Source organism: Povalibacter sp. (assembly GCF_036520495.1).
Classification (GTDB): Bacteria; Pseudomonadota; Gammaproteobacteria; order Steroidobacterales; family Steroidobacteraceae; genus Steroidobacter.
The window spans coordinates 1-57,671 of record NZ_DATDJO010000052.1 but is presented as its reverse complement, the minus strand read 5'-3'; the positions used below and the strand labels follow the sequence as shown (position 1 = coordinate 57,671).

Sequence of the window (57,671 nt, the reverse complement as noted above, 5' to 3'; positions counted from 1 at the left end):
GTTACGCCGGCACGGTCACTGCACCCATCTTCGCGGCTGGCGGCATCAAAGGACAGGTCAGCATTGCCGAAGCGCGCGAGCAGCAGGCGCTGTTTGCCTATCGCAGAGCGATCCAGACCGCCTTCCAGGAGGTCGAGGACGCACTGATCGCGGGTCAGAAGTCACGCGAGGAATTGACCGCTCAGGCGCAGCGGCTCGATGCGCTGCGAAACTACGCCCGGCTTGCGCATCTGCGCCACGACAACGGCTACACGAGCTATCTCGAAGTGCTGGACGCGGAGCGCAGTCTCTTCAACGTCGAACTCGACTACACGCGCGTGAAAAGCGAGACCTACCTGGCGCTCGTCGACCTGTACAAGGCGATGGGCGGCGGGTGGGTGATGGAAGCGTCCGCCATGGCGCCGCAACCGCAGGTGAATCTGTCCGCCGATCCCCGCCCGTTCCCCTGAGATCACTCGTGACCCCTGAATCCGCTGCACATCCGTCGGTCGATCGCCCTGCACCGCAAGCGGTGCATCGGAATGAACCGCCCGTGCTGGATGGCGAGCCCGCGGTACCGGCCTCAGACGCCAGCGAGCCCGCCAGTGATGCACCCGCAAAGCCAGCGCGCGATCCGGTCAAGACAGTGACGCTCGGTGTGTTGATCACGCTCGCGACGCTCTTCATCTACCACGTCGTATCCGACGGCATCACGCCGTACACATCGCAGGGCAACATCGAAGTCTTCCTGGTGCAGATCGCGCCACGCGTCACCGGTCAGGTCATCGAAGTCGGAGCCCGGGACAATGAGCACGTGAAAAAGGGGCAGATTCTCTACCGCATCGATCCCGAACCCTTCGAGATCGCAGTACGCGCGGCGGAAGCGAATCTGGCGCTCGCGGCTCAGGGGGTCAGTGTGTCGACAGCCGATGTTCGTTCCATGGAAGCGACGCTGGCCAAACAGAAGACCGATCTCGAAGCGACGCAGGTGCTCAGCGACATCGTGTTCGGGTTGACCAGAGAGAAGGCGCTGTCGGAATCGGATTCGATCAAGGCACAGGCAGAAATCGACAAGTCCAAGGCCGACGTCGCGCGCGGCGAAGCTGAGTTGGAGCGTGCGAGGCAACAGTTGGGACCGGTGGGCAAGGACAACCCGAAGATGCAACAGGCGCGCGTCGCGCTCGAGCAGGCCCGACTCGATCTGCAATACGCGACTGTGATCGCACCGGCCGATGGCGTCATTACCAACTTGCGCCTGTCGGTGGGGCAGTTCGTCAGTCGTGGCCAGCCGGGACTGAGCTTCATCGATTCGGACAGTGTCTGGCTCACCGCGTATCTGCGTGAGAACCAGTTGCGCAATGTCGCACCGGGAAACGAAGCGCGCGTTGCTTTCGATTTCCAGCCCGGGCGCGTGTTCAGCGGCCGCGTCGAAAGCGTCGGCTGGGGCATCGCCAAGGGCGGCGAAGCGCCCGCGGGCACCTTGCCGGAAGTCCAGTCGGACAAGGGATGGGTGCGCGATCCGCAGCGATTCCCTGTTCGTATCGCGTTGGTGCGGGAAGGCAATGCCGTTCTGGATGATCTTCCGCTGCGCAACGGGGCTCAGGCGAATGTGCTGATCCTGACCGACCCCGATTCATGGCTGCTGAATCCCCTGGGCCGCGCATGGCTGCGCATCATCTCCTTGCTGCGTTACATCTATTAGCGTTCGATCCTTTGTGGGTTCGGCTTCAGCCGAACGTTTTCTTCAGGACTGTCCGGCTAAGTCCAATGGCACTTACTCATGCGATTCCAGGCTCTTCTCGTGCACGAACGGAATGAATCAGACCTTCCTTGATTAAGTGCCTTTGGGCTCAAGCTGGACCACAAGGTGTCGCGGGCAGTGGGAGGCGGTGATTTATGAACAATGAATCGTCAGCACATTCTGCAGCATTCGATCCGGCGCGGTCGCATGCCACGCTGCGTTTTGCCTTCGGAATAACCGTCGCGCTCGTCGCATGCGAGTTGTTGCAGTGGGCGCCGACCTTTCTCGCGCCCGCATTGGTCGGGGTGGTGCTGGCGAATGTTCCCATCCGGCCTCCGCTGAAGATTGCTGTCGGGTTGCTCGCGATCGTCTCGATCTCCGCATTGATTGCGCTGGTGCTCTCGAGCGCGCTACTGCCATTACCGCTGATTCTGTTTGGCGTGGCGGCGCTCGTGGTCTTTCGCACTCTGTACGCGATCGCTGAGGGCAAGTCGCGTGTCGTGGCGCTGTTCCTCTTGATCTGTGTCACCACTATCCCTGTGATCGCACTCGAATCGCCTGCGGCTGCGGGCTCGTTCGCCTACGCGCTGGTGCGTGCGACGCTTCTCGCCATTGTGATTGTCTGGATTTCCTATCTGTTCTGGCCGCGCGTCCAGCCACCGCGGTCTGCCGCGAAGGTAGTACCACTGCCTGCCGATTGGCGGCTCAGGAGCGCGCTGCTCGGCATGGCGATCCTGACGCCGCTGATGCTGATGTACATGCTGTTCGGATTGACGAACGCACTACCGGTGCTGATTGCGACCACGATGATCGTCATGAACCTGGACTTTCAAGGCGGCCGCATGCAAGCCATGGCACTGGTGGCGGGCAATGTCGCCGGCGGCATCATGGCGCTCATCGTGTATGTGCTGCTCGCGACGGAGTCGTCGCTCATCTCACTCACGCTGGTCATCGCACTGATGGGCCTCGCGTACGGCTGGCGAATTTCTGCGGGAGACCGGATGGCGCCGGTCGTGCTCGTTGCCTGCAACGCGACGCTGATCGTCCTCAGTTCGAGCCTGATGTCCGATCAGGGGACCTTCGCGGTCTGGGTGGCGCGTTTGTCGCAGTTCGTCTTCGCAGGTGCTTTCGCGATCGGGATGATGACCCTGATGTGGCCTCGCAACATAGCGGGCGCCACTCAGGTGCCGACGTGAGCCGACACAGCTTGCTGCAGATCGACTAACGAGCCACCGACCTACTGGAGTCATCGACATGGCCGACGTTTCCTCATCCGCTGTCGCCGCCCCCGATCCAGCTCAGAAGCGGCGCCTGACCCTGGGTGTGGTCGTATTCATCGCTGGCTGGGTAATAGGCCTCGCCTTGATTCCGCTCGTGAACAGGTCCGGCATGACCGACGCTCTCAAGGCCACGCTTTCCGGTGTCCTGCTGCTCGTCGTTCCCAAGGTGTTCCTGCTGATCGCGGTAGCGATCATGGGCAAGCCGGGCTTTGCCTATCTCAAGTCCCTGGTCGGCGCATATTTCCGACGCTTCGCGCCCCCGGCGACTGTCAGCGCCGCGCGTTATCGCATCGGGCTGATCCTGTTGATCACGCCCATCGTGTTGAGTTCGCTGGGAGACTATCTGTCACTCTATTTGATCCCGCTGCGGCAGGAGTATCCGTACCTCATCGCGATGGCGGGCGACCTGTTGATCCTGGCAGGGCTGTTCGTGCTGGGTGGCGACTTCTGGGACAAGTTGCGCTCTCTGTTCGTCCACGAAGCCAAGGCGGTATTTCCATCGAAGTAGAGGGCAGGCGAATGTTGCGCGAGTCATCGAGCCCGCGGGCTTTGCGGCTCAGATGGATCAGAGTGAGCATGCAGTTCGGTAGCCAATTCAACGTTGCGTTCCCGTCTGTTGGGCGATGCTCATGGCTGTCGACATGACGATCTTCCAAACACCTCGGCAACGCAGCCACCCGCCAACACGGTGACGCCCCCAGCACCAGGCCGAGTGCTTTTTCCCTGCCGGTGGCGGCCTGCAGCCCGCGGACGGCAGACGACACCCGCAAACAGCAGGATGATTCCGATCATCACGACGACCGAACCGCCTGCCAGCAGTAAGCGACGCGAACTGCTCCCGACGTGCGTATTTCCGATAGCGTGCGCTGCGATCCCACATAAGAATTCTTCAGCTCCAGCAGCTACTCGCCTGGCGGGAGGATCGCTCGAAATCGAGTCCGACGACCCGCATCAGCCCGTCGCCGTACAGCGTTGCAACATCGTCCTGCGCACCGACGCACTGCCCGCTGTCGTGGCGTGGGCAGATTCGAGGCTCCCGCTACGCGTGCGAGCGCAGGCAATGCTCAAGCGGATCCTCGCAGCCGAGCAGCTTCCTCGGTGCGGCAGCGAATAGTCCAATGCCGGTGAGCGGCGATCTGATCGAAATGCAGGTGCACGATGACCCATGACGTGAGAATGGTGAATCAAAACTGGTGGATCACCACCCTGATGATCAAGGAGCACAAGCACTGTCCGCCGCTCACCAGGGACATCGAGTGCGATGTGCTGATCGTCGGTGGTGGCTTCAGCGGCATGAGCGCGGCAGCAGAGTTTCTGCGCAAGGGACTCAGCGTCGTTCTGATCGAGAAGAACATTATCGGCGGGAGCTCTTCGGGGCGCAGCGCCGGCTTTCTCACGCCCGACAGTGAACTCGAACTGCATCAGTTGGTGCGCCGCTATGGCGTCAAGTCAGCCGGGGAAATCTGGGAAGCGCCATGTCGCGGCATCGACCGCCTCGTGGAGACCATCCAGAAGCACGACATCCAATGCGGACTACTGAAACAGGACTCTCTGTTCCTGGGGCTCGGTTCGGGCGGGAAGGACGCCGTCGAGTCTGAGCGCGAGTGTCGCGAGAGCGTGGGTTTCACCGATCAACGCACCTACGATGAAACCCAGCTGCGGGAGATTCTTGGCGCGCAAGGTTACACCGCGGGTATCAGGTACGCCGCTACCTATGGAGTCAACCCATTGGCGTGCCTGCAGGGGATCAAGGATCTGCTGATCGAGAACGGCATGCAGGTTTTCGAGAGCACCGAGATGGAGCGCTTCGAGGATCACACCGCCTATACGCACGCCGGCAGCGTGACCGCGGACAACATCATCATCGCCGTCGACAAGTTGAGCGACTCGATCAGTCCGCTCGCTCACGAGTCCTTCCATGCCCAGACCTTCCTGAGTGTGACCGAGCCGCTGACCGACAAGGAACTGCGCATCCTGTTTCCGGCGGGCGAGCAGATGCAGTGCTGGGATTCGAAGCTCGTATACACGTACTTCAGGCTCACTGCGGACAATCGCCTGCTCCTCGGCGGCGGCACGCCCATCACGACGTTCCTCAAGGATGCCTATAACAATCCCGGCATCATGAAGCGGATCATCAAGGACTTCCGCGGCCACTTTCCCGAGCTGACCGATCTGTCCTTCATCCAGTTCTGGCCCGGACAGATCGATATGACTCGCGATCTGCTGCCGGTGATCGCGAGGCCGCCGGGACAGGAGCACGTGCGCTTCATTCTCGGGTGCGTCGGAATTCCGTGGGCAACCTTCTGTGGCAGCTTTGCGGCGCGAAATGTGCTCGGCGAGGCCGACGAGGATTACAGGAAATACTTCAACTATTTCTCGAACCGGCGTGCATTCGCACTCCCGAGCAGTCTGGGCAAGGTGATCGGTAAGCCCATGTTGTTCTCCCTCAATAACAGCTGGGCCAAGTTCTACCAGGTCGACTCGCTGCGAAGCCTCACAGAGCATGAGAAGGAGTTCTGATCTTCGCTCACTGGCAGGTACAGCCCGTTCTCACCATCCGGCAGTGCTTCGCGAACAGCGTCGATGCGACTCTGCGGAACGTTTGCCACCGCTCTTCATCCAAAGCGAACTTCAGAATCAAAGGCGCCGTCATGACAGCAACAAGCAACGGGTTCATGCCACTCTCGGCCGACGAGCCATCGGACAGGCAACGCACATTCGTGCGCTATTTCACTGCGGTTCTGATTGACCTGGTGGTGCTGAACCTGTTCGCCGAGTACTGGGATCGCGTTTACGTCAGTTCATTCACCGTCTCGCTGCTCGCCGCCATCCTGCTGGTGGTCCTTCTCAAGCTGACGCTGGCCGTCGAGCATCGGATTGCCGCGTACTTCAAGAAGAGGCCGGGCGCCTTCATGACCTTCATGCGATTTTTTTGCGCCTGGCTGGTGCTGTTCGGGTCGAAGTTCGTAATTCTGGAAGCGCTTGTTCAGGTGTTCGGGGACGACGTTCGTTTCGAAGGCGCCTATCACGGGATAGTGCCTCTGATTGTCGTCGTCATCACCATGCTCATCGCTGAAGAGGCGATCGTGCGCTTCTATCGAAAGCTTACGTAGAGCCCGCCGCAAGAAGTGAATCGTTCAGCACTCGCGATGAGCGCAACTGATGAATCGGCAATATGCGGCTGCAGTCGCTGGATGCCGACGTGGCAGCCTAGGGATAATCACTATCGGAATCTCGCATCAACGCACTGGAAAATTGCGCCAATACGCTCATTGCTGACGTGCGTTGTGCAGTCAATAGTTATCGACATTTCGCAAACTGCGGGGTTAACTGGCGCCGTCTGATCAGAAAGATCCGTAGCGATTTCGGGGAAAGCGGGCGGCCTTGTCATGGCAGACATCCATCCATCCACGGATAGTGCGGCGCGTATGGCGTTCCGTGCGGCACATAACCTGCTTCGGTATAGCAGGATCGGGTCGACCGATGCCGTTGAGTTCACCGAACAGATTTGCGACTGGAACTTCGTTTTTACGCAGCTGAAGCCAGGAAAGCTGACGGCGAAGGGTGCGCTGCTGGAATTGGACGGGATCAGCGTCGGCAGCATTGAGATCAGCCAGACGATGCTCCACCAGGGCCATGCACCACGCGGAATGGTTGCGATCCTGATTCCCGGCGCCAACTCGGGCGAGGTTTTTGCTCACGCGCAGCGGTTGGAATCCGGGCAATGCGTGACGCTTTCGGAAGGCGCCTATCTCGAAGCTGTGACGCACGGGCGTTACGTGGACGTGGCGTTGGGATGCGACCGGGATGCCTGTCGCGCGCAGCTCGATGCGTTGAACGATGGATCGACCGGCGTCGGGCAAGGGGCGATCATCGCTGAGCCCGGTCAGGAGTGGATCGAACAGATGCTGGCCCGGATCGATTGGCTCTTGAGCGCCGTCGTCGAGCGTCCCGCAGCTCTCGACGACGCAAAGATTCGCGCCAGTCTCTCGGATCACTTGCTGGCCGCGATGGTTCACTTCGACAGCTCGCCGGCCGACGTCGATTCCACGACCCGCATGGATCGCGCCAGTCGGCGAGTCGCGGTGCGGATCGCGCGTGAGTTCATCGATTCGCGACTGTCCGAGCCACTGCGCTTGTCGGAGCTGTGCCGCCAGGCGCAGCTCAAGATTCGTTCCCTCGAGTATGGGTTTCGCGAGGTGACGGGGCTCACGCCGATCGCTTACATCCGCTCTCTGCGGCTGAACGCGGTCAGGAGGGCACTGCTGCACGACGCGACAGCGCGCTGTCGCTCCATCTCCGAGATCGCCATGGACGCTGGCTTCTGGCATCTGAGCCAGTTCGCCAAGGACTATCGACTGTTCTTCGGCGAGACACCCACTCAGACACGACGCCGTGGCCATGAAAGGATGTCGACGCTGCAGTCGTGATGAACCGGCGTCCCTGAGCCACGTCGCGGCGGCTTTTGTCGGCGCAGAGCCTTCGTCAATTGCTCCTCCAAACTCCCTCCGCTACGCTCACACGCGGCCGAGGAGGCGGAAGCCTCCCCATCCCCGCAAAGCAGTGCCGGAACTTGTCCGGCTCGTCCGAGTCTCCAATTACAGCGCCCACTTCTGGCGCAGCTCACCACGAGGCATTCAATGCAGTTTGATCGGGAGCCCCCGCGGCTTGGCTATCGCGGCAGCATCGGCTCGCGCGCGCAGGGCTTTGTAGGCAAGGTCCTGACGGTCGTGGCGGCCGGTGTAATGTTGGCGGGCGCGATCGCGATGTCGATCGTGCTGTTCGCAATCGCTCTGGTGGCGATACTCGCGTTCGGCGGCTACGTGTGGTGGAAGCTGCGCAAACTACGGCGCCAGACCCAAGGGCCATTTCCGCAACCGGGGCCATTCACACAGCCAGGGCCATTCAAGCAGGGTGATGTGATCGAAGGTGTGGTCGTTCGCGAGGTCAAAACTCCCGATCGATAGCGGTCTGTTGGCCGCTGCTACCTTCCACCGGCGAGTCGGGCGTCACGTGCCGTCCATCGCGCGGCCTGCGGAGCTGTACGTTGGCTGGTCGGTGAAGAAGCTCCGCCCTCGTCGGCTCTGGATGCCTCCAGCGCAGATTGCAGTTCGCGCGGGTCGACCTGCTGAACCTTCTGACCCTTCACCAGATACTGTTTGCGCCGCGTACGCGTGAAAATCGTTGACCCCATTCGCATCATCTCCCAGGTAAATATTGCACTGGAAACGCCTCGTCGAGGAATCGGTTCCACATTCGCGGGCATTGCGTATGAACCGATTGCCTGGCATCTGGTCCGGGTTGCGACCGACACATCCTGTAGATGAGTCCTAGATGAGTCCGGAGTCCGGATCATCCCTCTCGCAACGAAGATTTCAAGCCCGCTCAACTCGTGCGATCCCTTGCCTGATCGCTCTCGATGCATCTCGTGGGCGAATCCGGCTCATGCGCACTTGCGAACTCGCCACAGTGCCAAGTTACGCCGACTGCGCTGTGTTGCATACGTAATTGTTCGAGGGGGAGCAAGCAATCGTCGAGTCACGCGCTTTGGCGACCGTCACCAGCGTTGCCATGGAACACCAAAGGAGATTCTGCGTGGGTACCATCAAAGTTGGTGAAGAGAACTCGACCGCGATCGAGTTGTATTACGAAGATATCGGATCCGGATCGCCGGTCGTACTGATTCACGGCTGGCCGCTCAGCGGCGCTTCCTGGGAGAAGCAGATTGCTGCGCTGCTGAAAGCGGGATATCGCGTGATCACTTACGATCGTCGCGGTTTCGGACGCTCCAGCAAGCCCTCGACAGGGTATGACTACGATACGTTCGCTGCCGATCTGCACCAGGTGCTGACCACGCTGCACTTGCAGAAAGTAGCGCTCGTTGGCTTCTCCATGGGGACGGGTGAGGTGACCCGTTATCTCGCCAGATACGGCAGCGAGCGCGTGAGCAAAGCTGTCCTCATCGGTACCTTGGGTCCGTATCTGGTCAAGGCAGGCGACAATCCTCAGGGAGTCGATGCGGGGGTCTTCGAATCCATTCGTGCGGGACTGAAGGCGGACCGGCCGACGGCGCTGCTCGACTTCCTGCACAACTTCTACAACTACGATGTTCTGGGCGGCAAGCTCGTGAGCGAACGGGTCGTGGAAGACAACTGGAATGTCGCGGCAGGCGCATCTGCGCTGGCAATAGTGCGGTGTGTCTATGCCTGGCTCGAAGATTTTCGCCAGGATCTGCGCCACAACGACATTCCCACGCTCATTCTGCATGGCGATGCCGACCGGATCCTGCCACCCGATGCGAGCTCGCGACGGCAGGCGACGATGCTGGCGAACTGCAAGTTCGTCGAAATCAAAGACGCACCGCATGGTCTGATCTGGACCCACGCGTCCAGGATAAACGAGGAATTACTGTCGTTCCTCCGGTAGATGGATCGCGCGCCTCGCTTCGGACTCCACGGAGCTTGGCGCGCTATCCACTGATTCAGACGGCAGCAGTAGCGACTCTCATTTATGGAGAATGGTGGGCCCGCCAGGATTCGAACCTGGAACCAAGGGATTCACTCTGCCCGGGGGTTTCCCTCCGGAGTGGACTATCTCTTCACCCGCGATTCTTCAGAATCGGGTGGGTGCGGGAAGCTCGAGCCTGTTATCAAGGGCACTGCAGCCCTCAGGTAGTCTCTGCACCTTCCGGCGGTGTACCGCCGGCTTGGCTCAGGGTTGCCATTGATCAGTGACCAGAAGGTTTCCCTGAATTCATCCCGTTCACTTCATGGCTTTCGCCGTGAAGGCACCATTTGGCTCCGGCATCCGATGGATTCCCCGTGGGAATGACGACCGGATGCGTTGCCTTTCGATGAGTCCCCTGCACTAACCGTTGTGCTACAGGCCCACGTAAATCGACGAACTCCTAAAGCCCTGGCGCCCGTTCCTGGCGGCGCTTCAGCTCGCGGCGGCGCGAATTCTAGCAGCGGCCAATGCAATCTCGTAGAAACATCGTCGGGCGGCCTTGAGACCATATTTCTCCGATGATGGCAAGAGGGTTCCGGAAGAGTTTCAGTCGTTGCGCGGACTCGCGCGAACCGAACAGGCGGTCAATGCTGGCTACCGCCTGGCGATGACCAGGTTGCGGCGTTATCGCCACGCCTTATTCCTGCAAAAAAATCATCGCTGCATCGATCCCGCAACGTGCGGGTGTCGATCCTCCGCCTTGCTCGCATGCGGAAGATGACGATCACGGAGCAGCGGCGTGGAGAAAATATTTTCATGCGGGCATGACTTTCGTTTGACGACGTAAGCAAAGGAATTCCCTCGTCGCAGATGCAGATATCCACAGAAGCGGTGGACAACTTCTGGATAACAGCGGCTTGACTTCACATATCCGCAGCGGATCATTGCGTCCGCGTTGGATTGATCGTTCTGTGAACAGCGTGCACGTACAAGACTCGCGAATCGACGCGCGCTTCATGTCAAGACAGTTTGAAAAAAATTTCGCACGATCTGGAGGCATCACGATGGCAGCGATGATCCGACCGCCTCAGGGGAGCACTGCTCATGCGGCCACCGAGGCGATAGCGAAGGAAACCGATACCGACGTCGAAGTCGTGAAAGAAATTTACGATGAAGAACTCACGACGCTGGCCACCGACGCAAAGATCACGCAGTTCCTCGGCGTGCTGACCAGCCGCCGGGTCAAGATGAGATTACGCAAGCACTGAGATTCGTTCCGTCGTTCGCCGCGGCGTTCGGACGAGCGTCGCGCGATGGTGAGCGCGGCTCGCCAGGTCACTGGTGAGTAACGCCGCTGACGAGTGACCGGCGCAGTCCTGCACGGACGCGCCGGCAATAAACCCCCACCGGTGGTTCGCCCCGGATCTGCGTCCGCATCGCCCTGCCGGGCCCTGTGTAGATTTCGTATTTGCTTCCCGATCGAGCGGACATAGGCTGCCCTGGAACTAACTGTTTCCGGAACCGCAGCTTGCAGCGAAGGCTTCCGGAACCGGTGTTCGACACCGATTGTTTCCCATGCCTCGAGTCCAAAAGGAGTCGGCAATGCGATCCCAGCCGGGCACCCCACCCAGCGCACCGCTCACATCCGTGTCGCACGCGCAGCCGCGGCTCCAGGGGCGAGTGCTGATTCTCACCTCGGGACTCGGCTTCGGGCATGTGCGTGCTGCGCAGGCCATCGAAGCCGCGTTTCTCCAGCGTCAGGTCGCGGTGCGCGTCGTCGACCTGTGGTCGCTGATCAATTCCGGTGCTGTCAGCATCATTCACCAGACCTATCTGCAGCTCGTGCAGGAATACCCGACGCTGTATGAGCGCCTGTACCAGCTCGACGAGCGCACCTGGCGGCAGATTCTCGAGAGCGAGTCGGGGCCCCCGCCCGATGTGATGGAAGTTCTGGAACTCATCTCGCAGATCGCGTCGAACTCCGTCGCGGAAAGCGGTGGCGCGCAGTACCCGACCGACCGGTTGCTGCTCTCCATGCTCTATACCTCGTTGCCCTACGATCGAACCAGTCTCGGGGGCAACGGCATCCGCGCGCGTCTGGCGTTGATCAAGTGGTCATGGCTGCGAATGCGCAAGCGGCTGATCACGATGGCGAGCGGTTTTGCGCCGGACCTCATCATCAGCACACAGATGATTCCTGCCGCGATGATCGCATCACTTCGGGACCGGCAGATGAGCATGCCGCACATCGGCGTGCCTACCGACTACGGGGTCCACGATTTCTGGCGTCAGCCAGGTATCGATCGTTACTGCATCGCCCATGAATCCGTCATCCCCGACGACGCTTCCGATCACTCGCGCCTCGTGACGACCGGCGTCCCCCTGATGGCTGCCTTCTCTCAACCGCTGTCGCAGCGGGAGGCGCGCGCGCAATTGCGGCTGCACCCGGATCGCAAGATGGTGTTGATTCTCGGCGGCGGACTGGGACTGAGCGTCGATGCCATCGCGGGGCGTCTGCTGGAGGGAGCCGCAGAGGCGACGCTCGTGGTCATGCCCGGTCGCAACGCCGTCGCACGCTCGGCGCTGACGCGGCAGTTGAGCGCTGCGCCGGGGCGGCTGCAGATCTGCAGCTGGACCGATCGAATGGACATATATATGAGAGCGGCGGATGTCGTCGTGGGCAAACCCGGCGGGGTCTCGGTAGCCGAAGTGCTCGCCTGCGGCAGGCCATTGTTCGCGACCCGGTCGCTGGGCGGTCAGGAAGGATTCAACGTGCGATTTCTCGAGCAGCACGGCGTCGGAGCGCTGGTGCGCGACGAAGATCTGGCGGCGCGGATCGAGCGCGCAATTTCAGACCCGCGCGGACTCGCCGATATGCAGCAACGCGCCTGGGAACTCGGCAAGCGCGATGGCGCAGCCAGCGTGGCCGAGCTCGGACTCGATCTCATGGCGAGCCAGCGCCGCACGGCGCGGGGCCTGCAATGAGCATCGCTCACCGCGCGGCGCAGCGCATGCTCGGCTGGGTCGATGCCTGGTACTACCGGCGCTATCGACTGCGCACGCTGGGTCCGGTGTTGTTTCTCGGCAAGGCGCGCTATCGCGGTCCCTCATTGCAGTTCGACGATGGCACGCTGCTGCAGGAGAACGATTCGATCGGCCGGTTGCACTTCAACAATGCCAGCATCGCCGCGCTGGGCGAGGGCTCGATGCAACGCGTCGGATTCCGCTTTGCGCGCCTGATGCGCGAATCGCTGCGGCAACTCGATCAGATGGCGCGGGTCGATCCATCGTTGAGCGATGTGCGCGTCTTCCAGGGAGTCACGTGGCTACCCGCGCACGGACAGGTCGTCGGTTTCGTCAGTACGCCGCTGCCGAAGGACTTCCGCTGGCGCCTGCTGACGGCGCATTTTCGCCTGCTGTCGTGGGTGTTCGCGCCGGCCGCAAAAATTCGCGACCGGGACGACGCGGAGCCGCGTCTGTACTGGTTGACGCGCGATGCGTTGGCGAAGAACGTCGGCAAGCTGAAGGGCGAGGCCGCATCATGAACGGCGCTGCATCATCGCCGCGGGTTTTCCTCACGTTCGACGACGGTCCAGATCCCGAATGGACGCCGCGCATCCTGGATCTGTTGTTGCGCGCGGATGTCCGTGCGAGCTTTTTCGTGATCGGCGTGCACGCGCAGCACGAACCTGCCCTGGTGCGACGGATGGCCGCCGAAGGTCACACTGTCGGCAATCACACCTTCAGTCATCGTCATCCGTGGTTACTCAGCAACCAGGACGCCGCGGCGCAAGTTCACGAAGGCTGCAACGCAATCACCGCAGTTCTGGGGCAGATGCCCATGTTTTACCGTGCGCCCCACGGCCGTCATCGCCAATGCATGATCGACGCAGCGGTAGCCTGCGGCGAGATTCCGGTGCCCTGGCAGCTGAGTGCCGTCGATTGGGGGCCGTTGGGAACTGCCGCCCGCATCGCTGCTCGCCTGCGTCGCATCCGCCCTGACGACATCGTTCTCATGCATGACGGTCGCAATCGCCACAACCGGCCGGATGAACTGCTGCGCGTATTGCCCGGCTTTCTCGACGAGCTCGCTGACAGGGGATTGCGTCCCGTCGCGCTCGATGGGTACTGACGCCTCGTTTCACCTGCTGGCCCATGCCGTGTGCGGCGCCTCTTGGAGGCAAAGAAGGAGGATCTCCACGGGGCACACGGCGAAACACGGGGCCGGAAAGACCGCATTTATTTCGACCCGGTGTCCACCGGGGGGATCTTCGTTGCAGCTCACGTGCTGCTCATGGCGCCATCCGGTGCGCAAGAATTCGTGCGCCTCCAGGATCGGTGTGTGAAACTCGGCCTCCTGCAGGACAACTCAACAAAGGCAGGGCATGGGGACCGCAGCCGCAACGATCGCCACCCGGGGCGTCGAAAAGAAACACCGTCGCGTGATTTTCGCGTCATCACTCGGCACCGTTTTCGAGTGGTACGACTTTTACCTGTACGGCGCGCTGTCCGCAGTCATCACGAAGCAGTTTTTCTCCGGCGTCAACGAGACGACCGGGTTCATTTTCGCCCTGATGGCATTCGCTGCCGGGTTCTTCGTACGACCCTTTGGTGCGCTGCTGTTCGGGCGCTTTGGCGACATGATCGGGCGCAAGTACACGTTCCTCGTCACCATCGTCATCATGGGCCTGTCGACGGCGCTGGTCGGCTTGTTGCCGAGCTACGCAACCATCGGCGTCGCAGCTCCCATCATTCTCATCATCCTGCGCCTGCTCCAGGGTCTCGCGCTCGGCGGTGAGTATGGTGGCGCGGCCACCTATGTGGCTGAACACGCGCCCGACGGCAAACGCGGTCTCTACACGAGCTGGATCCAGACGACCGCGACACTGGGGCTGTTTCTGTCGTTGCTCGTCATCCTGTTGTGCCGTGTTGCGCTCGGTGACGCCTTCGATGTCTGGGGCTGGCGCATTCCGTTCCTGGTGTCGATCGTGCTGCTCGCTGTCTCTGTCTACATCCGTCTGCAATTGCAGGAGTCGCCGGTCTTCCTGGAGATGAAGGCGGAGGGCAGGGTATCGAAGGCGCCGCTGAGCGAGGCCTTCGGCCAGTGGAGCAATCTGAAGATCGTGCTGCTGGCGTTGTTCGGAGCGACAGCGGGGCAAGCGGTCATCTGGTACGGCGGGCAGTTCTATGCGCTGTTCTTTCTCGAGAAGATCCTGCAGGTGGATGCGAAGGCAGCCAACCTGATCATCGCCGCGGGATTGTTGATCGGTACGCCGTTCTTTGTCGTGTTCGGTGCGCTCTCGGATCGCATCGGCCGCAAGAAGATCATCATGGCCGGCTGCATTCTCGCTGTGTTCACGTACTTTCCGGTCTTCAAGGGACTCACTCACTTTGCGAACCCCGCGCTCGAGCACGCGGTCGCTACCGCACCCGTGACCGTCGTTGCCGATCCGGCGGACTGTTCGTTCCAGTTCGATCCGGTGGGCAAGAAGGCGTTCACGAATTCCTGCGACGTCGCCAAGTCGTATCTGGCGAAGGCCGGCGTGCCGTATGAGAACGAAGTGGCGTCCGCGGGCAGCGTTGCCCGCGTTCGAGTCGGTGCGGCTCAGTCGGGCGTTTTCGTGGATTCGTTCGCCGGTAATTCATTGCCGAAGCAAGAGTTCAAAGCAGCGTCGGATGCATTTGCCGCAAAGTTGAAAGGCGAACTCAACACTGCTGGTTATCCGCCGAAAGCCGACATGAGTCAGCTCGACTATCCGATGGTGATCGCGCTCTGCGCCTACCTCGTGATCCTGGTCACGATGGTGTACGGACCGATCGCGGCCTGGCTGGTCGAACTGTTCCCGGCCCGCATCCGCTACACCTCGATGTCGCTGCCGTATCACATCGGCAACGGATGGTTTGGCGGCTTCCTGCCGGTGACGTCGTTTGCGATCGTGGCGGCGACCGGGGACATCTACAACGGCCTGTGGTATCCGATTGCCGTTGCCCTGATGACGGTCGTCATCGGCTCGCTGTTCCTGCGAGAGACACGTGACCAGCCGCTGATGAAGTGACGAATGCCAGGGGCGGGTACCCCGGTCCGGCATTCGTCATCCCCGTGACCAACGGCGACCAAGGGACGTCGCGCGGGGAAATCCCGCGGGACGGAGGCGGGATCCATCCTCTGCGCTGCATCCGAAGCCAGCGTCGATCGACATTTCTTCGGAGCTGCCGCCGGGGCAGCGCGCTTCTTGCGATTGGTGAGGATAGGGCGAGGGGCCTGGCGGACCCGGCTCGTACCGGGAAGGGCAACGCAAATGGGCACTCCCAACTCAGGATGGAGGCCGACGCGGTATGCGACAGCGAATCTGTGCGCGACGCTGGCACGAACCCGACGTTGCGGTGACATCTTCGACGCTGGGATGAAACAACGGAAGGCGTCGCCAAGACGCTTGCCCTGTCGTCATCAGTTGCACGGCCGACAGGCGCGCGCGGCGAAAGTGGTGACCTGGCTGAGTCAGCTGCGATTTATTCCGGCAGGGACGCGCAAACTGCGAGCGCCGCGCCGTCGTGATGCATCACCCGGTTCCACGAATCCGTATCAGTGCAGCTGCATCGGCCTCATGTCGAGCAAAGTACTGCTTTCCCACGATCGCATCGCTGGCACGTGACTTGGATGTGACCACGACAAGCCCTGCACGGATGCAAGGGTGGCGTCACAACGAAGTCGGCAAGAACCTGGCAGGTCTTCATGCATCGAACCGGTCGAGGCACGATGTCGCGTCGTGGCTTCCTGCAGATTGCAGGCGCCGTGGGTGGGTCAACGGCGGTGTATCGCGCCGCCATGGGGCTGGGCTTGCTGCCGCTGGTTGCCAATGCACGTCCGCAGGTTGCTGCGGCGGGACCAACGCCGCTGAAGGTGATCGTTCTGGGGGCCGGCATTTCCGGCCTGACCGCGGCCTACGAACTACACCGCAAGGGCCATAGCGTCCAGATCATCGAGGCGTCGCATCGCGCTGGCGGCCGCAATCTCACCCTGCGTTCCGGCGATCGGATCGATGAGACTGGTTATCCGCAGACCTGCCGCTTCGATGCGGATCCGGATCTGTACTTCAACGCGGGGCCGGCGCGCATTCCAGGCCATCACCATGCGCTGCTGGATTACTGCAAGGAGCTGGATGTCCCGCTCCAGCCATTCATCAACGACAATCGCAATGCCTGGGTGCAGGACGACGCGATGTTCGGCGGCAAACCGATTCGTGCGCGCGAATACATGACCGACACGCGCGGCTTCATCGCCGAACTCATGGCGAAGTCGCTCACGCCGCAGCAGATGCTGGCGCCGATGACGCCTGCGGACTGGGAACGGATGCGTGAGTACGTACGGCAGCTCGGCGAGCTGGACGACAATTTCCGGTACCTCGGTTCGAGCCGTGCCGGGCTCGCGCGTCACGACTACACCCATCCTGACTTGCTGAAACCGCCGCTCAGTCCGAGCGAGCTGATGAAGTCGCGTTTCATGTACATCATGAGCTTCGGCGAAACCGACGATCAGGCGGCCATGATGATGGAACCGGTGGGCGGCATGGATCGCGTTGTGTCCGGGTTCATGCGCAAGGTCGGGCACCTCGTGCAGCTGCAGTCACAGGTGCAATCGATCCGGTTGCAGGAACAGGGTGTCGAGGTGACCTATCGCCGCGATGGCAAACTGGTGACGACGCGCGCCGACTATTGCCTCAACTGTATTCCGCTGCACCTGCTGGCCGGCGTCGATCACAATTTTCCTGCGGACTATGCCGCCGGTTTCACTGCCATCCCGCGCGGCAAGTTGTTCAAGATCGGCTTCCAGATGAAGGAGCGCTTCTGGGAGAAGCAGGGCATTTACGGCGGTATTTCGTGGACCATGCAGGACATCCAGCAGATCTGGTATCCCTCGCACGGCATCCACCGTCAGAAAGGTGTCGTGCTCGGCGGCTACAGCTGGGATCCCGCCGCATGTGACCGCTTCACACGTCTGGCACCGGCGGAGCGATTCGAACTGGCCATCCGGCAGGCGGAAAAAATTCACCCGGACTATCGCAACTACATCGAGAGCGGCGTCAGCATCGCCTGGCATCAGATGAACCACATGCTCGGGTGTGCGGCTCAATGGGACCACGATCTGCTCTCCCGCTGGTTCAAGCGCCTGCAGGCGCCGGTGGGCAATCACTATCTCATCGGCGATCAGGTGAGCTATCACCCGGGATGGCAGGAAGGTGCGATCGCCTCGGCGCATCACGCCATTGCGGATATCGAGCAACGCGTGCGTGAGCTTCGCGTGGTGGCCGCATGACGCGTCGCGCCAGTGTCTGGTTGATGATGATCGTGGCGAGCTGCCTTGCGATCGAGATCGCTGCTGCCGAGGACTTTGCCTACTGCATCCTGTGTCACGGAACGAACGGCAATGGCAACGCGGCGATTCGCGCGCCGCGCATTGCCGGGCTCGAGCCGTGGTACGTGCGCCGACAACTCGAGGCGTTCGCTGCCGGCATTCGTGGCACTCATCCGGACGATGTGTCGGGACTGGAGATGACACCCGTCGGCGTGCGGCTGGCAGAGGAAAAGATGCTCGAGGACGCGGTGCGGTTCGTCGGCTCGCTCGGGCCCGGGAAACCTGCGGCAACGATCGCTGGTGACGTGCAGAAGGGAAAACAGCTCTACGCTGCCTGCAGTGCTTGTCATGGTCCGGCAGGCGAGGGCAACCAGGCGCAGCAGGCACCGGCGCTGGCTGCACGGAGCGACTGGTACCTCGTGCAGCAGATCAATAACTACAAGCTTGGCCAGCGCGGTGCGGATGCACGCGATACATTCGGTGCCCAGATGCGCGCTGTCGTTGCGACCCTGCCTGACGATCAGGCAGTCGCCGATGTCGTGGCATACATCAATACCTTGAACTGACGGGCAGAAGCCGTCTCCCCCGGGTGCTTATGGAGTGCTTATGAAGAGTTGCTATTCCTTCTCGACGTCGGCGATGCGTGTCGTGGCGGGCTGCGTCGTCGCCATGACTCTCGGCGGTGTGTGCCAGGCGGCGGAGATCGTTCGCCATCCCCTAGCCGGCGGTAGCAAGTTCCCGATCGCGCGCGTCGTGGAAGTCCCGGCCGGCAAGACGCTCTACTTTCACAGCGGCATCGTGCCGGGACCGCTGGATTCCAAGGCCCCCGCAGGAACTCCGGAATACTGGGGCGACACGAATGCCCAGGCGCTGAGCGTGTTCTCGCGCATCAAGGAATCGCTCGACCCGCTCGGTCTGACCTTCAAGGATGTGGTGTCGATGACTGCCTATCTCGTGGGCGATCCAGCGAAGGGTGGCAGGATGGATTTCGACGGCTTCATGGCTGCCTACACACAACATTTCGGCACGGCGGACCAGCCGAACCTGCCGTCGCGATCGACCGTTCAGGTCGCGGGTCTCGCGACGCCGGGCATGCTGGTCGAGATCGAAGTAACGCTCGCGCGCTGACTGCACTTACAGAGTGCAGCGGGTCAGTCAACTCGCTGCGCTTTGCACCAGCCTTTGCTTCCTGCAACAACCATCGTGGTCCGTGGTGCGATCACGAGAGGATCTGCGCTCGAGAGCGCAGTTGATCCTGTTGTCGCGCCGGTGCCGCTGACAAAGCTTCAATTTGTTGTAAATCAATCGATTGTTCGCCGGACGGGCGACCTCACTCCGTGCGGCCAGCGCACGGTTGGTACACGCTGGCCAGCTTATTGCACTAAGCCCATCGATCGTTACTGACGGCGGTAGTCGTTGTATACACAACACGCGGGCGGATCTCGTCATCGAGACCACGCACGGACGACGGCTCATCGCATCCTGGCCACACAGATGAATCTCGGAGGTTGCAGTGAGCATCCAACTCAGAAAATCGTTGATGATTGCGATGGGCGTGACGCCGGTCCTGCTGATCGGTCTGAGTCCGGCGACGGGGGCCGCAGAGCCCGTTGAGGAAATGATCGTGACGGGCGTGCGCGGTGAGGCGCGTTCGCTGACCGACTCGACGGTGCCCGTGGACGTGCTGTCGGGTGCGGAGTTCAAGAACCAGGGCGACACCGACCTCAGCAATCTGCTGCGCAATGTAGTGCCTTCGTACAACGTCAACGCGCAGCCGATCAGCGATGCGGCGACGATCGTGCGTCCGGCGAATATGCGTGGTCTGGCGCCGGATCACACTCTCGTTCTCATCAATGGCAAGCGGCGGCATCGCGCATCCGTTATCTACTGGCTCGGCAACGGCGTGTCTGACGGCGCGCAGGGGCCCGATATCTCGGTGATTCCGTCGAGCGCATTGAAGCAGCTCGAAGTGCTGCGCGACGGCGCCTCGGCACAGTACGGCTCCGATGCCATCGCCGGCGTGATGAACTTCATTCTCAACGACAGCAGCGAGGGTGTGAACGTCGAAGCCCGCTATGGCGGCTTCTATGCGGGAGACGGCGCGCAGTATGCCGTGAGCGGCAATATCGGCCTGCCACTGACCGAGCATGGCTTCTTCAATCTGAGCTTCGAATACGGCGAGTCGGATCCCACCAATCGCAGTGTGCAGCGCGATGACGCGGCGGCATTGATCGCCGCAGGTAACACGAGCGTGTTGAATCCTGCCCAGGTCTGGGGTTCGCCCCATCTTGAAGACGACCTGAAAACGTTCGTCAATTTCGGCGTCGACGTGACCGACGATGTCTCGATCTACGGCCACGGCAACTACGCCTCGAAGACGGCGACGGGCGGCTTCTATTATCGCAATCCGAACACGCGTGCGGCGGTGTTCTCGCCGGGCGATCCAGAGATCAATGGAACCGAACTCCTGGTGGGTGACCTCAATCCCACGAATGGAGTTGGGTGCCCGACTGTCTCCATCACCAATGACGTTCCGGATCCAGCCGCGCTGGCGCTGATTTCGGCAGGCGGCGCACTCGATTCCGAGTGCTTCGTGTTCAACGAAATGTTCCCCGGCGGATTTACGCCGCAGTTTGGCGGTGACGTGACGGACTATTCCGCACTCGCAGGCATTCGCGGCGAGGCCGGCAAAGTGCACTGGGATCTCAGTGCAGGCTATGGCTACAACCGGGTTGATTTCTTCATCGCCAATACGGTCAACGCCTCCTACGGCCCGGCGACGCCGACGACGTTCGATCCCGGTTCCTACACGCAGGAAGAAATCGGTGTGAACGCCGACGTGTCCTATGCGCTCAGTGACGCCGTGACGCTGTCCGGTGGCGCGGAGTGGCGTGAAGAGACGTTCGAGATCACCGAAGGTCAGATCGAGTCCTGGGATTTCGGCCCGCTGGCACCGCAAGGCTTCAGCGCAGCGTCCAATGGTTTCCCCGGCTTCAGTCCGGAGATCGCAGGCAGCTGGAGCCGGGCGAACTACGCGTTGTATGCGGACGTCGAATGGAAGGTCATCGAGGACTGGCGGGTCGACCTGGCAGTGCGCTGGGAGGACTATGACGACTTTGGCACCACGACCAACGGCAAGGTGGCAACGCAGTATCGATTCAACGATGCGTTCGCCGTGCGCGGCAGCTGGAGCACGGGCTTCCGCGCGCCGACGCCGGGGCAGTCGAACGCGGCGAACGTCACGACTCAGTTCAACCCGGAACTCGGAGAGTTGGTGAACGAAGGCACCATTCCATCGACGAATCCGGTTGCCCTGCTGCGCGGCGGCGAGCCGCTCAATCCTGAGGAATCGGAGAACTTCAGTGTCGGTGCGATTCTCGAGGTCGGTTCGTTCACCTTCACGGCCGACTACTACGTGATCGACATGACCGATCGCATCGCGCTTTCGCAAACCTTCGAGCTGACACCGGATGAGGTCGAAGCGCTGGTCGCGTCTGGCGTCACGAGCGCCGCGAACCTGCAGGGCTTCCGCTTCTTCACGAACGACTTCGATACCCGGACCAAGGGCATCGACATCGTCGGTACTTACAACACCTCCCTGTTCGGCGGCGATTCGGCGCTGAGCCTGGTGTTCAACAACAACAAGACCGAAGTGACGAAGTACAACCCGGATACCCTGAACGCTTCGCGCATCCGCAATCTCCAGGAAGGACTGCCGGAAACCCGCTGGGGCCTGACGGGCACCCAGACATGGGGACCGCTGCGATTCCTCGCCCGCGTGAGCTGGTACGACGGCTGGTATGACAGCGAGGATGGCGTCGACTACGACGGCGGCAACTTCGTCTTCGACGCGGAAGTGGCCTACACCGTCAAGGATTCGCTGACGTTCGTGCTCGGTGCGCAAAACCTGTTCGACGAGTTTCCGGATGAAAATCCAGGCGGTGCCGCCGGTGCTGGCAACAAGTACAGCGCCTACACGCCGTTCGGCTTCAACGGCGGTTTCTGGTACGGCAAGATGAGTTACAGCTTCCGGTAGCAGCTCGGTGGAATGAAGAGGGCCTGCGTAATGCAGGCCCTTTTCTTTTCGGGTCCGGAAGCGTTTCACATGTCCGGGCTGAAGTCGGACCCACAAGGAAATTCAAAGACCCGACTGCGGAAAGATCCTGCCGCAATCAGATCACTTTCTCCTCGCGCAGCGCCGTGCGTTGCTCGGCGGTCAGCTGCAGCAGTTGCTGCAACACTGCGTCGGTATGCTCTCCCAGTTTCGGTCCGGGCCAGTGCGTCGCTCCCGGCGTCTGCGACAGACGCGGCAGGATGGCCGGGATCTTCAGCGGGGCGCCGTCGACGTCGACCTGCTCGAACAATCCGCGCGCATTGAAATGCGGATCCGCGGCCATGTCGGCGACGCTGTAGATCGGTCCGCCCGGCACGGAGATGTCGTCGAGAATCCGCAGTATCACCGCGGAGTCGTTGGCGCGCGTCCATGCCGCGATGACGTCGTCGATTTCCTGCTGATGACTTACGCGCCCTGCATTGTTCGCGAGCCGCGGATCGTCGGCCAGGTCAGGCCGGCCGAGCGTGCGCATCAGGCGTTGAAACAGCGAGTCGCCGTTGGCGCCGATCACCACGTGCTTGTCGTCGGCGCACAGGTACGTGTTCGACGGCACGATGCCGGTCAGCGTCGATCCCGAGGGACCGCGCACGACGCCGCTACCGTCGTATTCCGGCACCACGCCTTCCAGCAGATTGAACACTGACTCGTAGATTGCGACATCCACCGTCTGACCCTGGGTCGATCCGCGCTTGGCCAGCAGCGCCAGCAGGATGCCGATCACCGCGTGCAAGCCGGCGAGCGAATCGCCGAGCGACAGGTTGGGTCGCACTGGCGGACGATCCTCGAAGCCATTCACGTAGCGCAGTCCGCCGATCGCTTCGCACACCGAGGCAAAGCCGGGCTTCGATGCATACGGGCCGGTCTGGCCATACCCCGAGATTCGCGCGTAGATCAGGTCGGGTCGCAACGGTTTCAGATCGTCGGGGCCCAGTCCCCATTTCTCCATCGTGCCGGGCTTGAAGTTTTCGATCAGCACATCGCATTGGCCGGCGAGTTGCTTTACGAGTTCCCGTCCGCGCTCCTTCTGCAGATCGATCGTTACCGATTTCTTGTTGCGCCCCAGGCTGTGCCACCACAAGGAGGTGCCGTCGCGCAAGATCCGCCAGTTGCGTAATGGGTCGCCGGTCGGCGGTTCGATCTTGATGATCTCGGCGCCGAAGTACCCGAGCAGGCAGCCGGCAAACGGGCCGGCGAGTAGCTGGCCGACCTCCAGGACGCGGATACCTTCGAGCGGTGCTGCCATGCAATAACCTCAATGAATGGTGGGAAGGGAGCGGAGCCTACCGAATGGACGGCTGTCTCTGTGAGCCAGCGCACACTTTCAGCGGGCCCCTACATACGCCGCACCGGAGCGAATGGCACATTGTCGCCCCCATTCGCGGCAATTCTCAGCTTGATGAGCGTGCCTGCAGGTAAAGATCCGGTCGCTGCGGCGCCCGCGCCCGCCTCTCCAGATGAGGATGGATCGCGGTTCCGGCCCGGCATCGCCGCGCGCGTGGCACTGGGATTCGCGGTGATCGCGGTCGCCATTTTCGCTGCCAACATCCTCATTCAGAAGAGTACCAGCACGGCGCGCGAGCGCATGCGGCAGCTGGTGGTCAAGCACGAGCCGGTGGTGCATGCAACCGAATCGCTCGCGAGTGCGATCTCCGTCTATGAGCGTGTCGCCATCGATCGTGCGGAGCGTGGCGTCGCTTCGTTGAAGACGGTCGAGGTCGCTTCACAGAACGTCGCCGATGCGACTGCGGCATACCTGGCCATTGCCGAGGACGCTGCGGCACTGCAGTCGTTCGCAGACGAAGTGGCCGCCTTTCGCACCGCTGGCACCGAACTCGTCAGGTCCGGCGGTCTGCATCGCGCGAAGCAGCAGGCGTACTGGACGCATCTGCGTGAACTCGATGATCTGCTGAACGCACCGCAGGCGCAGGCTGCGCGCTTTGCGGGCGGCGTGTTCGCCAGCGAAGCCTTGCTGGATCTGTCCCAGTCGCTCGGTGCCATTCGCGAAAACGTCAGTGCGGCAATCGGCGTGCAGGCGCCCGACAGCCTGCGGCATGTGGTAGCCAGCGAATCGGCGTTCACGCGATCTCTGCAGCGGCATCACGCCGCCCTGGAGAAATCGCAGGGCAACTCATGGGTCGAGGATATCTCGGAGCGATTCCGCCGCTTGCTGAACGAGCGCCGCGGAATCTTCGATGTCGCTGCCGACCTGGAACAACGGTCGATCGCCTTTCGCGATCGCGGCGCTGCGCTGTGGTCGAAGGTGCTGACGCAGTTGGGGGCTCCGGCGCGCCAGGCGCTGGCGCGTGCCGATGAACTTGCCGCGCAGGCAGCGCAGGATGCCGACCAGGATCTGCGCTGGGGTAGTGCCTTCGTCCTGCTGCTGCTGCTCGTCGTGTCGCTGCTGACTGTCTCGGGAGTGACGGCACCGGTGCGACATCTGACCAAGGCCACGCGCCGACTGGCCGCCGGCGCCCGTCATGCGCGGGTGCCGCGTGGCGGTGTGCGTGAACTCGATACGCTGGCCGGCGCATTCAATCAGATGGCCGAAAAGATCGAGCGCGCCGAGGAGGAAGTGCGCCGCCAGCACCTGCAGCTGGAGTCGCGGGTGGTGGCGCGCACGCGCGAACTGGAGCACCTCGCGCATCACGATCCGCTGACGCAGTTGCCGAATCGACGCAAGCTGTTCGAACACCTGCAGGCCGTGCTCGGATCAGCGCAGCAGCGACGTATCGCGCTGCTATTCATCGATCTCGACAACTTCAAGACCATCAACGACAGCCTGGGTCACGAGTTTGGCGACCGCGTACTGCAGGCCGTCGGCGAGCGTCTGCGCAGCGAGAATATCTTCGCCGGCAGCTTCTGTGCACGCCTGGGCGGTGACGAGTTCACGCTCCTGTACGACGATCCCGAGAGCATCGAGGAACTGTGTGTCGCCGTGCTGGAAGCATTTCAGAGGCCACTCGCGGTGTTCGGCAAGGAGCTGCGCTTGAGCGTGAGCGTGGGAGCAAGCCTGACGCCGGATCATGCGAACGATGGATCCGCCTTGTTGCGTGCCGCCGATGTCGCCCTGTTTCAGGCGAAGGAAGCGGGCCGCAATCGCTGGAGCCTGTTCGCTCCGGAATTGCTGCAGGTCGCTTCGGAGCGGTTCCAGACCGAGCAGGCGCTGCGGCGCGCCATCGAGCGCAACGAGTTCGAGCTGGTGTACCAGCCCGAAGTCTGCTTCGAGACGTTGACGGCGCCGACGGTCGAGGCCTTGATTCGCTGGCACCGTCCGGACGGCGAGATTGTGTTGCCGGGGGACTTTCTGCCGGTGGCGGAACAGTTCGGTCTGATCGCCGAGATCAACGACTGGGTGCTGCGGACCGCGATCCAGGATGTCGTGCGCTTGCGCCGCGAATCGTGGCAGGCCGCGAAAGTGGCGGTGAATGTTTCCGCGCATCAGCTGCTCGCGCCCGACTTCGTGACCCGCATGAATGCATTGCTGCGGGAGGCAGGATTGCCGGGTGGTTGCCTGGAACTGGAGCTCACCGAGAACGTGTTCCAGACGGGCGCCCGGACGATCGAGGTGCTGCTGGAGCTGCGTGCGCTCGGTTGCAGCGTCGCCATCGATGACTTCGGTATCGGCTATTCCTCGCTGACATCGCTCGAACGTTTGCCGCTGACGCGCGTGAAGATCGATCGCAGTCTGGTCGCGAGTATCGACACCGGCGCGCGCTCGGCAGCGATCGTTCGATCCATCATCGGTCTGAGCCACAGCCTCGGCTTGCAGGTCACTGCGGAAGGCGTCGAGCGTCCGGCGCAACTCGCGCATCTGATGAATGATCGCGGCGTACATATGCAGGGTTTCCTGATCTCCCGGCCGCTGGCGTTGACGGCCATCCCCGGCTTCGTGGCCGGCGCGCCGCAGCTCCTGAATTCGCTGATGCAATCGCTGCCGCCGATTCATGCGGATATCGACAGCAGCGGCATCGTGCGCACTCTGCGCAGTGCAGCGACGCGCAAACCGTAGAGCGGATATCGCCGGTCAGGGAACCGCGCCGCCCGGCCCTGAGTTTCCTCAGGCAGATCTCGGCGATATCTCTGCCACGGGAGCCTCAGTGCCGCACACCCAGGTCGTCACCCGCATCAATGGCGCCTGGGTGTCTCTGTTCGCCGTCGTGCTGGTGACTGTGCTGCTGTGGGCCGCCAAGGACGTATTGCTGCCCCTGGCGCTGGGGATCATCCTCGCCTTCATGTTGTCGCCGCTGGTGCGACTTTTCGACAAAGCGAAGTTGCCGCGTTTCGCCAGTGTCACGCTGACCATGATGCTGGCGCTCGGCAGTGTGGGCGGCGCGGGCTATGTCATCGCCGATCAGTTCGCAGACCTTGCGACGCAGGTCACGCGCTACACCTCGCAGATGCGCCAGAAGGCGACCGAGTTGCGCGCCGGCAGTAATGCCGCATTCAAACAATTCACTCGTACCGTCGACCGCGTCACTGAGCAACTGGATGGGCATGCATCTGAACTGCGTGCGGCGCAGCCAGTGCGCGTCGTGGCCTCGGGCCTGTCGCCCGTGGAACGATTGCGCGAAAAGGCCGCAGCGATCTTCGAACCGCTCGCGAGCGCCGTCATCGTGCTGGTGCTCGTCGCCTTCATGCTTGGACAGCGCGAGGATTTGCGCGATCGACTGATCCGGCTCACGGGCACCGACAATGTCATCGTCACGACGCGCTTGCTGGACGAAGCGGCGCAGCGCGTGAGTCGCTACCTGGTCGCACAGACCCTCGTGAATATCTGTCTTGGCGCGCTGGTTGCCGCAGGTTTGTACTGGATCGGCGTGCCCTATGCGGCCCTGTGGGGCGGACTGACCGCGGTCCTGCGCTTCGTACCCTATGTGGGTACGACGTTGTCGGCACTGCTGCCCGCGGCGCTCGCGTTCGCCATCTTTCCAGGCTGGACCGAGACGCTGCAGACGCTGGGCATGTTCCTGATCCTCGATCTCACCACCGGTTATTTCATCGAGCCTTTGTTGTTCGGTCGGCGTACCGGCGTGTCGTCGTTCGCATTGCTGGTATCGGCATTGTTCTGGATCTGGGTGTGGGGTCCCATGGGATTGCTGCTCGCGACGCCTCTGACCGTGTGCATCGCTGTACTGGGCCGGCATGTCAAATCGTTGCGATTCCTGGCCGTGCTGTTCGCGGACGAGCCCGCGCTGCAGCCGCACGTGGGCTACTACCAGCGATTGCTGGCACGCGATGAGGACGAAGCCAATGCGCTGGCGTCCCGCATGGCCGCGGAGCTCGGTGCAGTGGGCGTGATGGATGAAGTGTTGATCCCGGCGTTGCGCCTGGCCGAGCAGCACTATTCGAGATCCGAAATCTCGCAGGAGGATATGGATTTCGTGGTCGAGGCGACGGCGGAGATCGTCGTGCAGATCCGTGCGCGCCAGCAGAAGCCGTCGCCAGGCGAGACCGGCATTCTGCTCGTCGGCACCAGCGGCTGCGCCGACAAGGTCGTGTTGGAGATGCTCGCAACGGCCATGGAGGGCAATGGACATGCAGTGACGACCGTTGGAGAGAATGAAACGGCCGCCGAAGCCGTGACGCGAGTGGTGACAAGCAGACCGGATCTCACGTGTGTCGTCGCGGTGTCATCGACCCGTGGTGCGCAGGCGCGTGGCCATTGCCGTCGCATACGTTCGGCACTGCCTTCCGCCAGGCTGCTGGTGCTGCGGCCACTGCCCGATATGAACGACACAGCGCGTTCCATCGGCCGCATGAAGGAAGCAGGAGCCGATCGCGTTGCCATCACGCTGCGCCAGGCCATCGAGCAGGCCGCGCAGCTCCTCGATCGGGCGGCGCATCGCCGCAGATCGAACGAACGCGAAGTCGACGTCGCCGCGCATCCGCAGACGTCGAATGCCTGAAGGCCGTTACGAGGGAGAAGACGATCGCGTCCTGATTGTGGGGTTCGACTTTAGTCGAACATCTGATTCTTCGGATGTCCGGCTACGATCGAAGGAAATTCCGCAGGAAGTCTGGACCCACAAAGAGAGCACAGAGAGCCGCCGCTATCGACTCGAGTAACGGCGATTGTTCCTAGAGTGTGCCGACGCGTGTCGGATCGTCGGGTGCGACGATGCGCGCCAGCCAGCCGTCGGTGCGTTGTCCGTCGCCGCTGCGCAGCCAGCCGAACACGATGGTGTGCCACAGCACACGCTGCACATAAGTGCGCGTTTCGTTGTACGGGATGTTCTCGATCCAGATGTCCGGGTCGATGGACTCGCGCGGCAGCCAGCGGGTGGCCGCGCTTGGGCCGGCGTTGTAACCCGCCAGCGCCACGGCTGTCTGTCCACCGAATCGATCCAGCAACATGCGCAGTTGCCCGGCGCCCAGCGTCACGCTGGTGGAAGGAACCAGCAGATCGCTCGCCGAGGGGCGCGGCCGTTGCCAGCGCTGCGCGGTGCTGCGTGCCGTCGGGAGGATGAGTTGCAGCAGTCCGTACGCGTTGGCCGATGAGACAGCATCCGCGCGATACAGGCTCTCCTGTCGCATGACGCCATAGATCAGGTCGGCGTCGACGTCGGTCAGTTTCGCGGCAACACGCACTTCGCGGTCGTACGGCCGCGGATAGAGCAGCGCGTAGTCGTTGAATACGCGCAGCTGCGTTGCCGTGGCCACTGCCTGGTCATACCAGCCCCAACTTGCCGCGAGGTGGATCATCTGCGGTCGCTTGTCCGCAGCCAGCGCATCGAAGCCGTATTGCCATTCGGCAGAGGCTTCGCGCCGCAGGTTGGTGCGCAGCAGTTCCGACGCACGCACGAAGGATGGGAGCTGGCCCATTTCCTTCAGCAACACCTTGTCTTCGACGATGCGTTCCGGATGCGGTTTCACCGCACGGTCGAGGCGCGCGGATGCCATCACGGAATAGTAGTTGTCGTCGGCGATGACGGATTCATAGAGCTGTTCGGCGAGCGCGCGATTGTCCTGTTCTTCGGCGGCGCGGGCCGCCCAGTAACGCCAGCGCACGAGCTGTCGCTGCTCGTCGGGCATGTTCGCGACGATGGTCGACACCTGCTTCCAGTCTTCCGCCCAGAGAGCCGCACGTACGTGCCACTCGCGTGCGGTTTCGTCGAAGTCGGCGGAACGGACCATGGCGAAATAGCCCAGTGCGGCAGGATCGCGATCGTGCGACAGCGGCAGTGCGAGTTTCAGCGCATAGGGGCTGGCAGCAGCGTCATCCAGCTTGCGTGCCTTGACGAGCAGATTGAAACGACTCAGGGCCCCGATCCGATCCTTGCGGGCGAGCTGAGACCATCCCGCCAGCAGTGCATCGGGCTCTACCGGCGTCTGCGGCGACGTGATCAATGCATCGATGCCTCGCTGCGGATTGTCCAGGATGCTTGCCCACTGCTGTAGCGGCGCGGCCTTTGCTGCAGGCAACTGCGCGATGATCTGACGCGCGAAACTCGTGGTGCCCTTCGCGAGTGCCAGACGCGCGCGCTGTTCGATCAGTGAATCGGGCAATGCGTTTTGTGTACGCAGCCACGCAAACGGCGCATCGCACTCCGGCAGGCTCTGCGGCGTGAGCCACTGTGCAGCGACCTCCCTGGCAAGTCCTTCCGTGCGCCCCATCTGCAGACGTGCGACGAAACTCTGACAGCGCAGTGCATCCCCCGCCACGGCTTCGCGATAGTTCGCGAGGAACGGTTCCCATTGCTGCCGCGTCGCGAGACTTTCCAGCCATGCACGGCGCAGGCCTCGCGCCACCGGCTCATCGTTGTAGTAGGCAAGGAACGTTGCCGTGCGTTCATCCACCGACTCGAGCGATGCGCCAGGAGTCTTCAGCGCCTGGCGGATTCGAGCCGCTTGCAGGTACGGGTACAGCGGATAGGTACGTAAATTCTCGCTATCCGCCGGTGCAGCGCCGGGCTGCGAGGCCCGGGCATAGGCCTGCGTGAATTCGACACGGACACCGCGAAGCGGATCCTCAGCCGCCAAGGCGGACGCAGCGAATGAGAAAACCGCGAGGACGGCAACCACAGAGCGGCGCGAAATGAACGAATCGACGGGCATGCCGAAAGAGTAACGGCAGGAGCGCGTCGGCGCCATCGTGGATGAGCGCCGACGTGCTTGCGGTGATGCGTCTGAGTGTGCGGTGTCGGTGGAACTGGCGCTGCAACTGCAGCGTTTGCCTGAGTTGGGGGTGCGGGAGGCGAGGGAATGAACGTTCTCGACTGGCTGGCCGGCGAATCGACCATCATCAAACCGCTGGATGCGCTGTTGCGACTGCTGGTCGCCGTCGTGTTCGGCGGCATCGTTGGCTTTGATCGTGAACTGCGCAACAAGCCGGCCGGTCTGCGGACGCATATCCTGATCTCACTCGCCGCCGCGCTGTTCACGCTGATCACCTTCGAATTGCACGGCGAGATCATCCAGCAGGGCGGGGATCGCATGGCCGCCGATCCGATCCGCATCATCGAAGCCGTCACGGCGGGGGTTGCCTTCCTGGCGGCGGGGGCCATCATCCAGAGTCGCGGCACCGTACGCGGGTTGACGACCGGCGCAAATATGTGGCTTGCAGGAGCGCTCGGTGTCGCGAGCGGCGCGGGCTACTATGTGCTTGCGACCATCGGTGCGGTGTTCGCGCTCATCGTGCTGTCGGTGCTCGGCGCACTCGAGGCGAGGTTGGCGGCAGGGGCGACCGATGATGACGAAGCATCCGCTCGGCGCCGAGGCCGTTCCGATCAGATGAAATGACCGCCAGGGCGTCGTCCAATGGCATCCGAATCCGGCCAGTTCTCCGGCGTCGTCGGCGCTAAGGTGCGAGCCTGCAAGTAGTCGGAGAGAACGTCGTGACGGATCAGGCCACCCTCGCGGGATTGCAACCGGGTGTCGACTTGCGTACCGCATTCAGTCGCGTCTGTGGCGATACCGACATAAACGATGCGCCGAACAGCGTCAGCCTCGACTGGATCGAATCGCCTGTCGGCCCACTGCTGGCGGGCGCCACGTCAGAAGCGGTCGTCCTGCTGGAATTCAGCGAACGCAAAATCCTGGAGGAGCAGCTCGAGACGGTCCATCGACGGCTGAAGTCCCCGATCATTCCACGCAACAACCGCCTGCTGGATGAACTGCGTACGCAGTTGCGCGAATACTTCGAGCGTCGGCGCCGCGATTTCGATCTGCCGCTCGCCTATCCGGGAACAGCGTTCCAGGAGAAAGTCTGGTCGGCGCTGCTGCGGATTCCCTATGGGGAAACGCGGTCATATCTGCATCTCGCGCGCTCCATCGGCGATGCGAAGGCGACGCGGGCTGTCGGAACAGCCAATGGCATGAACCGCATCGCCATCATCATTCCGTGTCATCGCGTGATCAATTCGAACGGCGAACTGGGCGGCTACGGTGGCGGTTTGTGGCGCAAGCGGATTCTGCTCGACCTGGAAGGAGGGCAGGAACAGTTGATAGTTGATAGTTGATAGCGAGGAAGGGGAACCGATTTCCAGAGATCCGAGTGCGGTTCGCGCTATCCACTGTCCACTATCAACTGTCCCGGAACTTGAGATGGTTGTCCGAGGCCCCACTGAAACGTAGCATCGTCGTAGCTTCAGAACACAGGGTCAGTCAATCATGTTCAGCCGATATTCATCCGCAACGATCGCAGCTGTGTTGCTGGGAGCCCTCGTGCTTACCGGTTGCGCCAGCACCAATCGTGCGCCGCCCACACGAATCGACTACGACAAGAAGGTGGATTTTTCGGTGTACCGCACCTATGGCTTTCCCAAGGAGACGGGCACGGACCGCGGCGGCTATTCGACGTTGGTGACGACGTATTTCAAGAGTTCGATTTCGACCGCGATGGAGGCCCGTGGCTACAAGTACAGCGAGGAGCATCCCGATCTGCTGGTCAACTTCTACATGAACACCAAGGACCGTACCGAGACGCGGCCGTCGCCCATGGTCGGCTACGGCTACTACGGGTATCGCTATGGCCTGTACAACGCCTGGCCGATGTACGACGACGATCGCACCGTGACGTACAAGGTCGGCACGATCAATGTCGACATCGTCGATGCCGAGAAGAAGCAGCTGATCTGGGAAGGCGTGTCCGAAGGCCGCGTGTCAGAAGAGGCCATGGCGAATCCGAAAGTGACGGTCAATGCCGTCGTCACGGAGATGATGCGTCAGTATCCGGGCCGCCCGAACATGTGAGGCAAGGCACGCGCTGACAGTTTTTCTGGCTGTGGGTCCGGCTTCAGCCGCGACCCGCGGTCTTGAGTTCAGCCGCTCAGCAGCTGATCCATTTCCTCGGGCGTCAGCTCGATCTCGATCAGATCGTAGTCCGCGCTGGCATGGACTGCGTGCGTGCCGGGCTTCAGTCCCTTGCTGGAGCTGCGATCGTGGAGGGTGATGGTCTCGGGCAGATCCACCAGCTCCTGATCGCTCAGCTCAATCGATAACTCGGTCGTGTACTGCATGGAGGGAACTCGTCAACAGCATGGACGGTGGCATGCTGCCAGAGCGCGTGCCGTCGTGCGCGCACCAGTTCACAGGAGGGGCGTCATCCTTCTGCCGAATCCCCCGGCGGATTTTCCCCGAACCCATGCCGCACGCGCTTACCGTGGCGGAGACTTACCTTAATGCGACCTGCGTCGCTCCATCCGGTATGCGGTACCTGGCACCGGTAATTCCAGTCTGATCGTCTGCGGCCCGGGTCACTACCGCGTCAAAGACTTCCTGCAGGTGGAAGTCCCGCTTACCATCCCGCCGTGGCTCACGATGAGCTGACGACCGCCGCGCTTCTCTTCCTTCACTGATCGCTGCGCGGATCGATCAGTTCACGCGCCTTTCCGTGAACTGCAGTCAGCGAAGTACGAGCCTCGAGGTCATGGGTGTGAGCAAAACTTCCCTGTCCAATGCCGAGGCGCGGCGCATTGCACTCGCTGCCCAGCATTTCGATGCTGCAACGAATCTCCGGACGGTTCGAGACGTCGCAGCGATCGTGCGCAAGCTCGGCGCCGTCCAGATCGATTCCGTCAACGTGCTGGTACGTTCGCACTACCTGCCGCTGTTCTCGCGGCTGGGTCCCTATTCGCAGGACCTGCTCGATCGTGCCGCGTACGACCCGGACAAGCGGCAGTTGTTCGAATACTGGGGGCACGAGGCCTCTCTGCTGCCCGTGGAAATGTATCCACTGTTTCGCTGGCGCATGGATCTTGCGCGCCGAGGCGAGGGCACGTGGGGCAGGCTCAAACTTTACGCGACCGAGCATCAGGACCTGGTGCAGGCTGTGTTACGACAGATTCGCGAGCAGGGTCCGCTCGGTGCGAGCGAGCTTCGAGCAGCGGGTCCCGCGGGATCCCCTGTTGGCCATAAAGCGAGCGGCGGTTGGTGGGGCTGGAGTCAGGGCAAGGAAATTCTCGAATGGCTGTTCTGGATCGGCGAGGTCACGACGGCGAAGCGACGCAACTTCGAGCGCTTGTATGACCTGACGGAGCGGACCTTGCCGGCGGATGTGATCGCGACCGCGACACCGGAGAAGGGCGAGGCGCAACGGTCGTTGATGACGACAGCCGCGCGCGTTCTTGGCGTCGCGACTCTGCGTGACTTGCGTGACTACTTCCGGTTGCCGACAGAGGACGCAGCGAAGCGCCTGCATGAACTGGTCGAGGCGGGTAGGTTGGTCCCCGTGAGTGTGGAAGGCTGGAAGCAGCAAGCCTATCTGCACAGTGATGCGCGCCTGCCACGCAGGAGCGAAGCGGCTGCATTGCTCTCGCCGTTCGATTCGTTGATCTGGGAGCGTCAGCGCACGGAGCGGCTGTTTGGCTTCACGTACCGCCTGGAGATCTACACACCGGCGCACAAGCGCCAGCATGGTTATTACGTGCTGCCATTCCTGCTCGCTGAGCAACTGGTTGGGCGTGTGGATCTCAAGTCCGATCGCGCGCGCAGTCGCCTGCAGGTTCGCGGCGGCAGTACCGAGGAAGGGGTCAGTGTCAAAAAAAACAGCAAGCCGCTCGCGATCGAATTGCAGTCGCTGGCCCAGTGGTTGGGCCTGGAACGCGTTGAAGTCACCTCGCGACGCGGTGAGCTGATGAAGGCATTGAAGTCGGAGCTATCGGTCTGAATTGCGTCCGCCTCGCGTAGACCAGCCGAAGGTGCAGGTTGCAATGAACAGCATCAGGTAGAAAAAGACACTCATTGCCGACTCCTCGAATTCCAGGCTCCTTTGTTACTAGGACGCGGCCGCGCTCTGCGAGGTTCCACCGCAATCCGTAGGTAGTTGGCGACAATAAAGGGCTAAGGCTGCTGGGTTCTGTCCCGCGGGATTTCCTTCGGGTCAGACTGCTGGTCTGAGAAGATGCGGTCCGCAGAAACAGAAAGGCCGGGAGTTACCCGGCCTTTCTCATGCTCTGGCCAGCAGCCCAGAGTCCAGGTACCCAGCGGCCCTGAATCAATCGTCCACCAGGAAGCTGCGCAGCTGTTCGCTGCGGCTCGGATGACGCAGCTTGCGCAGCGCCTTCGCTTCGATCTGACGAATGCGCTCGCGCGTCACGTCGAACTGCTTGCCGACTTCTTCCAGCGTGTGATCGGTATTCATGTCGATACCGAAGCGCATGCGCAGCACTTTCGCTTCGCGCGGTGTGAGGCCGGCGAGCACCGAGTGGGTCGTTTCGCGCAGCGATTCCATCGTGGCTGAATCGATCGGGGAATCCACCGAGGTGTCCTCGATGAAATCGCCAAGATGTGAATCCTCGTCGTCGCCGATCGGGGTTTCCATCGAGATCGGTTCCTTCGCGATCTTGAGCACGCGACGAACCTTGTCTTCGGGCATTTCCATGCGCACGGCGAGTTCTTCCGGCGTCGGCTCGCGACCCATTTCCTGCAGCATCTGGCGGGAAATGCGGTTCAGCTTGTTGATCGTTTCGATCATGTGCACCGGAATACGGATGGTGCGTGCCTGGTCGGCGATCGAACGCGTGATGGCCTGCCGGATCCACCAGGTTGCGTAGGTCGAGAACTTGTAGCCGCGGCGGTATTCGAACTTGTCGACGGCCTTCATCAGGCCGATGTTGCCTTCCTGAATCAGGTCCAGGAACTGCAAGCCGCGATTGGTGTACTTCTTGGCGATCGAGATCACGAGGCGCAGGTTGGCCTCGACCATCTCCTTCTTGGCGCGGCGAGCCTTCGCTTCGCCCACGGCCACTTCGCGATTGATGTCTTTGACGTCGCCGATCGAGAGATGCACGCGTTGCTCGAGCGTCTGCAGACGCACCTGTGTCTTCTCGACATCGTCACGCAGGCGCGCGAGCGCAGCCGAATGCTTGCGCTTGGCGCGGATGTGCTTGTCGATCCAGGTGACGTTGGTTTCGTTTTTCGGGAAGGTGGTGACGAAGTCCTTGCGCGGCATGCCGGCATCGCGCACGCAGATCGTCATGATCTGCTTTTCCATGTTGCGGATTTCGGCAACGTGGTCGCGCAGCTGCAGGATCAGCGCATCGAACATCTTGGGCGAGAGCTTCAGCTCCATGAACTCGCCAGCCACTTTCTTGCGCAGCTTCTGCGTCTTCGGGTCCTTGGCGCCGTGCTGTTCGATCGACTTCAGCACCTGCTGGTGCAGCTTCAGGATCGAAGCGAAGCGGCGTGCCGCCTCTTCGGGATCCGGACCGGTTTCGAGCGTTTCCTCTTCTTCGGTCGCGCCTTCGGCTTCCTCGGTTTCCTCGGCACCCTCGGCGGGAGCCGCTGCCGCTGCCAGCTTCGGATTCACCGGCGCGGCGATCTCATCGGGTGCATTCGGATCGATGAAGCCGACGATGATGTCGACGAGACGGCCCTGGCCCTGCTTGACCTGCTCGTACTGATTCAGGACGTGCTGGAAGGTGAGTGGATAGCTCGACAATGCCGTGCGCACCGCGTCGAGGCCTTCTTCGATGCGCTTGGCGATACGGATTTCGCCTTCGCGGGTCAGCAGCTCGACCGTGCCCATTTCGCGCATGTACATGCGGACGGGGTCGGTGGTGCGACCGAATTCAGCGTCGACGGTGGCGAGAGCGGCGGCGGCTTCCTCAGCGGCTTCTTCGTCGACGACGACGGGCTCGTTCAGCGGCAGGGATTCGTTCTCCGGTGCCTTTTCGTACACCGGGATGCCCATATCGTTGATCATGTTGACGATATCTTCGATCTGTTCCGGATCGACGATTTCGCTCGGCAGGTGATCGTTCACCTCGACGTACGTGAGAAAACCCTGTTCCTTGCCACGGGCGATCAGAAGCTTCAGCTGTGACTGACGCTCATCGGTGATCTGCGCCGGTTCCTTCTTCGCTGCCAAAGTCTTGCTCAAGATACTGCCCTCAGGTGGCGGGTATGCGCGGGCTGAAAAAGACCGCGCAGTCTACTTTGATTGAAATTCAACTGCTAGGTTCGATGTCCGGTTCGTTCCGGAGCAACATCGGCCTGTGGTTGAGGTCTGGTTAAAAATCCTTGCAATTCAGCGCGTTCGGAATCGCTTAGCCCTTCCTGGGCTTTCTTTCTCATCAAATCATGGAGGCGCTGATCACTTCGCTCAGGGAATAGCTGTGCGAGAGCATCGTTCAGTTCCCGGGCCGCACCGGCCGCATCGACCGGGTACTCGCTGCTCGCGAGCTTGAACAGAGGATCAAAGTCGGGGCGACCCCGCCAGCGTTCAAGCAGGGCTGCGGTATTTGCGCACGGATTTTCCTGCAGTTCGTTCAGCAGCTCGATCAGGAGGGGAATGCCGGGCCGCTCGATGCCTTCCAGTCCCTCCGAGGACGGAGCCTTGAGGGCAATTTCAGGGTAGTGCACCAGCGTTCGGATCGCCTGGCGAACGACGCTGCCGCGGCCACCAGGAGTTGGCGGAATGCGCGGACGTAACGTTTCCTGCGGTCGCTGCTGGGATTGCGTCTCGCGACCCTGAACGGCATTCAGCCGCGAGGCGTCGATCCGCACCAGCTTCGCGACTTCCTCACTCATCAGCTCGCGATAAACCCCTTCCGGAATGCGATCGAGGAGGGGCCGCGCGAGCTCGGCCAATTGGGCCCGGCCGTCCACCGTCTGAATGTCGACCTGCGCGGTGATGTGATTCAGGAAGTATTCCGACAGCGGCAGGGCGGTTTGCAGTCGCGCCTCGAATGCCTCGCGGCCTTCCTCGCCGACCAGCGAGTCCGGGTCATGCCCATCCGGCAGGAACAGGAAGCGGATCTGGCGACCATCGCGGATCTGGCTCAGGGAGTTTTCCAGCGCGCGCCACGCTGCTGCCCGTCCTGCGCGATCGCCATCGAAGCAGAAAATCAGCTCATTGCAGATGCGGAACACCCTCTGCAAATGCTCGGGTGTCGTCGCGGTTCCCAGCGTCGCCACCGCATACGTGATGCCTGCCTGATGCAGCCGGACGACGTCCATGTAGCCTTCAACGACCATGATGCGCGTCAGGGTTCGCGACGCCTGGCGGGCTTCGTACAGCCCGTACAGTTCGCGGCCTTTATGGAAGAGTTCGGTCTCGGGTGAGTTCAGGTACTTGGGCTCGCCCTTGTCGAGCACGCGTCCACCGAAACCGATCGTGCGGCCGCGCGCATCGCGAATGGGGAACATCACGCGATCCCGGAAACGATCGTAGTAGCCCGTGGCGGTGTTCACGCCCGGACGTTTTTCGCGCTCGATCGTGAGTCCGACCTGCTGCAGCTTGAGCCGGTCGGCGTCGGAGGTGCCCAGATGGCGCAGGACGAAGTCCCACGAGTCCGGCGCGTAGCCCAGACTGAACGTCGAGGCCGTATCGCCTGTGAGTCCGCGCGCCTTGAAGTAATCCTTGCCGCGATCGGAGCTGAGCAATTCCTGGCGAAAGAGCGCGGCGGCCTTGTCCAGCGCGGCGAACAGCGCATCGCTCGGCGCCGCTGCGCGTACAGCGGTGCCGCCGTCTTCATGAGGTACGTCGAGCCCCACGCGCGCCGCGAGATCCTCCACCGCTTCGACGAAGCCGAGGTGATCGTGGTCCATCAGGAAGCCGAGCGCGGTGCCGTGCGCGCCGCAGCCGAAGCAGTGATAGAAACCCTTGTCGGGGACGACAGTGAACGACGGCGTCTTTTCGCCGTGAAACGGGCAGCAGGCTTTGAATTCCTTGCCGTGTTTCTTGAGCGGCAGGCGGCTGCCGATCAGTTCGACGATGTCCGCGCGGGCCACCAGCTCATCGATGAAATATTGTGGGATACGTCCTGACACTGATTGATAAGCACGATGGCAGCGGCAATGGTGGCGAAGAATAAGCCCGCGAATCGCACTATCAAATAGCGTTGCGACGATTCGCTGCGATAGATTTTTCCCGGCAAAACACGGGCCAGAACTGCTTTCGACCGCAGCGAAAATGCGTGCGCCTGTGGCACGTTTTTAGCTAGGAAGAACCCTGATTCTTCTTTCGCTGCGCGCTCTTTCTCGGTGTGGGTTCGGCATTCAGCCGAGCGCGGGCGGGAAACGTCCGGCCAGGAAGGCGAGGGCGGACGACAACGAGCTCTCTTACGCCCCGAGCTTCGCCTTCAGCTTGGCGCTTGCCACGCCCATGTCGGCGCGACCTTGCACGGACTGCTTCAACAGCGCCATGGCCTTGCCCATTTCCTTGATGGAAGTTGCACCTGAGGCGGCAACGGCTTCGGCGATCAATGCATCGAGCTCGGCTTCCGAGAGCTGCGCTGGCAGGTACACCTGCAGCAGTTCGATTTCCTTGCTCTCCTTCGCGGCGAGGTCTTCGCGACCACCCGCCTGGAACTGCGCGATGGATTCCTTGCGCTGCTTGATCATCTTCTCGAGCACGGCCAGCACCTGCGTGTCGTCGAGCTGAATGCGCTCGTCGACTTCGCGCTGCTTGATGGCCGCAGTGACCATGCGGATGGTGCCCAGACGTTCGCTGTCCTTGGCACGCATTGCCGCTTTCATGTCTTCGGTGATGCGCTCTTTGAGAGACATGGGCAAATCCGCGAATTATGAGAGAGGCGACGGGGAGAGCCCGTCACCCGCTGGTCGGAAGAGCTCCGACCAGCGAGGAGGAATCAATCAGTAGCGGGAAGCTGGCCGTGCGGCCGGACGGGCCGCTGGCCGCGCACCGCGAGCAGGGACGAAATCCCGGCTCGAACGCTTCTGGTGGCGCTTGACCGCAGCCGCCTTCTTGCGTTTCCGTTCCTGGGTGGGCTTCTCGTAGAATTCGCGGCGCCGCAGTTCCGTGAGCACCCCGGCCTTTTCGCAGGCGCGCTTGAAGCGCCGCAATGCGGCATCAAAGTACTCGTTTTCTCGAATCCGGACGCTCGGCATCGCTACCTCTGATGTACTTCAATCTGCTCGAATTGCCCTGCCGCGAACCGCTCCAATAGGGAATCTTGGGGAAGGGGGCGGGCGAAGAGCGCGGAAGTCTAATGAGGCGGGCGGCGAAAATCAAAAGGTAGGCGCTGAAAAAGCGGCTTATTGTGGTCTGGACCCCGATTTATCGGGTATCGGCGACCTTTGACCCTGCCACCAGGGGTAGGAACGGACCCTGTTCGGGGCGAAACACTTACTTCTTTGCGTCCTCGACCAGCGACGTGCGACGGAAAACAGGCCAAGAGCGACTTATGAAGGTATTGGGAATCGAAACGTCTTGCGACGAAACGGCAGCCGCCATCTATGACGGCCACGCCGGGCTGCGGTCGCATCGCCTGTTCAGCCAGGTGGACCTGCACGCCGCCTATGGCGGAGTCGTGCCCGAACTTGCGTCCCGCGACCATGTCCGCAAACTGCTGCCGCTCATTCAAGGGGCGATCGACGACGCTGGAATCGAGGCTGCCGAGGTCGATGGCATCGCCTATACCGCCGGGCCGGGCCTGGTGGGGGCCCTGCTGGTCGGGGCGTCGGTAGCGCGCAGCCTGGCTTTTGCATGGGGAAAGCCTGCCGTTGGCGTCCATCATCTCGAAGGGCATCTGCTGGCGCCCATGCTCGAACCAGAACCGCCTGAGTTCCCCTTCCTGGCATTGCTGGTCTCGGGTGGCCATACCCTGCTCGCCGAAGTCCGCGCCATCGGCGACTACGAAATCATCGGCTCCTCGGTCGACGACGCCGCCGGCGAAGCCTTCGACAAGACCGCGAAACTCCTCGGGCTCGGTTATCCCGGCGGTCCGGCGCTTGCGCGCCTCGCGGACAGCGGCAAACCGGGAACGCTGCGACTGCCGCGGCCGATGCTCGACCGGCCCGGTCTCGATTTCAGTTTCAGCGGCCTCAAGACCGCGGTCGTCGTGGCGGTGCGCGATCGCCAGCTCGACGATACGACGCGCGCCGATGTGGCGGCGGAGTTCCAGCAGGCCGTGGTCGACACGCTGGTGACCAAGTGCGATCGCGCACTGGAACAGACGGGTTTTCACACGCTGGTCGTGGCCGGTGGTGTCGGCGCGAACCGGGCGTTGCGCCAGGCATTGACGCAACTGGGTGAACGCCGCGGCGTGAAAGTTTCGTATCCGCGTCCGGAGTTCTGTACGGACAACGCGGCCATGATCGCCTATGCGGGTTATCGCCGTCTCGCGGCCGGGGAGCATGACGATCTGAAGATTCGTGCAACGGCACGCTGGCCTCTGAATACGCTGGAGCAGCCATCGGCTGTGCGCTTCAGCGGCTAGTCGCGACCGCGTCTGGTCTATCATTGCCGCCCTCATTTCTCGCCCACTCCTCTAAGCTCCATGGACAAGATTTTTCTCAGCGCGCTGAGCGTCGAATGCATCGTCGGCATCTGGGAATGGGAGCGCCGCGTCAAGCAGACCGTCGTGATCGATATCGAAATGGCAGCCGATATCCGCAAGGCGGCCACCAGCGACAGGATCGAAGACACCATCGATTACAAGAAAGTCGCGAAGCGCCTGATCGCATTCGTCGGCGAATCGCAGTTTCAGCTCGTCGAAAGGCTCACCGAAGAGATCGCGAAAGTCGTGATCACCGAGTTCGGCGTGCAGTGGGTCAGGGTGCACCTGAACAAGCGCGGCGCAATTCGTGGCGCGCGCGACGTCGGGATCGAAATCGAACGCCGTGCGACGGACTACGCGTGACCCACGCACTTTCCTATTGTGGGTCCGGCTTCAGCCGGACTCTTCTCTCCCAGGCGCTACGGCCCTCCCATGACTGACGTCTTCGTCGCCGCCGGCAGCAACGTCAGTCCCGAGGCCAATCTCCGCAAGGCCGTGGATGCGCTGGAGCGCATCTACTCGCCGCTGCGTATTTCGCCCGCGTATCGCAACAAGGCCGTGGGATTCGAGGGCGACGACTTCATCAACCTGGTGGTCGGTTTCTCGACGACGGATTCACTCGTCGATGTTCGCAAGAAACTGCAATCCGTCGAAGCGCTCTGTGGTCGTGCGGCCGATGCGCTGAAGTGGGCGCCACGCTCGATGGATCTCGACATCCTGCTCTATGACGACGTCATCAGTACCGAGCCGGGCTTTCTGCTGCCGCGACCCGACCTGGTGAAGCGTGCGTACATGCTGAAGCCCATGGCCGACATCGCGCCGGATGTCGTGCATCCGACGCTGCACAAATCGATGCGGGAGTTGTGGGGTGCGTTCGATCAGCAGGGGCATGAGATGACGCAAGTGAGGGTCTAGCGGCGAACGAGCGAGCAGGGAACCTGGCTCTTGTTCCGTTCGCCCTGAGCTTGCCGAAGGGTCGAAGCTCTGCAAGAGCCAAAGAACGTTCGACAGGCTCAACGCGAACGGAGAAAAACCTCGCGGCCTCCGCACTCACACGCTTCTTCCGCCATCCACCGACAGAATCTGCCCCGTCACATACGGCGCATCGGTCGCGAAGAACAGCGCCGTGCGCACGATGTCCTCGGGCGAGCCGCGACGCTTCAATTGCGTCTTGGCGATGATCTCGTCCTGCAATTCCGGGTCGAGCCCGCCTTCCGGCCAGAGAATCGGTCCCGGCGCGATGCCGTTCACGCGCACCTCGGGTCCCAGTTCGCGCGCGAGCGATTTCGTCAGCATCACCAATCCCGCTTTGGCGCAGCTGTAGACCGGGTGACTGGCCAGGGGTCGCTGACCATGAATGTCGATCATGTTGATGATCAGCCCTTGAGCCTTGCGCAGCGCGGGCGCCGCCGCTTGCGACAGGAAGAGAGGCGCTTTCAGGTTCGTGCCCATCAGGTCGTCCCACTCCTCGACCCCGATGCGGCCGACCGGGGTAGGATAGAAGGTCGAGGCATTGTTGATCAGCACATCGAGGCGCCCGAAAGCGTCCAGTGTGCGCTCGACCAGAGCGGGCAACTGCGCGACATCGAGCAGATTCGCGTTCGCGGCGATGGCGGAATTCCTCCTGCTCGTGTTGAATTCGTCCCGCAGCCGTTCGGCATCAGCCGCCGAACGATGGTAATGAATCGCCACACTGGCGCCGTGTGCATGAAAGCCACGGGCCAACGCCGCACCGAGGCGCTTCGCGGCCCCGGTGATCAGCACGACCCGCCCGGCAAGAGAGTCCGAAGTAGTCATGACCGTAATGTTCGCCGAACTGGCCCCGGTTGCAACAGCACGCGAGGCATCGTGAGCACCGCCGCCGATCTGCCTCCGCTGACGCCAGAGGAAGTCGCCCATAGCGACAAGCTGGTCCAGCGCATTCGCAACGCCATCGAAACCCACGGCGGCTGGATCAGTTTCGAACGGTTCATGGAAATGGCCCTCTACGAGCCCGGGCTCGGGTACTACAGCGCCGGCTCGATCAAGCTCGGCAGTTCCGGCGATTTCGTCACTGCACCCGAAATTTCCTCACTCTTCAGCCGCTGTCTCGCGTCGCAATGCGCCGAGGTGCTCCAGACCCTCGGGGGCGGCGACGTGCTCGAACTCGGCGCCGGCTCGGGCGTGATGGCTGCCGACATTCTCGCGGAACTGGCCAGTCAGCAGTGTCTGCCGGAACGCTACCTGATTCTCGAAGTCAGTGCGGACCTGCGCCAACGTCAGCAACAAACGCTGGCCGCGCGTGTTCCCGATCTGCTGCCGCGCGTGCAATGGCTGGATCGATGGCCCACCGCTCTGCGCGGCGTCATCATCGCCAACGAAGTGCTGGATGCATTGCCGGTGCAGCGTTTCCGGATTCGCGGCACGCAGGTGAATGCAGTGGGCGTGACCTGGCAACTCGGCCAGCTCGACTGGTCCGAAGTACATGCCGATCCGGCGCTCGAACTGGCGGTGCGCGCGATCGAACGCGCCAATGGCGAACCCTTCCCGGATGGCTATCTGTCCGAAGTGAATCTGCGTCTGGTCCCCTGGATCGCCGGGCTCGCCAATACACTGGCCGAGGGCGCGGCGTTGTTCATCGACTACGGCCTGCCGCAACGGGAGTATTACCGGGCAGAACGCAGCGAAGGCACGCTGCTGTGTCACTACCGTCATCGATTCCACGATCTGCCGCTGATCCACGTAGGTGTGCAGGACATCGGCGCGTGGGTGGATTTCACCGCGGTCGCAAGCGCCGCCAGCGATGCCGGCATGCGCGTTGCAGGCTTCACGACCCAGGCGCATTTCCTGATCGGCTGCGGCATCGAGACTTTCATGGCCAACATCGCCGAACAACCGGTGACTGAGCGCGTACAGCTCGCGCGCCAGGTGATGGTCCTGACCTTGCCCGGAGAAATGGGTGAGCGCTTCAAGGTGATCGGCCTGACGTCGAACTACGATCACCCACTGCGCGGCTTCGGCAGTCGCGATCTCACCGGGTCGCTATAAGAGGGATACCTGCAAAGAACGGGGCAACCGAATAGAACACAAAATCCGCACGGCATTGTGCTCGCTCTATGCCCCATGGGATTTCCTGTCGGTCAAGTTCTTTGCGGTTACTTTGATTTCTGGATCTCCATCCAGCACTCGCCACCCGACTCGATGCCGTGAGCGACGGCGTAGTTGCCCTGGTTCAGAGCGATGGCGATGTTCATCAAGCTGTTCACATAGATCAGCGGCTGGCCGACCGGCACATTGCCGAATGTGTGCTGGTACGGAATGCGCTCTTCGTGGACCAGCTTCGTGCCGTTGTAGATGCGCACGTTCAGCGGCTCGCCGACGCGAACTTTGAGTTCGTCGAACATCGACTGCGGGATGTTGCTCCACACATTTCCATACGCGACATCGAGCACCGGGATTCCGCCGGTGATCACGTCGCCTTGGCGTTCAGCATGTCGATAAGGAATCGAAATCAGGTCGCTGTTCGGCAGCCTGGGCCCGACCTGCTCGAACGTGATCTGTCCCGATGCGAGTTTCGCCGCGGTGTAGGCAAAGACATCGCGGCCATGGAACGTGTACGAGCCTGCCGATCCCGGCCGTCGATTCACTTTCTCGTCGATGAGTCGCAGTTCGTCGATGCCTTCGCGTTCGGCGACCAGTGTGTAGAGGCCATTGTTCGGCCCGACGAAGTACTGGCCGTTGCGCGTCCTGAGAACGACCGATTGGCGTGACGTGCCAACGCCCGGATCGATCACGGTCACGAACACGGTGCTGCGCGGCCAGAACTCTTCTGTCTGATACAGCCGGTAGGCACCGTCGAAAATCCCCGTGATTTCGTGGCTCAGATCCGAGATCAGCAGATCCGGCGAAATTCCGTACGCAACACCCTTCATTGCAGAGACCGCACCGTCGCGCACGCCGAAGTCGGTCATGAAGACGAGGGGCGCTTTGGCGAAAGCCGTAAGCGGGAGTAGCAGAAGGATCAGCAGCAGAGACTTGAGTGCTTTCATGAGCGGCCCGGAAGAGTGTTGCTCGTCAAGCTGAGGAACCTCGATTCATTCGTCATCCCCGCGTGGGCGGGGATCTATCGGATGGGCTCCCGCCTGCGCGGGAGTGACGAGTACGGGATTAATCAGAGCTTCCTTTTAAGTCTTCAGCCGGACGAATCCTTCAACGCCGCCAGCCGCGCCACCCGCTCCGTGCGCATGCGCTCCGCAATCTGGAGTCCATCCAGGCCCGCGCGCTCGTCCTCACTCAGTCGCACACTCGCTGCAATTTCGCGTGCCTGTCGCAGATAAGTCGATTGCGGGTAGTCGCGATCCTCCAGACCCTTGCGCCCACGTGCATCCGCTTCACACGCCAGTACGTACTGCTCGAATCGCTCGGGTCGGCGAAACGCGTCGAGATTCTCCAGCAGCTCCAGCACTGTCGACGGCCGCAGTTCTTTGGCCTTGTGCGCCAGCAGGTGATGCCGGCCAACTTGTACCGCCACATCGCGATAGTTGGTCGGAATGCGCAGCCGCGCGCACAACGACTCGATGAGCTTCGCACTGCGATGCTCGTGCGCGACGTGTCGCGGCCATTCACCAGGCGGCGTCGTGCCCTTGCCCAGGTCGTGAACCAGTGCGGCGAAACGCACGATCGGATCCTGGCTCAGGCGCGCGGCCTGTTGCACCACCATCATCGTATGCACACCCGTGTCGATCTCCGGATGCCATTGCTCCGGTTGCGGTACGCCGAAGAGCGCTTCGATCTCGGGAAAGATGATCTTCAGTGCATGTGCTTCGCGCAGCACTTCAAAGAACACCCACGGCGCGTCCTGTTCGAGTGCGCGCTGCGTTTCCTGCCAGACCCGTTCCGGCACGAGCGCATCGAGTTCGCCGCGGGCCGCAATCTCACGCATCAGTGCAATCGTTTCTGGCGCCACCGTGAATCCCAGCGGTGCGAAGCGCGACGCGAATCGAGCGGCGCGCAGTACGCGCACAGGATCCTCGACGAATGCGCCGGAGACATGTCGCAGCACACGCGCCTCGATATCCCGACGGCCGTTGAAAGGGTCAACCAGCGCGCCGGTCCCGGGATCCTTCGCGATCGCATTGAGGGTCAGATCGCGCCGCTCGAGATCTTCCTCCAGCGTGACATCGGGCGAGAACTGCGTTTCAAAGCCGCGATAGCCCGGACCCGTCTTGCGTTCGGTGCGCGCCAGCGCGTGCTCTTCCTTCGTCTGCGGATGCAGGAACACCGGAAAATCCTTACCCACGGGCTTGTAACCCGCGGCCGTCAATTCTTCCGGCCGTGCGCCCACGACCACCCAGTCGCGCTCGCGCACCGGCAAGCCGAGCAGTTCATCGCGGACGGCGCCGCCGACGAGATAAGTCTTCATGTGGGGAAGTGTAGTGGCGTGGCAGCGGGAAGGGCAGGCGGATAGCCGTGTTCGTACCCAATCTTTCTCCGGTGGGTCCGGTTCCGGCTTCCCATCCGAGCGGTGCTCTGTGACCGCAAAAGCAGTCAGGCTGACGCGCGCCGCTTTCTGCTCCGCATCACTTCCGTCACTATCGTCACCTTCGCACTGGCCATGTGGTTCCTCATGCCCGCACCGTGCCCCGCACTTCGCATCGCATTGACGCTTTTACTGCTCCTGCCCTTGAGCGGCTGCTATCTCATGCAGGCGGCGGGCGGCCAGATGCAGATCGTTTCGAAGCGCGAGCCGATCACCCACGTGATCCAGGATCCGGCAACGCCCGATAAGTTGCGTGGACGACTCGAGTACGTCGCGGCCGCGCGTGACTTCGCTTCCCGCGAACTCGGGCTGCCTGACAACGACAGCTATCGCAGCTACGCGGATCTCGGTCGGCCGTACGTCGTCTGGAACGTATTCGCGACGGATGAGTTCTCCGTCGCGCCGCGCCGCTGGTGTTTCCCCATCGCGGGCTGCGTGGTCTATCGCGGGTACTTCAGTGAAGACAGCGCGCAAAGTTATGCGCGCGGCATTCGCATCCGCGGCGGCGATGCGATGGTCGGCGGCGTAGCTGCGTACTCGACCCTCGGTCATTTCCGCGATCCGGTGCTCAACACCATGATGGGCTGGAGCGACGCACAGCTCGCAGCGACGCTGTTTCACGAACTCGCGCACCAGGTCGTATACGTCCCTGGCGATTCGGAATTCAACGAAGCGTTTGCAACGACAGTCGAAGAGGCCGGCCTCGAGCGCTGGCTGACGTCCAATGGCCGTGCGCAGGACATGGACGGCTGGCATCGACAGCGTGAGCGGCAACAGCAGTTCATCGATCTGTTGCTCGGCGCCCGCGAACAGCTGCGCGAGCTTTATGCGACAAAGATTCCGATCGACGACATGCGTCACCGCAAACAGCAGATCCTGGGTCGTTTGAAATTCGACTACGTGCAGCTGCGCGCGCAATGGAATGGATTCACCGGGTACGACTGGTGGTTCGACCGCGCGCTCGGCAATGCGCACCTGGTGTCCGCCGCGACGTATCACGGCTGCGTGCCAGGCTTTCAGCGGGTGCTGGCGTCGGTGAATGGCGAGCTGCCGAAATTTTATGAAGAGGTGCGGCGGATTTCGAAGATGCCGAAGCAGGAGAGGCAGAGGGAGGTGTGTGGGGAGGCGGGGTAGGTCATCGTGTCATACCGCCGGAGCAGGGCCGTTCGACTAAAGTCGAACCCACAGGGAGGAAGCGGGCAAATCTTGAGTCTCAGATGTCCTACTACGACCGAAGGATGTCCCACGGGGGAAAGTCGACCCAAAGGAAGATGGATTGCGGCTTGAAGCAGCGGACATTTTCCTCTGTGGGTCCGGCTTCAGCCGGACAAAGCCCAAGGTAGCTCCCAGGCACAGTGCCAAAGCGAGTAATCACCGATGCAACTCACTATCCCTGCCCGAATGGGGTTCTCAATGACGTAGCGAGCGATCGCTTCGAGTGACTGGTCGCTTCGCACAGCATGATCGTGAAAGCCCTTCTGCCACACAGGGCCTGCGCCTTGGGCTCGTGCATTGAGGTCATGCGCAGAGCGGCCTTTGACGTGTCGCACTACCGCCGACAGCGATTGTGATCCGACAAGTCGCACTAACCAATGAACATGATCCGGCATCACAACGCACGCGAGCGTCTGCGTGTGTCCCGCCGCATCCTGGGCGCGCAGCGTATTGAGGATCACCCGTCCCGCGACGAGTGACGCGAACAGCGGGTGCCGATGCGCGGTCGCCGTCGTGACGACGTAGTAGTGACCGTTGAGCGAGGTGCGACCTCGCAGCAAAGACGTATAGGGCATGCACCCTCCATGGCGCATGGGCGAGCTGATCGTCTCGCTGCAAACGAGAATTTCCGCTGTTTCTCCGGTTCTTCTGCGGGTCCGGCTTTCCCGTGGGATTCCCTGCGGTCATAGCCGGACGTCTGGAGATGCAGATGTTCGACTAAAGTCGAACCCACAAGAAGAGCCTCGAATCGCTTGCGTAAGTGCTGATCCAGGTCTCGGCTACTCACGATAGCCTGACCTCAGGCCGCCGTTCGCTGGAGGCGAATTTCTCGCTGACTTGGGGATGAAGGGCTCAATTGAATGTCCCATGAGTCCGGCTATGACCGCAGGGAACCCCACGGGAAAGCCGGACCCACGGGGGATTTCGGTTCTCATTCTTGACGTGGGTTCGACTTCAGTCGAACGAGCTGCCTCACCCCACCGGAAACACCAGCGTCGCATTCCCGCGTCGGATCGTCACGGTGAACGCGGTTGCGTCCTTCACTGCTGCACGCAGCTGTTCCAGGTTCGCGATGCGATTGCGACCGATGCCGACGATCACATCGTTCGGTCGCAGGCCGCTGGCGGCCGCGGGGCTGCCTTCGGCAACGGTCTGGACCTGCACGCCGCCACCGCTCGGTGCATTGCCCAGGGCGGCGCCTTCGAACGCTGCGTGAATCTCGGCGGCGCCTTCGGGAGATGCGTTGTTGCCTTCGGCGATGACTGCCGACACGCGACGTGGCTGACCGTCACGGTTCAGGCCGATATCCACTTTCTCGCCGATGCGCAGCGAGCCGATCAGGTTGCGCGTCTGCGAGGTGTTCGATACGACCTTGCCGTTGACCGACGTGATCACGTCACCGGCCTTGATGCCGGCCTTCTCGGCGGGTGAGTCTTCGATGACCTGGCCAACCAGTGCACCCTTGGCATTGGCGAGGCCGAGGCTTTCGGCGATCGCCGGCGTCAGGTTACGCAGCTGCACGCCGAGGATGCCGCGCTTCACTTCGCCGTGTTCGATGAGCTGCGTCATCACCGACTTCACCATGTTCGAGGGAATGGCGAAGCCGATGCCGATGTTGCCGCCGCTGCGCGAGAAGATGGCGCTGTTGACGCCGACGAGTTCGCCTGCGAGGTTCACGAGCGCGCCGCCCGAGTTGCCCGGGTTGATCGATGCATCGGTCTGGATGAAGTCCTCATAGCCTTCCGGGTTGATGCCGGAACGGCCGAGTGCGCTGATGATCCCGGACGTCACCGTGTGCTGCAGGCCGAAAGGATTGCCGATGGCGATCACGAAGTCGCCCACTTCGGCCTTGTCAGAATCGGCGAGCGGCATGGCGATGAGATTCTTGGTCGGCACTTTGAGCACCGCGACATCCGATCCGGGGTCCTTGCCGACGACTTCCGCCTTGACCTGGCGATCGTCCTGCAGCGACACGGTGATCTCATCGGCGTTCTCGATCACGTGGGCATTGGTGATGATGTAGCCGTTCTTGGCATCCACGATAACGCCCGAGCCGGCGCTCTGGAATTCACGCTGCCGCGGCACGTTCGGCGCATCGAAGAAGCGGCGGAAGAACGGATCGTCGAGCAGCGGATTGCGTGCCTGCTTGATCGTGCCGCGCGTGGCGATGTTGACCACGGCCGGCGAGGTCTTCTTGATGATTGGCGCCAACGACGGAACGGGCGTGTCGCCCACTTTTTCCGGTAGCTGCGCCTGTGCGCTGACGCTGGCGAACAGAACGAGGGCGGTAAACGCTCGGAAAGTCTGTCTCATGGAGTGTTCTCTCGAATCGGCCAATACGAAGCGTCGGGAATTCTAGCCGCGAACCGTGCGGTCGCGCTTCAAAAGAGCCCTCTGCCGCGATGAAAGTTCCGACACGGGCGGTCGCAGAAAGCGGCGCAGAAGGAATCGTGAGACAAGAATCGCCGGCCTCCCCTGCGCAGGGGAGGCCGGAAAACACGGATCAGGAGGTCTTCACTTCGATGCGCCGCGGCTGGACTTCGGGCCGCTTGGCGATCGTCACCGTCAGCACGCCATTGTTCGTCTGCGCCGATATGGACTCGGCATTCGCGACGTCAGGCAGCGTGAAGCGGCGGAAGAACTCGCCACTGATGCGCTCGACCCTCCGATAGCCGCGCTCGTCGCTGGTCTGTTCGCTCTGGCGACGACCGCGCAGGGTGAGCACACCGTTTTCCATCGTGATGTCGATGTCCTTCGGGTCCACGCCCGGCAAGTCCGCGCGCAGCACGAAGGCATCCTTGGTTTCCTGCACGTCGACTGCGGGCATCCAGTCGCTGACGGCGCCGCGCGAGTCGTCGTTATCCTGGTAATCACGGCCGAAAATACGGTCCAGGTCGCTGTGGAGCCGGTTCACCAGACTCCACGGTTCATAGCGTATGAGGCTCATGAAAGTCTCCTTGACGTAGATGGTGAAGATCGCCGCTTGGGCGGCGAGCCCGAGAAAAAAACTGGGGCTGCGCCGGACGGATTCAAGGGGGGCGGGGAGGGAGATGCGAAGGGCAGGGGTCCGGCTCGAAGGCTGACTTGCGCGGCCCTCAGCGACCGCGCTGGTCGGGCTGACCCGTGTCCCACTGAAGTTCGCAGATCCGATCTTTGCGCTTTGTGGGCCCAGGGGCTCATATGTCCGACTGAAGTCGGACCCACACCACTCGAAGCGTCCGACCAGGAAACACCCGAATAATTTTCTGTGGGTCCGGCTTTCCCGCGGGACTTCCTCCGGTGGTAGTCGGACATATAAAGCCGAACGAGCCCCGGCCCTTCAGAACGCCGCCCCGCTATCCACCTGGGCCTAATTGGGGATATCTCTGTGGACAACCCGTGCACGAGCTGTGCGCGCGCTGTGACTTCGCTGTGCGGATCTCACTGGACCACAAGATCTTGTGATCCATCCGACCACCCCGCGGAGCCGGGTCAGGAAACTTGCATTTGCGAATTAGTCTGCGGATTGCGCTAATTCACTAATTCAACTGGGATTTTCTGGTTATTGCCTGGGTTGAATTTGCTGTTGACGGCCTCACAACTCCGGAATAGATTCCCTCCCCTGACACAATATGTTGTGGTACGCGATCACCGGCGGAACCCACGTTCTGCAGACTACGGAACGACCCTGGTCACCAGCCCGGATCCAGCCCCACATGAGTCAGGAAGGACTGTACGCAGCCTCGCCCACCCGCCCACCGAAGAGCGAAGCACGTGCAGATGGATATAAAGGGTTTCCCGCCCTACAGAACACGGGGAGATCAATCCGGTATGAAGACAGCAATCAAGCTTGAGCCTATGGACGTCAACAGCATTCCATTTCAGGAGGCCTCGCTCGATATCTGGGACAAGAAATACCGCCTCACTGCTAAAGATGGCACGCCGATCGACAGGAGCATGGACGAGACGTACCAGCGCGTTGCGCGGGCGCTCGCCGATGTCGAACGCGAAGAAGTCCGTACCGAGTGGTACGACAAGTTTCTCTGGTCGCTGCGCAAGGGAACGATCCCGGCAGGCCGCATCACCTCGAACGCCGGTGCGCAGGAACACAAACCCGCCACCTCCACGATCAATTGCACCGTGTCGGGCACCATCACCGACTCGATGGACGATATTTTAGCCAAGGTTCACGAAGCCGGGCTCACGCTCAAGGCTGGCTGTGGCATCGGTTATGAATTCTCAACGATGCGTCCGCGCGGCGCCTACGTCTCGGGTGCCGGCGCGCATACCTCCGGCCCGCTGTCGTTCATGGATATCTACGACAAGATGTGTTTCACCGTGTCCTCCGCCGGCGGCCGTCGCGGCGCGCAGATGGGCACGTTCGACGTCGGCCATCCGGACGTCCTGGAATTCATCCGCTCCAAGCGCGAAGCCGGCCGTTTGCGCCAGTTCAACCTGTCGCTCCTGATCACCGATGAGTTCATGGAAGCGGTGCGGCGCGACAAGGAATGGAAGCTCGCCTTCCCGGTCACCCGCAAGGAAGTCGACGCCGAAGGCCTCGATACCACCGATGAGACCAAGTACGTCTGGCGCGAGTGGCCGATTCACGACCCGTACGTCACCAATGAAGCCGGCCTGGTCTGCTGCCGTATATATAAGACGGTGCCGGCCCGCCGTGTCTGGGACGTGATCATGTCCTCGACCTACGACTTCGCCGAACCGGGCTTCGTGCTGATCGACCGCGTCAACGAGATGAACAACAACTGGTGGTGCGAAAACATTCGCGCGACCAACCCCTGTGGCGAACAGCCGCTGCCGCCGTATGGCTCGTGCCTGCTCGGCTCCGTGAACCTGACGCGCTTCGTGCTCGATCCGTTCACCGACGAAGCGCGCTTCGACTGGGAAGAATTCCGCAAGGTCGTGAAGGTCTTCACACGCATGCTCGACAACGTCGTCGAGATCAACGGCCTGCCGCTCGGCCAGCAGCGCGATGAAATCATGCGCAAGCGTCGTCACGGCATGGGCTTCCTCGGCCTGGGCTCGACCATCACCATGCTGTGCATGAAGTACGGCTCGAAGAAGTCCGTCGCCTTCACCCAGAACGTCTCGCGTGAAATGGCGATCGCCGGCTGGGAAGCTGGCCTGGATCTCGCCCGCGAAAAAGGTCCGGCGCCGATCATGCTGGAAGAGTTCGAGGTCACGCAGGAAATGCTGCGCAAGCGTCCCGAGATGGCGAGGGATGGCTGGCGCGTTGGCCAGAAAGTCCCGGGCCGTCTGCTGCACGCGAAGTACAGCCGCTATATGCAGCGCGTCGCCGAAGCCGCGCCGGAGCTCGTCGATGAACTCGCCGAGATCGGCGCACGCTTCACGCATCACAGCTCGATCGCACCCACGGGCACGATCTCGCTGTCGCTCGCGAACAATGCCTCGAACGGCATCGAGCCTTCATTCGCGCATCACTACTTCCGCAACGTGATCCGCGAAGGCAAGAAGTCGAAGGAAAAGGTCGACGTCTTCTCGTTCGAACTGCTGGCCTATCGCGAGCTGATCAATCCGCGCGCGATGCCGGGCTCGAACCTCCAGGCGGAGCGACTGCCGGAGTACTTCACGACGGCCGAGGACGTCTCGCCGAAGGAGCACGTCGATATCCAGGCGGCCTCGCAGATCTGGATCGATTCCTCGATCTCGAAAACCGCCAACGTGCCGACCAACTACGACTACGAGCAGTTCAAGGACATCTACCTCTACGCCCACGAACAGGGCCTGAAAGGCTGCACCACCTTCCGCTTCAACCCAGAAGCGTTCCAGGGCGTGCTGGTCAAAGAGGAAGACCTGAAGAACACCACGTACGTCTTCACGCTCGAAGACGGCACCGAAGTGAAAGCAAAAGGCGACGAAGAGATCGAGTACGACGGCGAAATGCACAGCGCCGCGAATCTGTTCGATGCCATTAAAGAGGGGTACTACGGCAAGTTCTAGAACTTCGTCGGCTAACCGGCCGACTGGCCAACCGGCAAACTGGCTGGAGAGACTGGGTTTTCAGTCAGCAGCCGGTTCGCCGCCGCCAGGTTCTGGGATTCGTCGGCTATCGGTCGACTGGTCAATGGGCAGACGGTAAGGGGATCGAATCTCCGGCCGGTGAGCCAGTTGGCCAGCTAGCCAGTTAGCCACAACGTAAGCGGCGCAAAGCGCCGCTTGGAGTGACAATCATGTCCATCAAGATCGACAAAAAAATCACCAAGTACCGGGTCGAAAAGCCCGAAGACAAAGCCGCGGCCGCCGCGAAGCTCGCTGCCGAGCCGCGCAAGGAAGCCAACGTAGTCTGGATGCACGAGAAGCTCGAGCGTCCCGAGATGCTCATCGGCTCGACCTACAAGATCAAGACGCCGGTGTCGGATCACGCCATGTACGTGACCATCAACGACATCGTCCTGAACGAAGGCACCACGCACGAAATGCGCCGCCCGTTCGAGATCTTCATCAACTCCAAGAACCTCGATCACTTCCAGTGGATCGTCGCGCTCACGCGCATCATTTCCGCCGTGTTCCGCAAAGGCGGCGATGTGACGTTCCTGGTCGAAGAAATGAAAGCCGTGTTCGATCCGCGCGGCGGCTACTGGCAGGCCGGCGGCAAGTTCATGCCCTCGATCATTGCCGAACTCGGCTATGTGGTCGAAAAGCACCTGCAGATGATCGGCATGCTCAAGAAGCCGGAACTGGACGATGAGCGCAAGAAGCTCATCGAAGAGAAGAGGGCCGAGTACGAGGCCAAGAACAAACAGGTCGACGCGTTCTCGAAGAGCGACTTCCCGGATGGCGCGCAGCTGTGCCCGAAGTGCAGCACAGCCGCCGTGATCATGATGGACGGATGCATGACGTGTCTGAACTGTGGCGACTCCAAATGCGGTTAGCGTTTGGAGTCGTCATCCCGCGTGGACGGCGATTCGAAATGCGGGTGATGTTTTGAAAAGCGGTGGGTCTGAATCCGCCGTCGCCTCAGTGAGCATCAATTCTTTTTGTGGGTCCGGCTTTAGCCGGACGTTACGGGATGCGGAGTGCAGCTAATGCCAAGCAACGCAAAATGGGGCCGGGTAGGTTGGGGACGCACCACAACGTCCCTGCGAAGCCGCACACCTGTGGCGTCGTTCCCGCAGCGGCAGGATCTGGATGCTGCTCATGATGGTGCCTACGGCATCCGATTAGTGTCTTCCGGCGCAGCTTTGAGCGCAGCGAATGCGACCCGCCTCACAGATGTGATGGATGAAATGCGCTCGCTTGATGAATCAACGGAGCGGGATGAGTAGGATGGGCGACTGTCCACATATCTGATGCGTTGGAGCGAGACGCGCGAGTGTGATGAAGGCGAAGACAGAGAGAGCGAAGCGGGCATCACTTCCGTTCGCCCTGAGCCTGTCGAAGAGTCCTTCTCCGCGCGATCCGAAAGATTTCGATGGGGACTGATCTGACGAGACGATGACTGGCGAAGAGAACGTTTTAGTTTGACGGCACAAAGGGGACTAACCTGGCCGACTAAGAACGCCCCGCCGAAGAGCGGGGCTTTTTTTTCATTGGATTTAACGGAGACGCGTATGTCCCCAGACGGGCATTGGACAGTGAGATTCGCATCAGTTGCGGGCGAGAAAGTGCAGCGCGAGTCCGGAGGCGTGGCGACATTTCACGCGGGGCAGGTTGTCGGTGGAGATACTTGGGCTTGCTACTCGGGGAAATATCAGCTGCACGGGTCGCAGATAACGCTGCGCATCGATGTTTCAATTCATTTCACGGAGGGCGGTGAGTCGATACTCGGCGGTCCGCTCGTGCCGTACACACTGGTCGGAACGGCTGAGTTAAGCCAGGACGGTCGCCGACTCGACGCATTGGTGCATGTTGATGGGAGCGAGAACGCGAAGATAGTTGCGATACTTTCGAAAGTCGCTGACGTTCAATAGCCGCCGCTCTCAGGAGCGTAAAAAATGACAACAATAGATCTGGGGAACCAGCTCAACAAACTCGCCTGTGCCGCCCGAACTACTCTGTTTCGTCAAAGCGAACTGGCACAGCTCACGTACGGTGCTTTCGATATCGCTTATCGAAAAGTCCAAGATGACTCGAATGAGGTAGTCGAGCTTTCGTTTCCTGTTGGCTGGACCGCAGATCACAGGCCAATTAGCTCCACAAAAAAGTACAGCAAGCAGGAACTTCTGACGCAGTACCAATTCCTTGCCATCAATCAGCTGGCGAGTAACGGAATACTTCATCTGGTCACAATTGTCGAGGCCATGACGGAGGACCTTTTGCGGGCCGTATTCTTAAAGTATCCGCACAAAGTGGGAAGCGACACGAAGGTGGCCGTCGGATCAATTTTGGAGTGCACGTCGATCGAGGCGGTGCACGCCCATGCTGTCGAAACACTGCTGAATAGGCTGGCGTACAAGTCACCCGCCGAAATCGCCGATGAAGTCGAGAAACAGATGGGGATTAATTTGCTTGAGTGTGGTGCCTTTCATCGATATATGGAAATTAAGGCAACTCGCGATGTCTATATTCACAATCGCGGGATGGCCAACAAGACATACGTTCGTAAGGCCGGTCAACATGCACGAGTCCAAACTGGAAGTTTTTTGCCAACGGACGTGCAATATTTCCTCGAGTCGTTTGAGCAATGCGTGCAGCTGACGGAATGGTGGGAGAAGCAGCTTCACGACAAGTGGCATAGCTCGGAGTACGAGGCCAGAGCGCATGCACCTCAGACAGGTTCAGACGCAAGTACGCCCGCCCCGATCGATGATGTCAGTGAGCAGCTGCGACTACTTGCTCAAAAATTTCTAAAGCCGAAAAGCGAAGACGTGCAGGTGAGGTCGGTGCTCTGACATATTTTTCGGATCGCAGCTCATCACTAGGGCTGCATCGATTTCTCCATAAATAAGCGTACTCATTGATTGCCAGATAAAGATTGGACAGGCAGGCATAGCTAATGACGTACTACTTACAGCCGGCAGTACTGGCGCCGCCCCAGCCATTGAGAATCACGAGGAAAGAGTTTGAGATTCTCGCCGACGCACGTCAGAAGTTAACCGCGGGATTTCCAGTCGAAGAAAGCTTTGACCTGCTGATTGGCAACTACCTCGAGCTCGAGCAGGCCGCTCTCTCAATTGCTGCCTCCGCGATGGTTCACTACCGCACTGAATATCATGAGTTTAACGAGGCTCGTGCAGAGATAAACCGTCGAGCAGTCAATTTCTTGACCACCGCGCGCCTCTACGTGGACCAAGTTCCACAGAGGGTTAAGGCGTGCGGACATGACAATGCGTTCGTCAGGGCAGCGATGAACGAAAGCTATAACAACAGGTTTGAGTACCGCTTCATGGAGGCGCTGCGCAATCACGTTCAACACAACGGGTCTGCCGTACACAGTCTCAGCCTCGGAGGAGGATGGGCGCCAAGAGGAAAGCGGGAATGGCAGGAGTACGCCGTTGCTGGATATACGCTTCGCCACCATCTCGAGCAAGATCCGAAGTTCAAGAAGAAGGTGCTGAATGAATGCCCAAAGGAGGTAGATTTCATGCTGGCCGCGCGAGTTTATTTGGAGGAGCTGGGTCGCGTGCACAAGCTTGTTCGGCAAACCATCGACCCGACGCTTAAGGCGGCGCGGGCTGCTTTCGACTCTGCAATCATGCGGTATAGAAGGCGCAGCAAAAGTTCTGCCGTCGGACTCACTGCATACTTCAAGAACAAGGAACGCATCGTGACGAAGGTCCTTGTGCTCGTCGAATGGGATAACGTCCGTCAAAGGCTCGAGAAGCGCAACGGAACGCTTGTCAATCTAAGTAAGCGATTGGTTCGTAGTGTGCCGAGTTGGAGTAGTGCCCGTGCCTCGGGTGCCGGGTGAGCTGACCAGTGTTTGAAGGACGCCTAGATTAGATTGCCATGCCTCACGTCTCGGGTGCCGGTGGAGTTACCAGACTTCAGCGGACACACTTTCTTGTGCCTTCGCGGTGCCGGACCGCGGATTCGCGGATTTTATTCCACAACTAGCGAGATGAAGCGGCGTGGAGGGTTCCGTGTTTCCTCCTGCGACAAGTCATCGCGAAATGTGCAGAGCCTGGCGAAGATCCGCGAATCCGAGGCCCGGCACAGTGGGCTCGTGCCGGCGTTCGGTGCCGGGCCGGGAAACCGGGAAAACTTTCCGAGCGACTGTCCGCCTCCGGTGCCGGGCCGGGGTCGGTGCATGTCAACCTAGTTGCCGCTCGTTCTACGCGGCTGCCGCCGTTTTCATCTCCAACTGCAACGCTGCGTTCACCACCGATTCGCGCTCGGGATTGAGCGTGACGGTTGCAACCGGCGTCCAGTCACGTGTGTGAC

46 protein-coding genes (1 of these 46 running past the window's edge) are annotated in these 57,671 nt (G+C 61.5%); 33 read left to right on the top strand and 13 right to left on the bottom strand.

Annotated elements, in window-relative coordinates; genetic code table 11:
- The 18 genes from VIZ63_RS18205 to VIZ63_RS18120 form a co-directional block, all read left to right on the top strand.
- Positions 1-449, top strand: partial view of an efflux transporter outer membrane subunit gene (locus VIZ63_RS18205; RefSeq protein ID WP_331611127.1) — the end only. Its footprint begins 991 nt before the window's first position; only the last 449 of its 1,440 coding nucleotides appear in the window; its start codon lies off the left edge, out of view; it ends in the stop codon at positions 447-449.
- 8 nt (positions 450-457) lie between these two features.
- Entirely contained in the window at positions 458-1,681 is a 1,224-nt protein-coding gene (locus VIZ63_RS18200) for an HlyD family secretion protein (RefSeq protein WP_331611126.1), read from the top strand.
- A 194-nt stretch (positions 1,682-1,875) separates the two neighbouring features.
- Positions 1,876-2,916, top strand: coding sequence for a DUF2955 domain-containing protein (locus VIZ63_RS18195; protein ID WP_331611125.1), 1,041 nt, complete (start codon positions 1,876-1,878; stop codon positions 2,914-2,916).
- Between the two features lie 58 nt (positions 2,917-2,974).
- Positions 2,975-3,508, top strand: coding sequence for a hypothetical protein (locus VIZ63_RS18190; protein ID WP_331611124.1), 534 nt, complete (start codon positions 2,975-2,977; stop codon positions 3,506-3,508).
- A 650-nt stretch (positions 3,509-4,158) separates the two neighbouring features.
- Positions 4,159-5,520 carry an FAD-binding oxidoreductase gene (locus tag VIZ63_RS18185; protein ID WP_331611123.1) on the top strand — a complete coding sequence of 454 codons (1,362 nt, stop codon included), beginning with the start codon at positions 4,159-4,161 and terminating at the stop codon, positions 5,518-5,520.
- 131 nt (positions 5,521-5,651) lie between these two features.
- Positions 5,652-6,113: a hypothetical protein gene (locus tag VIZ63_RS18180; protein ID WP_331611122.1), complete on the top strand. Its 462-nt coding sequence runs from the start codon at positions 5,652-5,654 to the stop codon at positions 6,111-6,113.
- Positions 6,114-6,389: 276 nt separating this feature from the next.
- Positions 6,390-7,430, top strand: coding sequence for a helix-turn-helix domain-containing protein (locus VIZ63_RS18175; RefSeq protein WP_331611121.1), 1,041 nt, complete (start codon positions 6,390-6,392; stop codon positions 7,428-7,430).
- A 210-nt stretch (positions 7,431-7,640) separates the two neighbouring features.
- The gene (locus tag VIZ63_RS18170; protein ID WP_331611120.1) at positions 7,641-7,967 is read left to right on the top strand and encodes a hypothetical protein; all 327 of its coding nucleotides are present in this window, start codon (positions 7,641-7,643) and stop codon (positions 7,965-7,967) included.
- A 628-nt stretch (positions 7,968-8,595) separates the two neighbouring features.
- On the top strand, positions 8,596-9,426 hold the full coding sequence (locus VIZ63_RS18165) for an alpha/beta hydrolase (RefSeq protein WP_331611119.1): 831 nt from the start codon (positions 8,596-8,598) through the stop codon (positions 9,424-9,426).
- A 1,085-nt stretch (positions 9,427-10,511) separates the two neighbouring features.
- Positions 10,512-10,715 (top strand): DUF3562 domain-containing protein, encoded by a 204-nt coding sequence (locus tag VIZ63_RS18160; protein WP_331611118.1) that lies wholly within the window; start codon positions 10,512-10,514, stop codon positions 10,713-10,715.
- A 334-nt stretch (positions 10,716-11,049) separates the two neighbouring features.
- Positions 11,050-12,432, top strand: coding sequence for an MGDG synthase family glycosyltransferase (locus VIZ63_RS18155; RefSeq protein ID WP_331611117.1), 1,383 nt, complete (start codon positions 11,050-11,052; stop codon positions 12,430-12,432).
- Positions 12,429-12,992 (top strand): YkoP family protein, encoded by a 564-nt coding sequence (locus VIZ63_RS18150; protein ID WP_331611116.1) that lies wholly within the window; start codon positions 12,429-12,431, stop codon positions 12,990-12,992. The genes VIZ63_RS18155 and VIZ63_RS18150 overlap by 4 nt, the downstream gene beginning before the upstream one ends.
- Positions 12,989-13,579 carry a polysaccharide deacetylase family protein gene (locus tag VIZ63_RS18145; protein ID WP_331611115.1) on the top strand — a complete coding sequence of 197 codons (591 nt, stop codon included), beginning with the start codon at positions 12,989-12,991 and terminating at the stop codon, positions 13,577-13,579. The genes VIZ63_RS18150 and VIZ63_RS18145 overlap by 4 nt, the downstream gene beginning before the upstream one ends.
- Before the next feature lie 253 nt (positions 13,580-13,832).
- On the top strand, positions 13,833-15,503 hold the full coding sequence (locus VIZ63_RS18140; protein WP_331611114.1) for an MFS transporter: 1,671 nt from the start codon (positions 13,833-13,835) through the stop codon (positions 15,501-15,503).
- A gap of 677 nt (positions 15,504-16,180) precedes the next feature.
- Positions 16,181-17,761, top strand: coding sequence for a flavin monoamine oxidase family protein (locus VIZ63_RS18135; RefSeq protein WP_331611113.1), 1,581 nt, complete (start codon positions 16,181-16,183; stop codon positions 17,759-17,761).
- Positions 17,758-18,366 carry a c-type cytochrome gene (locus tag VIZ63_RS18130; RefSeq protein ID WP_331611112.1) on the top strand — a complete coding sequence of 203 codons (609 nt, stop codon included), beginning with the start codon at positions 17,758-17,760 and terminating at the stop codon, positions 18,364-18,366. Before VIZ63_RS18135 ends, VIZ63_RS18130 begins: the two co-directional genes overlap by 4 nt.
- Positions 18,367-18,406: 40 nt before the next feature.
- Positions 18,407-18,928, top strand: a complete 522-nt coding sequence (locus VIZ63_RS18125; protein WP_331611111.1) for a RidA family protein — start codon at positions 18,407-18,409, stop codon at positions 18,926-18,928.
- Positions 18,929-19,313: 385 nt separating this feature from the next.
- Entirely contained in the window at positions 19,314-21,836 is a 2,523-nt protein-coding gene (locus VIZ63_RS18120; RefSeq protein ID WP_331611110.1) for a TonB-dependent receptor, read from the top strand.
- Between the two features lie 136 nt (positions 21,837-21,972).
- Here VIZ63_RS18120 and VIZ63_RS18115 read toward each other — a convergent pair whose 3' ends face one another.
- On the bottom strand, positions 21,973-23,157 hold the full coding sequence (locus tag VIZ63_RS18115) for a CaiB/BaiF CoA-transferase family protein (protein ID WP_331611109.1): 1,185 nt from the start codon (positions 23,155-23,157) through the stop codon (positions 21,973-21,975).
- A gap of 159 nt (positions 23,158-23,316) precedes the next feature.
- Between VIZ63_RS18115 and VIZ63_RS18110 the strand changes: the two genes are divergently transcribed.
- The gene (locus VIZ63_RS18110; RefSeq protein WP_331611108.1) at positions 23,317-25,923 is read left to right on the top strand and encodes a putative bifunctional diguanylate cyclase/phosphodiesterase; all 2,607 of its coding nucleotides are present in this window, start codon (positions 23,317-23,319) and stop codon (positions 25,921-25,923) included.
- 88 nt (positions 25,924-26,011) lie between these two features.
- Positions 26,012-27,820, top strand: a complete 1,809-nt coding sequence (locus VIZ63_RS18105) for an AI-2E family transporter (protein ID WP_331611107.1) — start codon at positions 26,012-26,014, stop codon at positions 27,818-27,820.
- Between the two features lie 172 nt (positions 27,821-27,992).
- Here the strand turns inward: VIZ63_RS18105 and VIZ63_RS18100 are convergent, their stop codons facing one another.
- Positions 27,993-29,969, bottom strand: a complete 1,977-nt coding sequence (locus VIZ63_RS18100) for a lytic transglycosylase domain-containing protein (RefSeq protein ID WP_331611106.1) — start codon at positions 29,967-29,969, stop codon at positions 27,993-27,995.
- Positions 29,970-30,116: 147 nt separating this feature from the next.
- Between VIZ63_RS18100 and VIZ63_RS18095 the strand changes: the two genes are divergently transcribed.
- The 3 genes from VIZ63_RS18095 to VIZ63_RS18085 all read left to right on the top strand — a co-directional run bounded on the left by VIZ63_RS18095 (position 30,117) and on the right by VIZ63_RS18085 (position 32,105).
- On the top strand, positions 30,117-30,653 hold the full coding sequence (locus tag VIZ63_RS18095) for an MgtC/SapB family protein (RefSeq protein WP_331611105.1): 537 nt from the start codon (positions 30,117-30,119) through the stop codon (positions 30,651-30,653).
- Positions 30,654-30,748: 95 nt separating this feature from the next.
- On the top strand, positions 30,749-31,372 hold the full coding sequence (locus tag VIZ63_RS18090; RefSeq protein ID WP_331611104.1) for a methylated-DNA--[protein]-cysteine S-methyltransferase: 624 nt from the start codon (positions 30,749-30,751) through the stop codon (positions 31,370-31,372).
- A 151-nt stretch (positions 31,373-31,523) separates the two neighbouring features.
- A complete protein-coding gene (locus VIZ63_RS18085) occupies positions 31,524-32,105 on the top strand; it encodes a DUF4136 domain-containing protein (protein ID WP_331611103.1) in 582 nt (193 codons plus the stop codon).
- A gap of 68 nt (positions 32,106-32,173) precedes the next feature.
- Here VIZ63_RS18085 and VIZ63_RS18080 read toward each other — a convergent pair whose 3' ends face one another.
- The gene (locus tag VIZ63_RS18080; RefSeq protein WP_331611102.1) at positions 32,174-32,371 is read right to left on the bottom strand and encodes a hypothetical protein; all 198 of its coding nucleotides are present in this window, start codon (positions 32,369-32,371) and stop codon (positions 32,174-32,176) included.
- A gap of 416 nt (positions 32,372-32,787) precedes the next feature.
- On the opposite strand from VIZ63_RS18080, the gene VIZ63_RS18075 reads away from it, so the two are divergent.
- Entirely contained in the window at positions 32,788-34,020 is a 1,233-nt protein-coding gene (locus VIZ63_RS18075; RefSeq protein ID WP_331611101.1) for a winged helix-turn-helix domain-containing protein, read from the top strand.
- A gap of 327 nt (positions 34,021-34,347) precedes the next feature.
- On the opposite strand, the gene rpoD is transcribed toward VIZ63_RS18075, so the two are convergent.
- The 4 genes from rpoD to rpsU form a co-directional block, all read right to left on the bottom strand.
- Complete coding sequence (rpoD, locus tag VIZ63_RS18070; RefSeq protein ID WP_331611100.1) at positions 34,348-36,234, bottom strand: RNA polymerase sigma factor RpoD; 1,887 nt, start codon at positions 36,232-36,234, stop codon at positions 34,348-34,350.
- A gap of 74 nt (positions 36,235-36,308) precedes the next feature.
- Positions 36,309-38,126 carry a DNA primase gene (gene dnaG / locus VIZ63_RS18065; protein WP_331611099.1) on the bottom strand — a complete coding sequence of 606 codons (1,818 nt, stop codon included), beginning with the start codon at positions 38,124-38,126 and terminating at the stop codon, positions 36,309-36,311.
- Positions 38,127-38,417: 291 nt separating this feature from the next.
- Positions 38,418-38,864: a GatB/YqeY domain-containing protein gene (locus tag VIZ63_RS18060; protein WP_331611098.1), complete on the bottom strand. Its 447-nt coding sequence runs from the start codon at positions 38,862-38,864 to the stop codon at positions 38,418-38,420.
- An 87-nt stretch (positions 38,865-38,951) separates the two neighbouring features.
- Positions 38,952-39,206 carry a 30S ribosomal protein S21 gene (gene rpsU, locus VIZ63_RS18055; RefSeq protein ID WP_331611097.1) on the bottom strand — a complete coding sequence of 85 codons (255 nt, stop codon included), beginning with the start codon at positions 39,204-39,206 and terminating at the stop codon, positions 38,952-38,954.
- 296 nt (positions 39,207-39,502) lie between these two features.
- On the opposite strand from rpsU, the gene tsaD reads away from it, so the two are divergent.
- From tsaD to folK, 3 genes are all read left to right on the top strand, one after another.
- Positions 39,503-40,537 (top strand): tRNA (adenosine(37)-N6)-threonylcarbamoyltransferase complex transferase subunit TsaD, encoded by a 1,035-nt coding sequence (tsaD, locus tag VIZ63_RS18050; protein WP_331611096.1) that lies wholly within the window; start codon positions 39,503-39,505, stop codon positions 40,535-40,537.
- A gap of 60 nt (positions 40,538-40,597) precedes the next feature.
- Positions 40,598-40,960: a dihydroneopterin aldolase gene (folB, locus tag VIZ63_RS18045; protein WP_331611095.1), complete on the top strand. Its 363-nt coding sequence runs from the start codon at positions 40,598-40,600 to the stop codon at positions 40,958-40,960.
- A 69-nt stretch (positions 40,961-41,029) separates the two neighbouring features.
- Positions 41,030-41,512 (top strand): 2-amino-4-hydroxy-6-hydroxymethyldihydropteridine diphosphokinase, encoded by a 483-nt coding sequence (folK, locus tag VIZ63_RS18040; protein ID WP_331611094.1) that lies wholly within the window; start codon positions 41,030-41,032, stop codon positions 41,510-41,512.
- 135 nt (positions 41,513-41,647) lie between these two features.
- On the opposite strand, the gene VIZ63_RS18035 is transcribed toward folK, so the two are convergent.
- Positions 41,648-42,394 (bottom strand): pteridine reductase, encoded by a 747-nt coding sequence (locus VIZ63_RS18035; protein WP_331611093.1) that lies wholly within the window; start codon positions 42,392-42,394, stop codon positions 41,648-41,650.
- A gap of 51 nt (positions 42,395-42,445) precedes the next feature.
- On the opposite strand from VIZ63_RS18035, the gene VIZ63_RS18030 reads away from it, so the two are divergent.
- On the top strand, positions 42,446-43,624 hold the full coding sequence (locus VIZ63_RS18030) for a class I SAM-dependent methyltransferase (RefSeq protein WP_331611092.1): 1,179 nt from the start codon (positions 42,446-42,448) through the stop codon (positions 43,622-43,624).
- Positions 43,625-43,731: 107 nt separating this feature from the next.
- On the opposite strand, the gene VIZ63_RS18025 is transcribed toward VIZ63_RS18030, so the two are convergent.
- Both VIZ63_RS18025 and VIZ63_RS18020 read right to left on the bottom strand, forming a co-directional pair.
- Positions 43,732-44,625, bottom strand: a complete 894-nt coding sequence (locus VIZ63_RS18025; RefSeq protein WP_331611091.1) for an S-adenosyl-l-methionine hydroxide adenosyltransferase family protein — start codon at positions 44,623-44,625, stop codon at positions 43,732-43,734.
- A 143-nt stretch (positions 44,626-44,768) separates the two neighbouring features.
- Complete coding sequence (locus VIZ63_RS18020) at positions 44,769-45,998, bottom strand: multifunctional CCA addition/repair protein (RefSeq protein ID WP_331611090.1); 1,230 nt, start codon at positions 45,996-45,998, stop codon at positions 44,769-44,771.
- A 204-nt stretch (positions 45,999-46,202) separates the two neighbouring features.
- On the opposite strand from VIZ63_RS18020, the gene VIZ63_RS18015 reads away from it, so the two are divergent.
- The gene (locus tag VIZ63_RS18015; protein ID WP_331611089.1) at positions 46,203-47,249 is read left to right on the top strand and encodes an aminopeptidase; all 1,047 of its coding nucleotides are present in this window, start codon (positions 46,203-46,205) and stop codon (positions 47,247-47,249) included.
- A 185-nt stretch (positions 47,250-47,434) separates the two neighbouring features.
- On the opposite strand, the gene VIZ63_RS18010 is transcribed toward VIZ63_RS18015, so the two are convergent.
- The 3 genes from VIZ63_RS18010 to VIZ63_RS18000 form a co-directional block, all read right to left on the bottom strand.
- Positions 47,435-47,905, bottom strand: coding sequence for an REP-associated tyrosine transposase (locus tag VIZ63_RS18010; protein ID WP_331611087.1), 471 nt, complete (start codon positions 47,903-47,905; stop codon positions 47,435-47,437).
- Positions 47,906-48,302: 397 nt separating this feature from the next.
- On the bottom strand, positions 48,303-49,643 hold the full coding sequence (locus VIZ63_RS18005) for a DegQ family serine endoprotease (protein WP_331611086.1): 1,341 nt from the start codon (positions 49,641-49,643) through the stop codon (positions 48,303-48,305).
- A gap of 190 nt (positions 49,644-49,833) precedes the next feature.
- The gene (locus VIZ63_RS18000; protein ID WP_331611085.1) at positions 49,834-50,277 is read right to left on the bottom strand and encodes an Hsp20/alpha crystallin family protein; all 444 of its coding nucleotides are present in this window, start codon (positions 50,275-50,277) and stop codon (positions 49,834-49,836) included.
- 863 nt (positions 50,278-51,140) lie between these two features.
- Between VIZ63_RS18000 and VIZ63_RS17995 the strand changes: the two genes are divergently transcribed.
- The 4 genes from VIZ63_RS17995 to VIZ63_RS17980 all read left to right on the top strand — a co-directional run bounded on the left by VIZ63_RS17995 (position 51,141) and on the right by VIZ63_RS17980 (position 57,198).
- Positions 51,141-53,288 carry an adenosylcobalamin-dependent ribonucleoside-diphosphate reductase gene (locus VIZ63_RS17995; RefSeq protein WP_331611084.1) on the top strand — a complete coding sequence of 716 codons (2,148 nt, stop codon included), beginning with the start codon at positions 51,141-51,143 and terminating at the stop codon, positions 53,286-53,288.
- Between the two features lie 230 nt (positions 53,289-53,518).
- Positions 53,519-54,220, top strand: coding sequence for a hypothetical protein (locus VIZ63_RS17990; RefSeq protein WP_331611083.1), 702 nt, complete (start codon positions 53,519-53,521; stop codon positions 54,218-54,220).
- A gap of 1,062 nt (positions 54,221-55,282) precedes the next feature.
- Positions 55,283-56,179, top strand: a complete 897-nt coding sequence (locus tag VIZ63_RS17985) for a hypothetical protein (protein WP_331611082.1) — start codon at positions 55,283-55,285, stop codon at positions 56,177-56,179.
- A 104-nt stretch (positions 56,180-56,283) separates the two neighbouring features.
- Entirely contained in the window at positions 56,284-57,198 is a 915-nt protein-coding gene (locus tag VIZ63_RS17980) for a hypothetical protein (RefSeq protein WP_331611081.1), read from the top strand.
- Positions 57,199-57,671: the final 473 nt, after the last annotated feature.

What these genes read in the sequence shown, in the direction of transcription:
- folK (WP_331611094.1), top strand. Translation starts at nt 41,030, where the DNA reads ATGACTGACGTCTTCGTCGCCGCCGGCAGCAACGTCAGTCCCGAGGCC.
- VIZ63_RS18010 (WP_331611087.1), bottom strand. Translation starts at nt 47,905, where the DNA reads ATGCCCTATACGTCTTTGCTGCGAGGTCGCACCTCGCTCAACGGTCAC.
- VIZ63_RS17995 (WP_331611084.1), top strand. Translation starts at nt 51,141, where the DNA reads ATGAAGACAGCAATCAAGCTTGAGCCTATGGACGTCAACAGCATTCCA.
- VIZ63_RS18085 (WP_331611103.1), top strand. Translation starts at nt 31,524, where the DNA reads ATGTTCAGCCGATATTCATCCGCAACGATCGCAGCTGTGTTGCTGGGA.
- VIZ63_RS18115 (WP_331611109.1), bottom strand. Translation starts at nt 23,157, where the DNA reads ATGGCAGCACCGCTCGAAGGTATCCGCGTCCTGGAGGTCGGCCAGCTA.
- VIZ63_RS18020 (WP_331611090.1), bottom strand. Translation starts at nt 45,998, where the DNA reads ATGAAGACTTATCTCGTCGGCGGCGCCGTCCGCGATGAACTGCTCGGC.
- VIZ63_RS18195 (WP_331611125.1), top strand. Translation starts at nt 1,876, where the DNA reads ATGAACAATGAATCGTCAGCACATTCTGCAGCATTCGATCCGGCGCGG.
- VIZ63_RS18150 (WP_331611116.1), top strand. Translation starts at nt 12,429, where the DNA reads ATGAGCATCGCTCACCGCGCGGCGCAGCGCATGCTCGGCTGGGTCGAT.
- VIZ63_RS17990 (WP_331611083.1), top strand. Translation starts at nt 53,519, where the DNA reads ATGTCCATCAAGATCGACAAAAAAATCACCAAGTACCGGGTCGAAAAG.
- VIZ63_RS17980 (WP_331611081.1), top strand. Translation starts at nt 56,284, where the DNA reads ATGACGTACTACTTACAGCCGGCAGTACTGGCGCCGCCCCAGCCATTG.
- VIZ63_RS18060 (WP_331611098.1), bottom strand. Translation starts at nt 38,864, where the DNA reads ATGTCTCTCAAAGAGCGCATCACCGAAGACATGAAAGCGGCAATGCGT.
- VIZ63_RS18100 (WP_331611106.1), bottom strand. Translation starts at nt 29,969, where the DNA reads ATGCCCGTCGATTCGTTCATTTCGCGCCGCTCTGTGGTTGCCGTCCTC.
- VIZ63_RS18000 (WP_331611085.1), bottom strand. Translation starts at nt 50,277, where the DNA reads ATGAGCCTCATACGCTATGAACCGTGGAGTCTGGTGAACCGGCTCCAC.
- VIZ63_RS18025 (WP_331611091.1), bottom strand. Translation starts at nt 44,625, where the DNA reads ATGAAAGCACTCAAGTCTCTGCTGCTGATCCTTCTGCTACTCCCGCTT.
- VIZ63_RS18005 (WP_331611086.1), bottom strand. Translation starts at nt 49,643, where the DNA reads ATGAGACAGACTTTCCGAGCGTTTACCGCCCTCGTTCTGTTCGCCAGC.
- VIZ63_RS18145 (WP_331611115.1), top strand. Translation starts at nt 12,989, where the DNA reads ATGAACGGCGCTGCATCATCGCCGCGGGTTTTCCTCACGTTCGACGAC.
- VIZ63_RS18130 (WP_331611112.1), top strand. Translation starts at nt 17,758, where the DNA reads ATGACGCGTCGCGCCAGTGTCTGGTTGATGATGATCGTGGCGAGCTGC.
- VIZ63_RS18015 (WP_331611089.1), top strand. Translation starts at nt 46,203, where the DNA reads ATGCCCGCACCGTGCCCCGCACTTCGCATCGCATTGACGCTTTTACTG.
- VIZ63_RS18095 (WP_331611105.1), top strand. Translation starts at nt 30,117, where the DNA reads ATGAACGTTCTCGACTGGCTGGCCGGCGAATCGACCATCATCAAACCG.
- VIZ63_RS18175 (WP_331611121.1), top strand. Translation starts at nt 6,390, where the DNA reads ATGGCAGACATCCATCCATCCACGGATAGTGCGGCGCGTATGGCGTTC.
- folB (WP_331611095.1), top strand. Translation starts at nt 40,598, where the DNA reads ATGGACAAGATTTTTCTCAGCGCGCTGAGCGTCGAATGCATCGTCGGC.
- VIZ63_RS18180 (WP_331611122.1), top strand. Translation starts at nt 5,652, where the DNA reads ATGACAGCAACAAGCAACGGGTTCATGCCACTCTCGGCCGACGAGCCA.
- VIZ63_RS18035 (WP_331611093.1), bottom strand. Translation starts at nt 42,394, where the DNA reads ATGACTACTTCGGACTCTCTTGCCGGGCGGGTCGTGCTGATCACCGGG.
- VIZ63_RS18160 (WP_331611118.1), top strand. Translation starts at nt 10,512, where the DNA reads ATGGCAGCGATGATCCGACCGCCTCAGGGGAGCACTGCTCATGCGGCC.
- VIZ63_RS18170 (WP_331611120.1), top strand. Translation starts at nt 7,641, where the DNA reads ATGCAGTTTGATCGGGAGCCCCCGCGGCTTGGCTATCGCGGCAGCATC.
- VIZ63_RS18125 (WP_331611111.1), top strand. Translation starts at nt 18,407, where the DNA reads ATGAAGAGTTGCTATTCCTTCTCGACGTCGGCGATGCGTGTCGTGGCG.
- VIZ63_RS18140 (WP_331611114.1), top strand. Translation starts at nt 13,833, where the DNA reads ATGGGGACCGCAGCCGCAACGATCGCCACCCGGGGCGTCGAAAAGAAA.
- tsaD (WP_331611096.1), top strand. Translation starts at nt 39,503, where the DNA reads ATGAAGGTATTGGGAATCGAAACGTCTTGCGACGAAACGGCAGCCGCC.
- VIZ63_RS18155 (WP_331611117.1), top strand. Translation starts at nt 11,050, where the DNA reads ATGCGATCCCAGCCGGGCACCCCACCCAGCGCACCGCTCACATCCGTG.
- VIZ63_RS18080 (WP_331611102.1), bottom strand. Translation starts at nt 32,371, where the DNA reads ATGCAGTACACGACCGAGTTATCGATTGAGCTGAGCGATCAGGAGCTG.
- VIZ63_RS17985 (WP_331611082.1), top strand. Translation starts at nt 55,283, where the DNA reads ATGACAACAATAGATCTGGGGAACCAGCTCAACAAACTCGCCTGTGCC.
- VIZ63_RS18135 (WP_331611113.1), top strand. Translation starts at nt 16,181, where the DNA reads ATGCATCGAACCGGTCGAGGCACGATGTCGCGTCGTGGCTTCCTGCAG.
- rpsU (WP_331611097.1), bottom strand. Translation starts at nt 39,206, where the DNA reads ATGCCGAGCGTCCGGATTCGAGAAAACGAGTACTTTGATGCCGCATTG.
- VIZ63_RS18190 (WP_331611124.1), top strand. Translation starts at nt 2,975, where the DNA reads ATGGCCGACGTTTCCTCATCCGCTGTCGCCGCCCCCGATCCAGCTCAG.
- VIZ63_RS18185 (WP_331611123.1), top strand. Translation starts at nt 4,159, where the DNA reads ATGACCCATGACGTGAGAATGGTGAATCAAAACTGGTGGATCACCACC.